This window comes from Cupriavidus sp. CP313 (genome assembly GCF_054072015.1).
In genome coordinates, this window is the sequence record NZ_JBSVZB010000009.1 from 169766 (window position 1) to 221116 (window position 51351).

Genomic DNA, 51351 nt, shown 5'->3' on the forward strand with positions numbered 1-51351 from the left:
CTGGCAAAGAAGATCCGCGAAGGCGGCAAGGGCGCGTGGGGGCGGATTCCGATGCCGCCGCATGGCAGCCTTGGTGAGGACGATGCGAAGAAGCTGGCGGAGTGGGTGTTGAGTGCCAGCTGAGGCCGGCGACTGTCTTGACGATGCCGTCATGCCGGCAAGGAACCCCGGCTGGCGCCTGCCTTGCCGGGGTCTTTCCTTTCTTACCGCTGGCCGCTGCTCAGCCGCAGCGAGTTGCCATCGCTGCGAAATACCATCGCTTGCTCGCGCGCCTGCGCCACGGCCAGCCGGCCCTGCAGCACGATCTCGCTCACCTTGTCGTGCGCGCCGGAGCGCTCGCAAACCGGGTCCGTGGCGGTGGCGTCGCCGGTGACCAGGAACGCCTGGCAGCGGCAGCCGCCGTAGTCCTGCTCGCGCTGGTCGCAGGAACGGCAGGGTTCCTGCATCCACTGCGTGCCGCGGAAACGGCGGAAGGCATCGCTTTCGGTCCAGATCTCACGCAGCCCCTGCGTGGTGACGTTGGGCAGCGCCATGCCGGGCAGCATGCGCGCCGCGTGGCAGGGCAGCGCAGTGCCGTCCGGCGCCACGCCAAGGAAGGTGGTGCCCCAGCCGTTCATGCACTTCTTGGGCTGCGCCTCGAAGTAGTCAGGCACGACGAACAGGATCTGGCATTGCCTGCCGATGCGCGCGCGGTACTGCTGGACCACGGCCTCGGCCTCGCGCAGCTGCTCATGGGTGGGCAGCAACGCCAGCCGGTTCTCCCAGGCCCAGCCGTAGTACTGCGTGTTGGCCAGTTCCAGGTATTCGGCGCCCATCTGCAGGGCCATTTCGATGATGGTGCCGACATGCGGCAGGTTATGCCGGTGCAGCACGCAGTTCATCACCATCGGGTAGCCGTGCGCCTTGATCATGCGCGCCACGCGCTGCTTCAGGTCGAAGGTGCGGGTGCTGGACAGGAAGTCGTTGAGCTCGCGGGTGGAGTCCTGGAACGACAGCTGGATATGGTCCAGCCCGGCGTCGCGCAGGGTGGCAAGGCGGGCGTCGGTCAGGCCCACGCCCGAGGTGATGAGGTTGGTGTAGAAGCCCAGGCCATGCGCATGCCGGACCAGTATCTCCAGGTCCTTGCGCAGCAGCGGCTCGCCGCCGGACAGCCCGAGCTGCACCGCGCCCAGCGCCCGCGCCTGGCTGAACACGTCGCACCATTGCGCGGTGCTCAGCTCGGCCGTATGCCGGGCATAGTCCACCGGGTTGGAGCAGAAGGCGCAATGCAGCGGGCAGCGGTAGGTCAGCTCGGCCAGCAGCCATAGCGGCGGGCCGGGCGGGACCTCAGACCAGCCAACCGCGTTCGATGGCATGTTTGACAAAGGCATGTACCTCCGGGGCGATGCCCTGCACGCCAAATGCGGCCTGCAGGTCGTCGATCAGCATGTCCAGCGTGTGGCTGCCGTCGCAGCGCTGCAGGATCGCGGCGGCGCTGTCGTTGAGGGTGACCAGGCCTTCCGGGTACAGCAGCACCCAGCTTTGCTGGGACGCTTCCCATTGCAGGCGAAAGGTCCGGTGCAGGGTCGGTGTGGCGAGGTCTTGCGTGCTGGCTGTCATGGGTTGGCTTGCTGGATGGCGTCGAGCATCGACCAGAGCACGTCGAGCTTGAACTGCAGGATGTCGAGGGCGCGCTGCTGTTGCGCCGCGGTGCGGAAGTGGCCCAGCGTCACGCGCAGGCCATGGTCCACGTCGCGCTGCGCGAGCGGAATGCGGGAGCGGAAGTAGTCCAGCCCGGCGGCCTCGATCCACGGGTAATGCGTGGGCCAGCCGGCCAGGCGTTCCTTGTGGATTGCGGGCGCGAACATCTCCGTCAGCGACGAGCACACGGCTTCCTGCCACGGCGCGCGGCGCGCAAAGTTGACGTAGGCATCGACGGCAAAGCGCACCCCGGGCAGCACGTGCCAGTGGCTCAGCAGCGCTTCGCGCTCCAGGCCCACCGCCTGGCCCAGGCGCAGCCAGGCCTCGATGCCGCCGGCTTGGGTGTCGGTGCCGTCGTGGTCAAGGATGCGCACCACCCACTCGCGGCGGGTGTCGCGCTCGGGGCAGTTGGACAGGATGGCGGCGTCCTTCAGCGGGATGTTGTCCTGGTAGTAGAAGCGGTTGGCCACCCATGCGCGGATCTGCGCGGGCGAACACTGGCCCGCCGCCATGCGCTGGTTGAAGGGATGGTGGATGTGGTAGCCGCTTTCCCGGGCGCGCAGGCGGGCCTCGAACTCGGCCTCGGTCCAGGGGATTGGGGAGAGGGGGAGGGGGAGGGGGAGGATGGCTGATGTCATAGGGCGATTTCCATGCCGTCGTACGCCACCTCGATGCCGTGCCGCGCCAGCTCGGCGCGCTCTGGCGAGTCTTCCACCAGCACCGGGTTGGTATTGTTGATATGGATAAGGATCTTGCGGCTGGCGGGCAGCCGCTCCAGGACTTCGATCATGCCGCCGGGTCCGGACAGGGCCAGGTGGCCCATGTCGGCGGCGGTCTTGCCGGAGAAGCCCGGCGCCTGCATCTCGTCGTCGCGCCAGAAGGTGCCGTCGACCAGCACGATGTCGGCGCTGTGCAGCTCCGCAAGGACGTGGTCGTCGATGCGGCCCAGGCCGGGCGCGTAGAAGGCGCGGCGGCCGCTGCGGCGGTCTTCGATGCGCAGGCCGATGTTGTCGCCCGCGCGCGGCGCGTGGCGGTTGGGCGAGTAGGGCGGGGCCTTGCTCTCCAGCGGTATCGCCGTCAGTGTCACGCCGTCCAGCGGCGGGACTGAAAACGCGGTGCCGTCGCAGGGCAGGGCGTGCGTCTGCAGTCCGCAGTAGTGCGACAGGATGCGCGTCAGCGGGAAGGCGGCGCCCAGGTCGTCGAGGACGGCGGCGGTGGCATAGACCGGCAGCGCCTGGCGGTGTTCGCGCAGCATCAGCAGGCCGGTGACGTGGTCGATCTGCGCATCCATCAGCACGACCGCGGCGATGGCGGTGTCGCGCGGCGCGCGCGCGGGCTGCAGCGCGGGCGCCTGGCGCAGCTGCTGCAGGATATCGGGCGAGGCATTGACCAGGATGGCATCAGGCCCGTCGCCCGTCAGCGCGATCGAGGATTGCGTGCGTGGCGTGGCGCGCACCGTGCCGCGGCGCACGCCGTCGCAGTTGTGGCAGTTGCAGTTCCACTGCGGAAAGCCGCCGCCGGCGGCCGACCCCAGTACGCGGATGCTTGTCATGGCGCGAGCGCTTGGTGTTGGGTCATGGCTTCACGGAGCAGGCGCCAGCCCTGGCGCCTGCCTGCGTTGGTTGTGCTTGCGGTCCGCGGCTTGCCTGTCGGCGCACCGCCGGTCGCAGGCACCGCGGCACGTTCAGCGGTTGGCGATGTACATCGTGATTTCAAAGCCAAGCCGCAGCTCGGTGTAGGCGGGGGTGGTCCAGCGCATGTCTCTCTCCTTGGGTGGCATGGTTAGTGAATATCGTTTTGCAGCGGCGCCTGGCTGCCGCCCGACTGCCGCATCCCCTCAAGGCAACATCCATGCCCGACGCATCCACGATATCCGCCGGCTTTTCCGGCACGGCCACCACCTTCCACCTGCGTACGCCCGACGCCCAGCGCGTGCATGTGCGGCTGGCCGGCGCCGCGGACGGCGAGCCGTGGCTGGTGCTGCATGGCGGGCCGGGCAGCGGCTGCTCTGCCGCCATGGCGCAATGGTTCGACCCGCGGCGGCACCGCGTGGTGATGCCGGACCAGCGCGGCGCCGGCCGCTCCAGGCCGGCTGGCTGCCTGCGCCGCAATACCGTGGGCGCGCTGCTGGCCGACCTGGAGCAGCTGCGCCGCGCGCTGGGCATCGAGCGCTGGGGCGTGGTGGGCGGATCATGGGGTGCGGCACTTGCCCTGGCGTACGCGGCGCAATGCCCGCACGCCGTGGCGGCGCTGGTCCTGCGCGGCACCTTCCTGACTGGCCGCGACGATGTGCTCGCGCTGTTTTCACCGCGCCATGGGGGCCGCCGCATGCTGCAGTTGCGTCAAGGCATGGGGCGAGCGCTTGCCCGATGCGCGCGCGCGGCTGCTCACTGTGTCACGGCTGTTGCAAAGTGGTACGCCTGTTCAAAAACAGGACACTGCTGCGGCGTGGCAGGCGAGCGAACAGGCGTTGCTGGGTCTTTCCCCTGCGTCGCCTTCGCGCCGGCAGCCGCGGCGTGAGCGCATGGCCGCGGTGAACAAATACCGCATCCAGGCGCACTACCTGCGCAACCGGGCCGGACTGGGCAAGCCGGCCCTGCTCAGGGCGGCGCGGGTCATCGGCGCGCATGGCCTGCCGGTGACGCTGCTGCATGGCCGCGCCGACAAGGTCTGCTGTCCCGCCAACGCGCTGCGCCTGCAGGCCGCCATGCCGGGCGCAAGGCTGGCCTGGGTGGACGGCGGACACCTGGCGGCCGGGGTCATGCGCGACGCGCTGGTGGCCGCGATCCGCGCCGCGGGCTGGCAGCGGTGATGCCCACGACGCGGCGCGGCTTTCTTGGCGCCACGCTTGCGCTGGCCATGAACGGCTGGCACCCGGCGGCCGCTGCCGGCACGCGGGTCACGCTGGAGCGGCTGCAGCCAGGCGTGTACGTGGCCCGCGCCGGCAATGCCGAAGTGGCGCGCGCCAACGCCGCCGAAGTGGTACCGACCCTGGTCCATCTGAGCGGTGCGGGCGTGCTGGTGGTGGACCCCGGGCCGCAGGCGGCGTGGGGCGGTGCGCTGCTCGGCGCCATCCGGGCACTGACGCCGCAGCCCGTGCGTTGGGTGGTCAACACGCACGCCCACCCGGAGAACGTGCTGGCCAATGCCGCGTTCGCACGGCTGCGGCCCCGGCCCGTGTTCCTGGCCTCCGCCGCCACGGCTGCGCTGATGCGGCAACGCTGCGCGGCCTGCCTGGCCCGCATGGCGACGCTGCTCGGCAACGGTGCCATGCGCGGCGCCGCGATCGTGTTGCCGGAGCCCGCGCTACAGCCCGATGGCTGGCTGCACACCGGCGCTACCGCCTGGCAGGTGCAGGTTTACGCGAACGCGCACAGTGCCTCGGATACGGTGCTGTACGCGCCGCAACTGCAACTGCTGTGTGCGGGCGGCCTGGCTTACCGCGAGCGCGTGCCGGAGATGCAGGAGGCCTCCCTGCAGGGGTGGCGCCGTGCGCTGCGGCGGCTGCAGGAGCTGCCGGCGCGCACGGTGGTGGGCACCGCGCCGGGCACGCCGGCCCAGACGCTGGCGCCGACGCTGGCTTACCTGGATGCGCTGGCGGATGGAATCGGCGCCGCGCTGGCCGCGGGCAGCGATGCCTCGCGCGCCAGCGACGCCGTGGCGGCGGCGCCGTTCCGGCATTGGCGCCATTTCCAGTCGCGCCACCCGCTGAACGTGCAGCGCGCCTGGCGCGAGCTGGAAGACCTGTGGATGCAGGGCGAGGCGCTGGCCTGAGCGCGCGGCCGCCCTGGTGCGTGGCCGGGATCAGCCGGCCTGGTTGGGCAGCCCGCGCGCCTCTTCCATTTTCCGGTAGACCGTATTGCGCGAGATCCCCAGCGCCTTGGCCGCCGCAGAGATATTCCCGTTGTGCGCCTTGACCGTGGCGACAATGGCCATGGCCTCGACATCGGCCAGCCGCGTGGGCTGCGCGCCCGGCAGCATATGGCCCGCGGGCACCGCCGCACCCCCCTGGCGCTCGCGCAGGTCATCGAGGAAGTCGTCGGGCAGGTGGTCCTCGGTGATCTCGGCTTCGCCTTCGGCCATCAGCCGCGCGGTGCGCAGCAGGTTGCACAGCTGGCGGATATTGCCCGGCCAGTGGTAGCGGCGGAACATCTCCATCACCGACTCGCGGATGCGGGGCGGCTCGCCGGGTTGCACGCCCGCGTGGTCCTGGCGCAGCAGCCTGGCGGCCACCGCGTCGAGGTCGCCGCGCTCGCGCAGGGCCGGCAGCCGCACCACCAGCCCGTTGAGGCGGTAGTAGAGGTCTTCGCGGAACTGGCCGTTGGCGACCAGATCACGCAGGTTGCGGTTGGTGGCGCACACCACCGAGACGTCGACATGGATGACCTTGCTGCTGCCCAGCGGCGACACCGCGCGTTCCTGCAGCGCGCGCAGCAGCCGCCCTTGCAGATGCAGCGGCATGTCCCCGATCTCGTCCAGGAACAGGGTGCCGCCGTTGGCCAGCAGCATCTTGCCGATGCCGCCCTTCTTGCGGGCGCCGGTGAAGGCGCCTTCTTCATAGCCGAACAGCTCGGACTCGATCAGGTTTTCCGGGATGGAGGCGCAGTTCACGGCAATGAACGGCCCGGCATGGCGCGGGCTGTCGGCGTGGATGGCGCGCGCCATCAGTTCCTTGCCGGTGCCGGTCTCGCCCAGCACCATCACCGGAATATCCTTGCCGATGACCTTGCGCAGCTTGCCGATGACCGCGCGGATCTGCGCGTCGCCCGTGTCCAGGTCGTCCAGCCCGGGCGAGCGGGCCGGGCCTGCGGCCAGGCTGCGCGGTGCGGCGGCGGTGCCGGGCGGGGCTGCGTGGCCGGCATCGGTGTTGCCTGGCAGCGATGCGGCGGGTGGCTTCCATTCGACCCGGGCGCTGACCTTGACGCCGCTGGGCAGCTGCAGCTGGACGATGCCCGCATGGGCCGCGCGCACCGCGTCGAACAGCTGCGACATCGACAGCCCGAACAGCGAGGAAAAGGTGTGCGCATGCAGGGCGCCATTGGACAGGCCAAGCTGGAACTGCCCGCTGCGGTTGGCTGACAGGAAGCGCCCGCCGGGCGTGAAGGAGACGATGCCCTCCACCAGCGTGCCCAGGAACTCCGCGCGCGAATGGAAGCGGATGCACACCATGTCGCGGAAGGCGTTGCCGAACAGCTGGTTCTCGATCATCTGCGCCGACATCCGCACCAGCGCCATGGTGTGCTTGTGGAAACCGCGCTGGTCGCCGGTCACATCCAGCGCGCCCACGGTCTTGCCGTAAGGGTCGAGGATGGTCATGCACGAGCAGGTCAGGAACTGGTTGGCCTCCAGGAAGTGGTCGGCGCCGTGTACCAGCGTGGCCCGGTTCTCGGCCAGGGCCGTGCCGATGGCGTTGGTGCCGCGGCGCGCTTCCGACCACTCCGCGCCCGGGCGCAGCGCGACCTGGTTGGCCCGGGCCAGAAAGTCGTCATCGCCCATCGAGTGCAGGATCAGGCCATCGGCGTCGGTCAGGATGACCATGCTCTGCGTATTCACGATCTGGTCGTAGAGCGTTTCCATCACCGGCAGCGCATAGGCGAACAGCGACTGGCTACGCTCGATCCGCGTTTTCAGCTCGCTCTGCAGCACCGGGCAGAAGTCGGGCGATTCATAGGGACGCAGGCCATAGGACTCGGAACGCTGGTGGGACTGGGCAATCAGTTCGGCCCGCTCGGGCTGCCCCGTGTCACCCGGGGCGCCCGCCGCGGGGCGGGCCGGTTCCGGCTGGAAGGTCATTTCTCTGTCTCCTGTGGAAAGTCCGCCCGCGATCTTGGCGCGGGTCGCTGTCGGCGCCTTCGCCGGGCGCGTGGTCGACAGTGTTGCGTCATGAAGCAAAACACTTGCCAGGGTGTGGCAATCCGGGACACCCGTGCCGCGATGCTGCGTTGCACAGAACGATGGCGGCGCGGCGAAGCCTGCCTTCAGGCGCCTCCAGGCCCGGTCCGGCTGGCTGGTATGGCTCTTGCGGAAATGGGGCAAACCACCAAGACCCATCCACTGTAGGAGACATCCATGAAATCGCAGCGCCGCCTGCTTGCCTTGCTCGCGCTTTGCGCGTCCCTGACCGCCGTCCCGGCCGGCTCTGTGCTGGCCCATGGCGACGTCACGCCCCAAGCCGTCGATACCAAAGCCTTACCACAACTGGGCGACGAATGGCGCCCGGACAATCCCTACCGCAGCGGCGATGCGCACAAGGAGGCGCTGCGAATCGGCACTTCGGCTTACAACCAGAACTGCGCGCGCTGCCATGGCCTGGAAGCGGTGTCAGGGGGCATCGCGCCGGACCTGCGCAAGCTTGACGGCGACTGCGTCTCATTGGCGGATGCAAAGAAGAAGCAGGCGTGCATGAGCGAGATCTCGCAGTTCTACACCACCACCGTGCGCAAGGGCCGCACGCGCGACGGCCGCGTGTACATGCCGCCGTTCGACGGCGTGCTGAGCCAGGAGGCGGTGTGGGCCATCAAGACCTACCTGGAGTCGCGCCGCGAGTGAGGGGCGGCTGCGCCGGCTTTCCGTCCCCGTTGTCCAGCCCCGGCCCGCAGTGCCGGGTCAACGCATCTTCCAGGAGCCAATCCCATGCCTGCCAGCCCTGTTCGTGGCCATAGGCTTTCCGTGTCCCCCATGCCGGCGGCGCCGGCCGGCGCCGTGCGCTGGCTGTGCGGCGCCGTGCTGGCTGCCGCCGCGCTCTTCTGCGCGCAACCGGCCCAGGCCGACCTGGCCAGGATCCGCCAGACCGGCACCCTCAAGGTGGCGGTCTACAAAGGCTTGCCGCCGTTCTCCGCGATCGCGGGCAGCCAGGTTGCGGGCATCGACGTGGCCCTGGCCAGGGCACTGGGCAAGGAGCTGGGCCTGTCGGTGGCACTGATGCCGTTCGATGGCGATGAAAGCATGGCTGACGACTTGCGTGCCATGGTCTGGCGCGGCCATTACCTTGGCTACGGACCAGCCGACGTGATGCTGCACGTGCCGGTCGACCGCGCCTTCATGCGCGAGAACGACAAGGCGCTGATCTTCGCGCCGTATTACCGCGAGACCTTCGTGCTGGTGCAGGACCGCGAGCGCGTGCCGGTGGTGCGCGGACTCGAAGACCTGGCCGGGCAGCCGACCGGCGCCGCAGCCGGGTCGGCCGGGGCCAATGCGCTGCTGTCCGGCGCGGGCGGCGCCTTGCGCGACAAGGTCAGGATCTACCCTGAAGCCGACGCGGCATTGCGCGCGCTGTTTTCCGGCGAGATCGCGGCGGCGATGGTGACGCGCGCGCAATACGAGAGCGCGCTCAAGGCCGCGGGGCAATCCGGGGCGCGCTTTGCCGCGGCGGAACCCAGCGCGCCGCTGCTGCCGCAGCGCGGGTGGGCCGTCGGCATGGCGGTCAAGGCAGACGAGCGGGAACTGGCCGATGCGCTGGAAAAGGCGTTGAGCGCGCTGCGCAGCAATGGCGAGCTGGCGCGCATCTTTGCCGGCTATGGGGTGTCGATGCAGGCGCCGTGAGGGTGGCTGGCGGGCGCCTCACCTGGCCGGCCTGCCGGCCCGTGCAAGCGGCAGCGTCTGCAGGCGCTCGGCAACGACATTGCGGATCGCCTGCGGCGCGTCCAGGTCGTCCAGCATGCGCGGCCAGTTGGCATGCGCCAGCGCGACGGCTTCCCTGACGGCGGCGGTCGCAATGCGCCGCGGGACGCCGGCCTGTTCCGCGATGGTCTCATACGTTGCCAGGGTTTCTTCGCGCTGCCGCTTGTCGATGGCAACGTTCTGGCCATAGGTCGCAAAGCCGGGGAGGGCCGCCACGCAGACGATGTCGTACGCCGGTGACAGTTCTGGCAAGACCCCGTTGTGATAGATCACCGAGAAGTTCTTCAGGTGCGCATCGCTGTTGCCGATCAGCGTGTTGACCGCCTGGCGCAGGAAGAACTGCCGGGCATGCTCGACCCCGCTCGGACTCAGGCGATACAGGGTGGCAACGAGCTGAATGTAGCTCTCGATGCCGGCGTACTTCTTCGCTGGCATCCTGCCCAGCATCTGGCAGCCGTCTTCGGCGTGCACACGCCCGGCCGGGGCGCGGTCAAACCTGTCCACCGCAAGGTAGTGCAGGTTCTCGCCCAACGATTCAACCAGTCCCTCGACCTCGATGGTCGAGACTGGCAGCACTCTCGTCGGCGCAACATGGACGCCGGCGGCGGCCGCGAGCTGCATGGAGATCGATTCGTTGAATACCTGCGAATCATCGTTCCTGGCAGGAAGCTTTGCGATGATGTCGGACAGCCTGCCCTTGGCTGGCAGGGTGTAGCGCTTGTCCTGCAGCACCGTCGACAGGGCCAGCTTGTTCTGCACGCCGGACACCGAGGCCGCGCCCTGCGTGGCGCCCTCCACCACGGCAATTTCCAGGTTGTCCGCGCCGCCGGTCACGCCATACGTCCGCGCATACTCCGGCAAGGCGCCGATGTCCGCCGGCACGATGACGACGGCCCCGGGGAGATCATTGCCGGCCGATGCCAGGATGCCGAAATCGTCCTTGTCATCGGGATTGCTCCGCGTTGCCTCGAGCCGCTTGCGCAGTTCGCCTTCGGGCAGCAGGCCGGCAAAGTAGGGCGGCAGTTCATGGCCCGTGCTGTAGACGGCAGGATGAAAGGGGTTGTCCAGCACCTCGGCGGTGGCCTTGCGGCCGGCCTCCGTCGGGACGCTGATCGACAGGCTGAGTGTGGGGCGGCGCGTGTCGCCCCGGAAGGCTTCGGATGGCACGAACCGGACATTGCCGCTGGCCTCGCACAGGTAGCCGCATAGCTGGTCGTACAGCCGGACCTCAAGAAAGCGCGGATGCAGTTCGTAGCTCATTCCTGGTCCAGGAAGATGTCGACTGCGCTGCGGGCACTGCGGTCGGGCCCGCTGCCTTTGCCTTCCAGGACTTGCCTGACTTCCTGTGCCCGCTCGTTGGGCACCAGGACCCATTCTGCGTCCAGGGCGGCCGCCAGGGCTTCGAGGGTCGACGCGCGGCTGTCCTTCTTCCCCAGCAGGATCGCCGACAGGTTCTGGCTTGCCATGCCCAGCACCCGCCCGATCTCGGTCAGGGTCTTGCCTCTGGCTTCACGCATGTCGCGGCACTGAGAAACTAATGACATAGCATTATTTCACTGATGTATGCATGTCTTAGTATGATACATCGGCGCGCCGATAGCCAGGCACGTATCATTCGATAGTAGCTATGTTGCTAAAAATTAATGCTATCGAATTATTTTCTATGGCGGCCGCCGCCCGCCCGTCTCCCTTCCCCGGTGTCCCCCAGGCCACCCCTCGCCGCTACCCCTTGCGCTGGCACCCGATACTGTATAAATATACAGGTATCGTAAACATATTAGTTTCTCGCCGCCCCCGGCGAGAGACGCCAACTCCACATGACTGCGCAATCGCACGCAGCCCCGCCCATGGCGGCGGAGGGCCTTCTTTTCCCTGCGCCGGCGCCCCCGGAGCCTGCCCTGGCCTCGCGCCAGCAGGCGCTGTCGGAGCTCGAGCAGCGCTATCCCGGGCTGTGGCGGGCCGGCCAGCTGGGCCGTGCCGGCAGTGCGGCGATATGCCCGACCGGGTATGACGCGCTGTCGGCGGAGCTGCCCGGCGGCGGCTGGCCGGCGGGCGGGCTGACGGAGTTGCTGACGGCGCAGGGTGGAGCGGGCGAGCTGCGCCTGCTGCTGCCGGCGCTGCGCGCGCTGGCCGGGGCGGGGCGCCGCATTGCGCTGGTGGCGCCGCCTTACCTGCCCAATGCGATGGGGCTGGCCGCGGCCGGGCTGCCGGCGCGCCAGCTCTACTGGATGCGCCCCCCGGCCGGCGCCGGCAAAGCCGCGCAGCAGGCCGACATGCTGTGGGCGGCCGAGCAGGTGCTGCGCAGCCAGGCCTTTGGCGGCGTGCTGGTCTGGCTGCCCGCGGCCCGCCCCGAGGCGCTGCGCCGCCTGCAGGTGCTGGCGCAGGCCGGCGACGCGGTGGCATGGGCGCTGCGCCCGGCCACGGCGCTGCGCGAGTCGTCGCCGGCGGTGCTGCGGCTGCTGCTGGTGCCGCTGCCCGGCAATGTGCTGTCGATCACCTTCCACAAGCGGCGCGGGCCGGTGCGGGACACGCCGCTGCTGCTGCGCCTGGACGGGATGGCGGCGGCCACGCGCGCGGCCGCCTGGCCTGTCCCGGCAGGAGCACCTGCCTTGTCTGAGTCGTCTTCTCCATCTTCTTCCGATGCCGTACTGGATCGCGGTGCACCTGCCGCGCCTGCCCCTGGACGCCCTGCAGCCCAACTGGCCTGAGCTGGCGCCCGCCGTGAGCCCGCCTGCCGCCACCGCCACGCTGCACCATGCGCTGCCGGTGGCGGTGATGGCGCGCGAGCAGGTGGTGCTGGCCAACGGCCCGGCGATGCAGCTCGGCGTGCGCTACGGCATGCGCCGCGGCGGCGTGCAGGCGCTGTCGGCCGATATCGTGCAGCTGGAGCGCGACCTGGCCGCGGAAGCTTCGTTGATGGAGGCGGTGGCGCTGGCGCTGCTGCATTTCACGCCGGGCGTGACCGTCGACGAGGAACCGGAGTCGGCCACGGTGATGCTGGACGTCACCGCCAGCCTGCGCCTGTTTGGCGGCCACCGCGCGCTGTGCCGCGCGGTGCGCGCCTGCGTGCGCCAGCTTGGCACCTTTGCCCAGGTGGGCTCCGGCCCGACCGCGCACGGCGCCGCGTGGCTGGCGCGCCAGCCGCTGCGGCGCACGCGGCGCGGCGTGGTGCGGCCCGGGCGGCGCGCGGTGGGCATGGCACGCCTGCACCGGCTGCTGGACCGCCTGCCGGTGGAGGCGCTGCACACGCTGGCCGATCCGGCCTGGCTGGACGGCATCGGCTGCCGCACGCTGGGCGAGGTGCGGCGCCTGCCGCGCGCGGGCCTGACGCGCCGGCTGGGCCCGGCGCTGCTGGCGCGGCTGGACCAGGCTTATGGCGACACGCCGGCGCGCTTTGTCTGGTTTGTGGCGCCGCCCGCGTTTGCGCAGCGCATGGACCTGCCGGGCCGCATCGAATCCGCCGAGGGCGTGCTGGCCGGCGCGCAGCGCCTGCTGCTGGCGCTGGCGGGCTGGCTGGCAGTGCAGCAGGCCGGCGTCACGCGCTGCGTGCTGGTGCTGGAGCATGAGCGCTACCGGCGCGGCGTGGACACCGACGGCACCGAGGTGCCGGTGGGCCTGGCCCAGCCCAGCCGCGACCCCGCGCACCTGTCGCGGCTGCTGCGCGAGAAGCTCGACAAGCTCAATTTCCACGCCCCGGTGACCGGCCTGGCGCTGCGCGTGGAGGCGATGGCCGCATGCGTGCCGCAAAGCGATGCGCTGTTCCCTGAGCCCGGCGGCACGCCGGAAGACCTGGGCCGCCTGCTCGATACGCTGATGGCGCGGCTGGGCCGCGACAACGTGCTGCAGCCGCGGCCGCTGGCCGACCACCGGCCCGAGCGCGCCAACCGCTGGTGCCCGGTCGACGAGCCCGGCGGCAACAAGGCCGCCAGCCTGCCGGGCCCGCAGCCGGAGCGCCCGCTGTGGCTGCTGCCGCAACCGGTGCCGCTGCCGGTGCAGCGCCACCGGCCCTGCCACGGCGGCCCGCTGGCGCTGCTGAGCCGGCCCGAGCGCATCGAGGCCGGCTGGTGGGACGGCGCGCTGGCCACGCGCGACTACTTTATCGCCGAGCGCGCCGACGGCCTGCGCTGCTGGATCTTCCGCGAGCGTCCGGGCCATGCGGCGCAGGACGATGGCGGCGAGTACCGCTGGTTCCTGCATGGGTTGTTCGCATGAGCGCGCTGTCCTTGCCTGCCTCGCTGCCGGGTTTGCTGCCGGCGCTGCCGGATTACGTGGAGCTGCACTGCATCTCCAACTTCACCTTCCTGACCGGCGCCTCGCACCCGGGCGAGCTGATCGAGCGCGCCTTCCGGCTGGGCTACAGCGGGCTGGCGCTGACCGATGAATGCTCGGTGGCCGGCACCGCGCGCGCGCACGATGCCATCGAGACCCTGCGCAAGCGCCTGCACGACGCGGTGGCGCGCAGCGCCGCACGCGGGGAGGAGGGCGTGGATGAGCCGCTGCTGGACCATGACGAAGAGTCTGACGCCGGCGATGACGATCCCCATGCCTACGCCAGCCGCCACCAGCGGCTGCAGGCGCTGGCCCGCGCTGCCGATGCCTTCTCGCTGCTGATCGGCAGCCGCTTCAGCCTGACCCCGGCCGATGGTTCGGCGCGCGCGCCGCTGCGGCTGGTGCTGATCGCCCAGCACCGCGAGGGCTTCGGCAACCTGAGCGAGCTGATCACGCTGGGCCGCCGGCGCGCGCAGAAGGGCACCTACCGGCTGCATCCCGACGACCTGGCCGCGCCTGCCGCCGACGAAGCGCACCTGCGCGGCATGCCCGGCTGCGTGGCGCTGCTGCTGCCCGACTATTGCGCCGATCCTGAACTGCTGCGCGAGCAGGCCGAGTGGTGCCGCACGGTCTTCGGCGAACGCGCCTGGATTGCGCTGGAACAGCTGCAGGGCCATGCCGATGCGCTGCACCGCGCGCGCCTGGAAGCGGTATCGGCGCAGACCGGCGTGCCGCTGGCGGCGGCCGGCGCGGTCACCATGCACGTGCGCTCGCGCAAGCCGCTGTCCGATGTGCTGGCCGCGATCCGGCTGGGCCAGCCGCTGGCCGAATGCGGCATGGCGCTGGCGCCCAATGCCGAGCAGCACCTGCGCATGCGCCAGGTGCTGTCGCGCCTGTACCCGCGCGAGGCGCTGGCGCAGACGCTGAAGATCGCAGAGTCGTGCGATTTCTCGCTGGGGATGCTGCGCTATGAATATCCCGAGGAACTGGTGCCGGCCGGCGAGACGCCGATCTCCTACCTGCGCAAGGAGGTCGCGCGCGGCAAGCTGGAGCGCTTTCCCAATGGCCTGAAGCCAGAATGGGAAACCCAGCTGGAAGAAGAGCTGCAGCTGATCGAGGAAAAGCATTACGAACCCTTCTTCCTCACCGTGCACGATATCGTGCGCTTTGCGCGCGGGGAGGGCATCCTGTGCCAGGGGCGCGGTTCGGCCGCCAATTCGCTGGTGTGCTTCTGCCTGTATGTGACCGAGGTCAGCCCCGAGCAGGCCAACCTGCTGTTCGGCCGCTTCCTGTCGCGCGAGCGCGATGAGCCGCCCGATATCGACGTGGACTTCGAGCACCAGCGGCGCGAAGAGGTCATCCAGTACATCTACAAGAAATACGGCCGCCACCGCGCCGCGCTGGCGGCGTCGCTGATCACCTACCGCTCGCGCAGCGCGCTGCGCGACGTGGGCCGCGCGCTGGGCATCGACGCCAGTGTGGTGGAGCAGGTGGTCAAGGGCCAGGCCTGGTGGGACGGCGGCCGCGGCTTTGTCGAGAAGATCGCCCGCTACGGGCTCGATCCCGATTCGCCGGCGGTGCAGCAGTGGGCCAGCCTGACCGCGCAGCTGCGCGGCTTTCCGCGCCACCTGTCGCAGCATGTGGGCGGTTTCGTGATCGCGCGGCACAAGCTGTCGCGGCTGGTGCCGATCGAGAACGCGGCCATGGCCGACCGCAGCGTGATCCAGTGGGACAAGGACGACCTGGAGTCGCTGGGCCTGCTCAAGGTCGATGTGCTGGCGCTGGGCATGCTGTCGGCGATCCGGCGCGCGCTGCAGATGATCCCCAACCCGGACCCGGCGCGCGCGGGGCTGCCGGCGCGCATGGAAGACATCCCCAAGGAAAACCCGGACACCTACGACATGATCTGCAAGGCCGAGACCATCGGCGTGTTCCAGATCGAATCGCGCGCGCAGCAATCGATGCTGCCGCGGCTGCAGCCGCGCAAGTACTACGACCTGGTGGTGGAAGTCGCCATCGTGCGGCCCGGCCCGATCCAGGGCGGCATGGTGCACCCCTACCTGAAGCGGCGCGAGGCCTTCCGCCGCACGCAGAAGCTGCCGGTCTACTTCAACAAGGTGATCGAGAAGGTGTTGGGGCGCACACTGGGCGTGCCCATCTTCCAGGAGCAGGTGATGCAGCTGGCCATCGACGCGGCTGGTTTTTCACCGGGGCAGGCCGACCAGCTGCGCCGATCGATGGCGGCGTGGCGGCGGCGCGGCGACCTGCGCCAGCACCAGGATGCGCTGGTGCGCGCGCTGACCGGCAACGGCTACCCGGAATCCTTCGCGCTGGCGATCTGCAAGCAGATCGAGGGGTTTGGCGAGTATGGCTTCCCTGAGAGCCACGCGGCCAGCTTCGCCAAGCTGGTCTATATCAGCGCCTGGCTCAAGTGCCATCATCCGGCCGCCTTCCTGTGCGCGCTGCTGAACAGCCAGCCGATGGGGTTCTATTCGCCGTCGCAACTGGTGCAGGATGCCCGCCGCAATGATGTGCAGGTGCTGCCGGTGGATGTCACCGTCAGCCGCTGGGACAGCACGCTGGAGCCGGTGGAGGCCGATGTCGCTGATGCTGCGGCCCGCATCCGGCCACGCCGGCCGCAGCATCCGCGCGTGCGCCTGGGCCTGAGCCGCGTCAAGGGCATGCGTGAAGCGGCCGCGCTGCGCATCGAGGCCGCGCGCGCCCAGCGTCCGTTCGACAGCGTCGAAGACCTGGCGCTGCGCGCCGGCCTGGACCGGCACGACATCGACGTGCTGGCCGCCGCCGACGCACTGGCGCCGCTGGCCGGCAACCGCCGCCAGGCCCGCTGGCAGGCGCGCGCCGCCGCCGCGCATGCCGCGCACCGCGACCTGCTGTACGAAGCGCCGCCCGCCGAAGCCGCGCTGGCGCTGCCCGCGCCCCGGCTCGGCGAAGACGTGGCGGCGGACTATGCCAGCCTGGGCCTGTCGCTCAAGTCGCACCCGCTGGCGTTGCTGCGGCACAAGCTGGCGGCCATGCGCTTTGCCACCGCCAGCCAGCTTGCGCGCTGCGCCAACGGCCGCCGCGTGCGCGCCTGCGGCATCGTCACCGTGCGCCAGCGCCCATCCACGGCCAGCGGCACCATCTTCGCCACCATCGAGGACGAGACCGGCTCCGTCAACCTGATCCTGTGGCCCGACCTGGTCGAGCGCCAGCGCAAGGAGGTGCTGGGCGCCACGCTGCTGGGCGTGGTCGGCACCTGGCAGCGCCAGGGCGACGTGCGCCACCTGGTGGCCAAGGAACTGGTGGATTTAAGCCCGATGCTGGGGCGGTTGATGGTGGGGAGCCGGGATTTTCATTGAGACGGACAGCGGACCGTCAAGCGCAAAGCGGTTCCCGTACGCGCCTAGTTCATCGCCAGGCTGCCCGCCAGCAGTTTCTGCTCGGCGGAGAGCTTGCGGATGGCGCCTGCAGGCGGTTGGCGCTCTCGTCCAGCTGTTGCTTGAGCGGCAAGAGCAGGGCGTGGAGGCCGATGCCCTGGGGCATGGCGTCGCTCTGCAGGTCCAGCAAGGTCAGGAAGGACTGAAGGCCGGCGCTGACGCGCAGGATGTCGTCAGTGCTTCGAGGATGTGGTCCTCCAGGGTGACGGCCTTGCTGGGTGGGGGCGGAGCGGCTTTGGCGTGGCGACGGGCCTGGGCGCGGTCCACTTTGGCCAGGTTCTCGGCTAGTTGGGCTTGCTTTTGGGCGAGGGTGGGCTCTTGGGGAGCTGGGGTGTTGCTTTGCATGGTGACCTCCGAACTAAAGGGATGGAGGCCCGTCGTCCGCTGCTAATCGGGTGGGCGGGCACAGGGCAGGGTTAGCAGACCGGCGCCACCAAACCGGCGAGCCCTGAGGCTCCCCCGCCAAGGCCCGCCCGCAGGTGTGGACGTTCGATGGCGCGACGGACAGAGCCGCTCGCGCGGCTCTGTCCGTCGTGTGGTGTACAGGCTGCTAAACCTGATCGCCAATGCATTGGCGACAAACCATTCTCGAACACCCACGCCGGAGGGGCAACGGATCAGACCAATCGGCAACGAATTTTGACATACTGGCCAGGTATGCAGGTCAGAGCGGACCGCAAGTTTGGCCAGAACGTTACCGAACCCGTCCGGCGGGGCGTAGTCATGACGGCCATGAGACGTTTAAGGTCGGGGCGGCACGAGCTGTTCGAGTAAGGACCGGCGGAGGTCGCTTGTCGGCCATGAGCAGTCGTTCACGACGGTCCGCTTTCTGCCGCCCCGCCAGGACATTGCATCAAGTGGGCTACGCACCGCCATGCCACCGAGTTGCAAGACGTGGGTAGGCCAGAAGCACGACCTTGAGCAGCATGCTCGGCGGGTAAGCCGGTGCGCCGGTGTCGTCGTTCGCGAAGCGAGCATCGAAACTCGACAAGTCGATATCGTGATCGAGTAGGTGCTCCAGCGCGTGCTGGTGTCGATCGTCTTGTAACGGGCCACGCGGTGCACCGTCGTTGCGATGCGCATGCCTTGCAACATGTGTGCCGTCCAGACATACTTTGGCGATGGTTTTTCTACAACCTCGTTAGGCGTCGCAGAAAACGCAGTTCCCCTCCCACACAGACGAAGACTTGGCATGAACACAATGACACCAGAAATGCAAACTCTGAAGTCCCGCCTCAAGGCAACCTGGGAAGACGGCGACTACGCTCACTTTGCAAAGGAGATGGAGGCTGGGGCCGCCGAGTTCTTGTCGCGGCTCTCGGTGCCTGCGGGCACTAAGGTGCTCGACATCGGCTGCGGCGCCGGTCAGACAGCCCTTCCAATAGCCAAGCGCGGAGCGCAAGTCACTGGAGTCGATATTGCGAGCAATCTCATCCTCGCCGCGCGATCGCGCGCTGTGGACGCTGGCGTCGACGTCCGGTTCGACGAAGGGGACGCGGAGGAGCTCCCTTACCCGTCCCGGTCCTTCGATCTGGTCTTGTCCCTCATCGGCGCAATGTTCGCTCCACGGCCAGACCTTGTGGCCTCCGAAATGCTGCGCGTTTGTCGCCCGGGCGGCACGCTCGTCATGGCCAACTGGACTCCTGAAGGATTCGTTGGCCAGATCTTCAAGACCATGGCGAAGCATGTCCCACCATCACATCTCATGCCCTCACCGCTACTCTGGGGCAACGAGGCTGTCGTTCGCGAGCGATTCGGCACCGGCGTCGTGTCCCTCACCGCGGTCAAGCACCAGTATCCGTTCCACTACGGGATGCCCCCAGCGGACGTTGTGGAGTTCTTTCGCATGTACTACGGTCCGACGCGCAGGTCCTTCGCAGCGCTTGTTGGCGACGCGCAGGCGCGCCTCCGATCTGACCTGGAAGCGCTCTGGAGTTCGCACAACATGGCCACAGACGGAACGACCAAATACACCGCCGAGTACCTGCATGTCACGGCCGTCCGCGGCGACGCCTAACGTTGGGCGTCATCGAAGCCTACCCATCATCGATGAACCCGGTTCTAGTAGTCGATCACGCTTCTCATGGAGGACTCGAATGCCAATCCTCTGCAAAGGTGAGCTGTCAGTCGATTACCTTGACGACGGCGCCGGCCCTGCTGTCGTGCTGGTTCACAGCTCGGTCGGCGGGAACAAGCAATGGAGGCGGCTTATCGAAGCCCTGCGTCCTTCGTATCGATGCTTCGCCCCGAACCTGCTTGGCTATGGACTCACATCCCCGTGGCAGGCTGGGCGTAAGCAAACGCTTGCGAACGCAGCCGAAGTTACTTTGGCGCTTTGCGAAACGATTCCGGGTTCGATTCGCCTCGTCGGGCACTCTTGGGGCGGCGCCGTTGCACTCGCAACCGCCAACAAGCTGGGCCCTAGAGTGTCCCACTTGGTGCTCTATGAGCCCATGCTATGTGGACTGCTGCACGGCCACCGCAGGGCCAAAGCTTGGTCCGAAGCACTAGATATTTACACTGCCGTGCAAAGGCTGGGCGATGCCAAAGAATGGGAGGCCCTGGCTGAAGTATTCACCGACTACTTCAATGGCGACGGTTCATGGGCTTCTACGCCAATCGAGCGGCAGCGAATCATCGCCAGCCAGCTCCCGCCGAACCGCCACGAGTGGGACGCCGGTTCACAGTCGAGGACAGCGCAAGACTTCCGTGGTGTTACCGCGCGGACATTGATACTCTGTGGTTCCCGGACCCGCCTTGTGCTTGAGGAGACTGCTGACGTGCTCTGCCAGGAGTTTTCTCATTGGCAACTGCGCGAAATTCAGGACGCCGGGCACATGGGACCGCTTACCCACGGCACGATCGTGAACGCCGAAATTCAGTCCTTTCTGGCAGTAGCGCCGTGACGCTAACCCCTCTACAGGGACTTCCCCACAACAGCAAGAAACTGACCGATAGGGTGGCCTGTTGGGAATCGCCTACAGTCGTATATCCGGCATCTTCAGTGGGCTCTGTGGTGGCCCGTGCCGATATGGAATCTGCTTCACCGAAGCGCCAATCGATACAAGCGGCTGCGTGGGAGCCGGAAGAGTTATCGGCGTCAGTCGGTGTCAGGTGGACCCTACTGGCCATGATGGTCGATCTGACCTGCCGGTCGGCCAGAAAACCGCCACAGGCTCCTTTGGGTCGGCAACGGCCTGCCGGAAGAGGACGCGCCGATAGGCATTACCACACGCAGGGACAAGGATTCAGTGTCAGTGGAGGTTCACCGCCAGGGCGACCCGATTCCCCCTGGCTTGCTTGCTCGAGTTTTTGATCCATTCACGCAAGCCTCATCCGCCGAAGCTGACACGACGATCCAAGGGAGCATCGGGGTCAACGGCGCCGTCCCCGGGATCTTTGCCGCAACGGGACAAACCTGCCTTGCCGGCTCGCATCCGCGTCTACTCGGTAGGATCGACGGCGGCAGGACTGGCTCGACTTCGGCTAAGCGCCGTGCCCGGTCCCGCCGGGCGGAGCGTGGTTGCGGCGCAGGCTATGGCATAGCCTGGAAGAACGAAAGCGTCCGGGCATTGGCCCGCTCGGCGGCGTCGGCGACGTAGTGGACGCCCTGGTTTCGCGCGAAAGCGTGCATGCAGCCGGGATACGTGTGTATCTCGACATTGGACTTGTCCGACAGCGCCGCGACGATCCGCGCCCGCGCTTCCGGCGGCACGAATTCATCTTCCTCGGCGATATGCATCAGCAGCGGCGTGGTGAATGTCGCGGCCTCGCCGAGATGCTTGTCGATGCCGACACCGTAGTAGGAGACAGCCGCTTCGGCATTGGTGCGGACTGCGGTCAGGAATGCCAGCAGTCCGCCAAGGCAGTAGCCGACCGTGCCCACGCCGCCGGTAATGCCGTCCAGCCGCCGCGTGAACTGGATGGTCGCATCCAGGTCGCCCACGCCCGCATCGACATCGAAGGCCTGGTAGAGTGCCAGGGCCTTCTGCCATTCCGCATCGCTCTTGTCGGTGAGTTCGACGTTCGGCTCCTGACGCCAGTAGAGATCCGGGCAGATGGCGGTGAAGCCCTGTTGCGCGAAATGATCGCAGGTGGCGCGCATGTCATCGTTGATGCCGAAGATCTCCTGGATCACCACAATGGCCTTGCCGCTTGCCGCTGATGTCGGCCTGGCAAGGTAGGCCCGGAAGTTGCCGTCCGGAACGTCGATCGATGTGTACTCGCCCATGATGCCTCCTGTTATGCGGGGGGGTGCCCATGCGGGCAGCCGTCAATGTAGCGCAATTCCCCGTCAGCGCGCACCCAGCGCGGCGAGCAATTCGGCGGTGGTCAGGATGGCATGCGCGAACGTGGGCCCGTTGATCTCATGCGCGGCATGCAAGGCTTCCGGCGAGAATGCCGCGGTTGCGTCCCGCACCAGGGTCACATGGTAGCCAAGTTCCGCCGCGAACCGCCCCGTGGCTTCGATGCAGGTGTTCGCCAGCAAGCCCACCAGGATGACCTGCCGGATGCCGTGCTGCTTGAGCTGGAAATCCAGGTCCGTGTTAGCGAAGCCGCTGCCGCCCCAGTGCTCATGGACAATCACGTCGCCGCCCATGGGGCGGAAATCAGGATGCCATTCCCCGCCCCAGGTGCCTTCGGCAAAGACCTGCGCGCGGCTGGCACCGACCTGGTAGGGGCTAGCGTGCTGCCAGCCGAGATGCTCGTCCGGGCGGGCGCGATGGTGGGGCACATAGAACACCTGTATGCCGCTTGAACGCGCCGCGCTGGTCACCGCACGCAGATTTGCCAGCGTCCCGAGTTTGTCCGCCACCGGCTTGGCCAGGCCGTTCAGCTTGCCGCCCTCGCTCAGGAAATCGTTGTACGGATCCACCAGCAGAAGCCCGGTGGACTCGCTGGTGTAGGCGGGTCCTGTCATGATCGTCCTCCCTGGCACTGGCAATCGTGCCGTTGCGACACTGGTCAGCGTTGCACGAACGCCAGCAGATCGTTGTTGATGAGATCCGGATGGGTCGTGCACATGCCATGCGCCAGGCCCTTGTAGACCTTCAGGGTGCCGTTGCGCAGCAGCTCCGCGCTCAACAGGGCCGAGGCCCCGATGGGCACGATCTGGTCGTCGTCGCCGTGCATGACCAGCACCGGCACGTCGATCGCCTTCAGGTCTTCGGTGAAGTCAGTTTCCGAGAACGCCTTGATGCAATCGTATTGGGCCTTGACCCCGCCCATCATGCCCTGTCGCCACCAGTTGTCCTTCACGCCTTCCGAGACCTTCGCGCCGTCGCGGTTGTAGCCATAGAAGGGCACCGGCACTTCCTTGTAGAACTGGGCGCGGTCGGTGGCTACCCGCTCGCGGAAGCCGTCAAACACCTCCATCGGCAAGCCCCCCGGATTGGCGTCCGTCTTGACCATGATCGGCGGTACGGCACCGATCAGGACCGCCTTGGCCACGCGCCCGGCGCCATGCTTCGCGACATAGCGCGCCACTTCACCGCCGCCAGTCGAGTGGCCGACATGGACAGCGTCCTTCAGATCCAGGTGCGCAACGAGCGCGGCCACGTCGGCGGCGTAGGTGTCCATCTCATTGCCGGTGGCGGTCTGCGTGGAGCGGCCGTGGCCGCGGCGATCGTGCGCAATGACCCGGAACCCCCTGGCCAGGAAGAAGTGAAGCTGGGCATCCCAGTCGTCGGCGCTCAGCGGCCAGCCATGATGAAAGACGATCGGTTGCCCCGCGCCCCAGTCCTTGAAGTAGATCTCGGTCCCGTCCCTGGTTGTAATCGTTCCCATGGCTTGCTCCGTCTGAAGGGGATTGGAAAGCCCGCGGCGGCTCGAGGACCCGACGTGTGCGATCGTCGCTGGCGGCATGGCAGCCTGCTTCACGGTCGGGAACCATCGCGGTGACGGTCATTATTCTCCTGGACTCTGGCCAGACGCTACGTAAAATCGGCAAATCGGATTGCGCCTTGCCGAGCCTGCGCCAGGTGTCAGCTATCCCGCCGCAGGGGCACTCCAATCCACTTGAGCGCAAGAGGGTGACGATGAGCAAGGCCAGCTATGCGCAGTTCGATGAATTCGAAGCGTCACTGTATGGCGTAAACGGCAGGTACATGCTGCGCTCGGCGCAGCGACGGGACTGGCGCCTGCGTGTGCTCGAACTGAATGGCGTTGCCTTGATGGCCGGACAGGAAGGCGCCGCGACGATCTACAGTGGCGCAGGCATGCCGGGATGCTTCAACCTGTTCCTGCCGCTGAGCGGACATGAATGCACGGTGGTCGACGGGCGCCGGTTCGACCGCCACGCAATCGGCTGGATGGCGCCGGACCGCATGTTCCATATCGACGCCAGCCGCCCGGCAAGCTGGATGACAATCTCCATGTCATGCGAGCTCGTCTGCCGGTGGATGGCGGCACACGCCGACAATGCCGACTTGTCATTTCTCGCCCGCAATCTTGTCTTGACCGGCGGTCCAAGCCTGGGCGCCTTGCTTGCGCTGACCCGGCGCCTGCTCTTCATCGATGATTGCCAGTCTACCCAGCTGCATCACCCGGCTGGCGAGCAGACCGCGCGCAGCGAACTCCTCCGGCTCGCGTTCAACACCCTGCTGCCGCTGGCCGCGCACAGCACCGACACTGCCAGGCACCAGAATCACCGTCGCATCCTGAGCCAGGCCATGGATTTGCTGGCAGCGGCGCGGCACACGCCCATCCTGCTTGAAGACCTTTGCGCAGCCACCGGTGCCTCGGAACGTACCATTCGCAACGTGTTCAACCGGTACGTCGGCATCAGCCCCCACCGGTATCTGGTGCTCCACCGCTTGCACCACGCGCGCCAGGCGCTGTTGCATGCCAAGGCAGGCGAGACGGTCACGAGCATCTGCATGCGCTTCGGGGTCTGGGACATTGGCCGCTTCGCCATGCAGTACCGCCGGCTGTTCGGCGTGCTGCCCAGCCAGACGCTGCGCGCGTCGCATCTCGGCATGCAGGCGCCACGCTAGGCCGATGCCCGGCCTGGGCGCCTACTCGAAGAACAGCTCGAAGACTTGCGTGCGTAACCACTGGATGGCCGGATCGCGGTGGTAGCGCGCACCAGATGGGTCAAGCCCTCGCGTCTGGAGGCTCGGTGGGGACACGAAGCGCCGCCGATCCCATATTTGTTGACCGGATTCGGCCAGTTCCGGCCATCCGGCAGCGAAGTATCGAGCGTCCGAAGTGAGGCTGGCACCGGACATCCAAGTTCCTCTCGGCGAACGATGCCGGACTGGCACGACAAGTTCGGATAGTATACCCCCCTATACTATATTTTGATCTGCGCCATGAGCCACACCATTCACGACAAGCAAAAGCTGCTCAATCGCGTCCGTCGCATACGCGGGCAAATCGATGCCATCGAGCGCGCCTTGGAAGACGAAAAGGGATGTATGGACGTGTTGCAGCAGATCACGAGCTGCCGCGGTGCCATGAACGGCCTTCTGACGGTCGTTCTGGAAGAGCACATTCGCACGCACCTGGCCGATGCCGAGCCAAGCGAGAGCGGCGAGGCCAATGCCCGGGAACAACTCATCGAAGTGGTTCGGAGCTACTTCAAGTAACCGCGAGCGCCGAACTTCCGGCACGAACTTCCGTTTTCATCATGCACACTCAAGATCTCTCTCCCTGGACGCACACTCACGTCTTTGATTCCGGCAATGATGCGGCGGAGCGCGGAACGCGCCTCGTCATGGTGATTACTGCCGTCACGATGTTTGTGGAAATTGCCGCGGGCATGTGGTTCAACTCGATGGCGCTGCTCGCGGACGGATGGCACATGAGTTCACACGCACTCGCGATCGGACTTAGCGCGTTTGCCTATGCCGCAGCCCGCCGATACGCTAATGACACGCGCTTCACCTTCGGCACCTGGAAGATCGAAGTGCTTGCCGGATTTGCAAGTGCAATCTTTCTCCTGGGAATTGCAGCGTTGATGGTGTTCGGCTCCGTTGAGCGCATGATCAGTCCGCAGGCTATCCACTACAAGGAGGCCATGGCCGTTACGGTCATTGGCTTGGTTGTCAATCTCGCCTGCGCTTTGATCCTTGGCGGCGCCCACGACCACGGTCATGACCACGGCAACCATCATGGTCACGACCATGGCACGCATCACAAACCTGAGGCCGGGCACGCGCATCATGATCTGAACCTGCGCTCGGCCTACATCCACGTGCTCGCCGATGCGGCAACCTCCGTGCTCGCCATCCTCGCACTCGCAGGCGGCTGGTTCCTGGGCTGGAGTTGGCTTGACCCGGTCATGGGCATTGTTGGTGCGGTGCTGGTCGGGATCTGGGCATTCGGCTTGCTACGACAGACCGGCGTTGTGCTACTCGACCGTGAAATGGATCACCCTGTCGTGGAGGAAATTCGGGAGGTTCTTGAAGAATTCAATGTGGGGCCAGAAGGAACGCAGGTCGCGGATCTTCACGTTTGGCGAGTCGGCAAAGAGAAATTTTCCTGTGCGATCAGCCTGGTCACGCACGACGCCACATTGTCGGCTGCACAGATCAGGAACGCGTTGCGCATCCATGAAGAGATCGTGCACGTGACTGTCGAAATCCATCGCTGCGCGGACTGACTGAGCTGCGAGCCGCTGTAGAAGCCATCGCACTAGTGCACCCATTGTCCGAGGCAATGCTAGGGCACCTTGCCAAGCTTTGCGGTTGCCAGCGCTGGGTTGAACGACCGCGCCAACGTGGCTAGCGGCCGTTCAATCCAGCATAGCCGATCGTCCGACAAGGGTTGCGGATGCGCTCCGGCAAAGCAAAGGTCGTACCGCAGCAATTCACTCAGTGGTGCTGGGGCTCCAGAACGCCTGACTGACAGCACTGGACTCTGCTAGTAGCGCCACAACGTGATCGAGCTTTTCCCCGTCGACCGAGGTCGCCATCAGCACGGCCTCGATCTCCACGTCGTCGGTACCAAAGGCGTGAACCACCAGGTCGCGGGTGGGATGATGGCTGTCCTCCAGGACCTCATCCAACAAGCGCATTGCCTCCTTCTGGCGCTCCCGGGGTGCGATGACATAGACGGTATTGGTGACCTCCACGGCGGGAGTATCGATGGGCTGACGGTTGATGCGGTCGACCACGGGGCGCAGCAGCGTATTGGCAGCCAGCACGAACAGGCAGCCGACCGTAGCCTCCAGAAGCAGGTCCGCGCCGGCACACGCGCCTATGGCTGCCGAGCCCCACAAGGTGGCAGCGGTGTTGAGGCCGCGCACGTTTCCTTCTTCCCGCATGATCACGCCGGCGCCAAGGAAGCCGATTCCCGAGACCACGTAGGCGACGACGCGCACGGCACCATCGTGCCCTGCCAGCCGGTTGGCCATATCCACGAAAATGGCCGCGCCGACCGCCACCAGCACATTGGTGCGCAGGCCAGCGGTACGTTGGCGGTACTGTCGTTCGTAACCGATTACCGCACCCAGCACGAATGCCGCGGCCACGCTGATGCTGGTATCGACGAGCGAATCCAGATTGATGTTTTGGATAGCTTCAATGGTCATGTCTCACTCGTGGTCAGAGTCGGGTTCAAGGTAAGCAGCGTCAGCTTGAGGGCAGCCAGGTTGCATTAGCTTTCAAGCGAAAACCGCTCCGTATGGTCATCGTACGAGAAGATCTCCGCATAACGCCCCCATTCAATGATCGCCTCCAGCGTCTGCTTAGTCAGCTAGTTGGCAGGCGCAGCGCAGCTACTAGGGTCGTCGTCCATAATGGTCCCTCCTGTTCACCGGGAAGTTACCGCTCTGCGCCTCAGAACTCGGCGTGGAACCGAACGCCATAGAATTTGGCCGGCCCCCGATCCCGGTTGTAGCCGGGGTTGCGGATGTACTGGAAATTCGGGCTGACGCTGAAGTACTTCAGCAACGCCAGGCTGTAATAGACCTCGAGCACTTGTTCCGGCCCATAGCGCAGCGCACCATCGCCGAGGAACGCTCCCAGACCGCCGGCTGCCAGGTAGTCCCGGTGCGGTGATCGCAGCATGTTGACGGCCATCGCCACCCCGAGTTCGTCATTGGGCCGCCCCCAGGACGTGCCTTTCAGCGTGCCGCCGCCGGCGATCTGCTTGCCGATCTCGGTAAAAGCGTAGGTTTCCGTCTTGTCGTCCGACATATTGGCGCGGAAGAACACGCCCAGCGAATCATTGACCTCCTGCAGCAACGTAATGCCCACGCCCACCTTGGCATGTTCTGCGCGCACGTCGGCAACGTCGGGCGTCACGTTGTTGGCCTGCCCGAATGCGATGGCATCGCTGAACTTGCCCATCTTCGCTTTATTGCGCCAGAGCAGCAGGCGCGCCGCACCGGGACGGCCAGCCAGGTTATAGCGCTTTTCCAGCTCGAGGGTGTCGCCGTAGTGCTCAAACATCCGTGTGTCGAGCTTCAGCCCGTTGGATTCCAGCGGTTGCAGGAAATGGCCAAAGCGCGCCGACCAGCCATCTCCAACGTACTCCAGGGACACGCCCCAGTTGTAGCCCCGCGCATCGGCGGGATAGTCGAACGAGCCATGCGTCAGCGATGACCAGTTCAGGAACTGCGTGCGCGGGTCGGAGCCATAGGGGTTCAGGTCGAAGACGTCGAGCACGCCGAAGTTGCCGGCGGTCAGCACGACGCGCTGCTTGTCGACGGTTCGCGCGAACTGGTTGAAGTCGGCATCGAGCTTCTCCTCGCCGCCACCCAGGCCCCACGTCTGGCGGACAAAGGCCCGGGCCCGGTAGAACGTGGGATTGGTGCCCGACGACTTGGCCAGTTCTCCGTTGGTCAGGCCTCCCAGACCGTGCAGGCCGGAGAAGGGCACGCTCTGCGAGACTTCAGGGTTGAAGTGGAACTCCGCCCCTTGCCACAGGCGCAGGCCCAGATCGAGCGTGCTGGTGAACGAATAGCTCTTGGCCCGTTCCGTGCCGAGGCTGTGCTCGCCCGAATAGGCCGCGCCAAACGATGGCTTGCGCTGCCAGATGTAGGTGGCCTGCCCGTGGAAGGCAAAGCGGTCCTCCATCGGATCCGACGCCGCATTGCCGGAGGCAGCGCGGGGAGCCGGCTGGCTTTCACCGGCGTCCTGGGCATGCGCCGGTGCGAGGCCAATGCCAAGCAGCGCCAGGGTCAGCGCCGCGAGCGTTCGGTGCGACCAATGGATGCCCTTCAAAAAGGTGAGGGCGGAGAAGGCAAACTGAAAACAGGTAATGAACGACATGAGACCTCCCTCACGCGCTTCTATGGCGCGTGTAGGCTCGGGGCGACTGCTCGCGAAGGCCAAAGAACGAGAGCGAACGTCGCCCGCGGCTGCCTTCTCAGTACAGGTCGCAAACAAAAAATCGGGAGGTGGTCACGCAGAGAACCTGCATGGTTGCCACTACCCGCCGGTAACGGCTAGGCAGTGGCGAGATGTCGCCTTGACTGACTAGCCGTTCAGAGATCGGCGTATCGCCGACTAGAACAACAGTCCATGGGGAGAACCCTTAGTGATGACCGGGCGCAGCTTACCAAAATGTTTCATGGGGCCGCAATGGATTTTTCGGAGCCCCGCGGAGGCGGCTGCGGTTTTTCTGCGACACGTGGGGTTCGTCGGCTGAACCGTCAAAGGAAAGGGCAACTGGAGGCGGATCAAGTCAGCGGCAGGCGGCCTGACGTCGAAGTTCCCCCAAAACACCGGGACCGCTGATTGGCTGGTTTGCCAATCGCCATGGTTGGCTTTGCGCAGCGCCGGGCCGATAATCACGACAGTGGCCTCGGGAGGATGCATGACGATAAGGGCTGAGGGGGTGGGAATAGCCAAGTCCTGGCTGGATGCGGCGTTTGCTGACGCGCACCAGCGCGCCTGGGCCGTCCCTCAGGATCCGTCGCCGTCGCTACCTGCCGCATCGCAACGACATATTGCCCGGATTCCGCTGCTGCGCCTGACTGGCACCCGCCGGCGGTCTTCCTGTCCCAGTTCTCCAGGAGCTAGCCATGAATGATCCACAAAAATCCCCGTTGACCATTGCCGAGGGTTGGCAGGCGCCGCCGGACCGCACCAGCGTGACTGACGACGCCCGCGTCGAAGACATCATTCCGCTGCCTCCGCCTGAACACCTGATCCGTTTCTTCCCCATCCGGGGCACGCCTGTCGAATCCCTGGTCAACCAGACGCGCCAGCGCATCTCGCGCATTCTGCGCGGCAAGGATGACCGACTGCTTGTGATCATGGGACCTTGCTCGATCCATGACCCGCAGGCGGCACTTGAGTACGCACGGCGGTTGATGGAGCAGCGGCAGCGCTACGCCGGGTCCCTGGAGATCGTGATGCGTGTGTACTTTGAGAAGCCGCGTACCACGGTGGGCTGGAAAGGGCTGATCAACGACCCCTATCTGGACGAGAGCTATCGCATCGACGAGGGCCTGCGCATTGCGCGCAGCCTGCTGGTTGATATCAATCGCCTCGGATTGCCGGCGGCCGGTGAGTTCCTGGACGTGATCTCGCCCCAGTACATTGGCGACCTGATCTGCTGGGGCGCGATTGGTGCCCGCACCACCGAGAGCCAGGTGCACCGCGAGCTGGCTTCGGGCATTTCAGCACCGATTGGCTTCAAGAATGGCACTGACGGCAACATCAAGATTGCCATCGACGCTATCCAGGCCGCATCGCGTCCACATCACTTCCTGGGAGTGCACAAGAACGGGCAGGTGGCGACGGTACATACCAAGGGCAACCCGGACTGCCACGTCATTCTCCGTGGCGGCAAGGCCCCGAACTACGATGCGGATTCCGTGGCGGCCGCCTGCAGGGAACTGGAAGCGGCCGGGCTCGGCAACTCGCTGATGGTGGATTGCAGCCATGCCAACAGCAGCAAGCAACACCAGCGGCAGGTCGATGTTGCGCGGGACGTGGCGCAACAGATCGGCGGCGGCAGTGAATCCATCTTCGGGGTAATGGTCGAGAGCCATCTATTCCCTGGCGCACAGAAGTTCACCCCAGGCGAGCACAGTCCGTCCGCTTTGTCATACGGACAGAGCATCACCGACGCGTGCATCGGGTGGGACGACTCGGTGGCAGTGCTGGATGTGCTTAGTGAGGCGGTCAATCTGCGCCGTGGGCTGGATTCGAAGCCGTAGGAAAGGCGTCAGGACGCTTCATGCCTCCAGTATCCGGGATAGCAGCTGACAGCTCGGTTGGAGGTGTCTGCGGCCCCAATGTCTCAGTGCGCTCTCCGAACCGCCATCGACGTCAGCCTGGCGGCGGCACTTCCGCCGGCGACACGCCGCGTCCACTATAACTAACGGACACAGGCGGGGACGGGCGTGCCCGTCCAACTCGGAATGTCCTGCAGAATGTCTGCCAATCGGCCTGTCTGGCGTGCTGCGTGGGCATGGCTGGATATCACCAGGCTACCGAAGGAGAGCGACATGTCCGAGACAAGCAAGGTAGTCCTGGTGACGGGTGCTACCGGGGGCATCGGGAGCGCCGTCTGCTTACGGCTGGCGAACTCAGGCTATTCGCTGATTCTTGCCGCGCGCGACATTAGCAAGCTGCAAGCCGCCTGCGCGGCGCTGGAGAGGCCGGGCCTCTCTTCATATCGCTGGATCTCCGTCGACATGTCCAGTGATGCCTCTATCGCATCTTTTTCCCATGAGCTTGCGGCGGACGGCACCGTTCTCGACGGTGTCGTATTGATGCCCCCCCAAATGCGGCCCACGGGCGATTGCCAGCCTCCAGCGGACACGTGGCGACAATTGTTCCAGAGCAACTTTATCGGCCCGCTCGAACTTCTCAAGAGCGCGATCTCCACAATGCGGCCGGAGCCCTCCCAAGGACGCCGGGCAAAAATTGTCATCATTTCTGCCATCACCTCAGTGCAAGCCCTTGGAAACTACGCCACCAGCAATGTCCTGCGTTGTGCCTGGCTGGCTCAGGCCAAGACGCTCGCTATCGCGATGGGCGAACGAGGAATTCACGTCAATACCCTCTCCCTCGGGGGCACCCTGACCCCAGACTATGTGGCATCGATTGGCCTGCGCGCCACCAAGGCTGGCGTGACCTTCCCTGAACGGTTAGCCGAGGAAACATTGAACATCCCCTTGCGAAAGTATGGAAGGCCTGAGGAGGTCGCCCTGGCGGTCGAAGTCTTGTTATCCCCCTTCTCCGACCACATGACTGGCGTGAACCTGCTGCACGATGGCGGATTCACGAGAGCCTATTGAGTATTACACCAGCGAAGCAGCGTCCCTTTTCGGCCATGGTGCGTCGTTGGTCCCCGTAAGTTCGAAAATGCCAGCAAAATGCTTACTTGCTCTCTGCTCGCGTTACCTGCCACGCGACAACCTTCCAGTTTCCTTTCTGGTTGACCCAAACCACCGTTCTGCGAAGGTTGATCGGACCGAACGGTTGTCCGCTGAGCGACCCTTTGAAGGTGAGCAGAAGGTGAACGACCGCCGTATCACCGTACACATGTATCGTTTTCTCCCGGACGTCAATTGACTCGTATTTTAGAGAGCCGGACTTGAGATCCGCGATGTCCTGATCCTTTGTGAACAGCTTGCCGTTGCCGTGGACGATTGTGGCGTCGTCGGCGTAATACTTCTGATAGAAGTTAGTGTCGCCTTTCAGGTTTGCTTGGATCATCTCATCTGACAGCGCAGAGATTTGCTGCTCGACATTACCGCCTTGTGCTAACGCGAGCGGTGCCGCCAGCGGCCATACAGAGAACAACGCCGACACGACGAGATTAGCCTTTCTCATGAGAATGCTCCTTTGGAGTGCGTTACGAAGAGGAGGCAGCTATTTCCTGGATTGCTCCGTCAACGGTCACGTAGGCCCCCTCAACGAGCGGCCAGGCCAATCTATGACGGAGCCATGGAGCGGCGTATGTACGCTCTCGCACGTAACAAGGGAATTTCGTTGGACAATGTCAGCTCGCCTTTGCCGCTGTTCAAAAAAAATGCCAGCTCTGCGCGGAACTGGCTTTGCTTGATGCTTTGCGATGCCTCGACTGGTCCAGCCATGAATCCGGCAGGGAGCATCGATGGTGACAAGAAAGCGGAGGAGGTGCTTGCAAAGTCTGTCCGCTATGGCCGACCAACTGCCGGAGCGAATGTGTGCATGGATGACCGTTGGAGCCGCAGTCGACAAGAGACCTTCGTTCACCCCGGAAGTCGCCATCCAAAAAAACGTGGCGAGCCTGGTAGCTCGCCACGTTTATACCCGGGCTTGTATCGCGGTCTGCAACCTCAATCCAGCGTAATTTTCCCCGCCTTAACAATCTCCGCGTAGCGCGTAGTATCGCGCTCGATCAGCTTGCGGAACTCTTCAGATGTACCGCCCACCGGCACAAATCCCAGGTCCGTCAGCTTCTTCGTGACCTCCGGGCTGCGCGTGGCCGCGGCGATTTCCTTGGCCATGCGTGCGACGATCGGTTGCGGCGTGCCGGCAGGCGCCATCAGCCCGGTCCAGGAACTCATCACGAAGCCGGGGAAACCTGCTTCTTCCATGGTCGGGATGTTGGGCTCGCCGGGCCAGCGCTTGGCGGAGGCCACGGCCAGCACATTGATCTTGCCCGACTTCACATGCGGCATCGGCACCAGCAGCGGATCGAAGGCGACCGAGACTTCGCCGGACACCAGCGCGGGCAGGATCGGCGCGCTGCCGTTGTACGGCACGTGGGTCAGCTTGAGCCTGGATTCCATCGCCAGGCGCTCGCCCGTCAGGTGCGCGGAGCTGCCGACGCCGCTGGAACCAAAGGTCAGCGTGTCGGGGTGCTTCTTGCCGTAGTCGACCAGTTCGGCGACGGTCTTGACCGGCAGCTTCTTGCTGGAGAACAGGAACAGCGGCAGCTCGGCCATTTCCGCCACCGGCACCAGGTCCGTGGGCTTGTAGCTGAGCTTCGAATACAGCGACATGTTCGCGCTGTAGGCGGCCAGCACCGAGACGAAGGTGTAGCCATCCGGCGCCGAGCGTGCGGCCACGCCGACGCCCAGCGTGCTGTTGGCGCCGGGCTTGTTCTCGATGATGATCGGCTGGCCCAGCCGTTGCGAGACTCTTTCGAACACGACGCGCGAGACGGTGTCGGTGGAGCCGCCCGGTGTGTAAGGCACGATCACCTTGATCGGCTTGGCCGGCCATGCTTCGGCGGCGAGGGCTGTGGGGGCGGTGTGAGCGGCGGCCAGGCCGGCAATGGCCATGGCGGCGAAACGCGCGCTGCGCGATACGCGATGCTTGATGCTGGACTTCAACTACATCTCCTTCCTTGGCTTCTTCGACTATCCCCTTGGTGGGGACTCTGCGGCCGGATATTCCGGCCGGCCAATTATGCGGGACGCAGTTTCGAAGAACCGTGGCGGTACCGCCCAAATCGCGGGCGCGGGCCATCCACTGTGCGATAGCCGCACTGGGCGGACGGCAATCGGCGTCAGAATTCGTAGTTGATCGACAGGTCGAAGACCCCGTTGGTCGACTTGCGCGTGATCGGGCTGTCCGCCGCATCGCCGGCCAGCTGCGAGATCGCGATGTCGCTGGTGGCGAACCAGTGCTTGTTGAAATACCACACCGCGCTGACGCCGAAGCCGTAGGACTTGATGCCGCCGCGCGCATGGTAGGCGGGCCGTCCGGCGCGGGCCTGCGAGTCGCTGACGCCGTACCAGGCGTTCATGTAGCGCGAGTCCGCCAGCGTGACGGTGGGGCCGGCAAACCAGAAGAACTTTTCGGAGCTGCCCGGCAGCGGCATATAGGCGCCGATATCGCCGACCCAGCCGTCGCTGCCGCCCAGGCTGCGGCGCGCGTCGATGCGCAGCACCAGCGGGAATTCCTTCGAGACCGCGTATTCCGCGAACAGCTTGCCTTCCGGCGCCGGGTTGATATTGCCCATGCCGTCCAGGTGCGGCGAATCTTCCTTTGCGCGCCGCCCAAGGTTGTAGGACAGCGCGATCCCCGCGCGCCAGTTCTTGCCCCGCAGCAGGTTCACGCCCAGCCCTTCGCCGATCGAGGCAAAGGCCAGGTCGCGGTAGCGGATATCGATGCTGGGCCCGCCGATGAGGATGTATTCCGACGAGCCGTCGTAGCGCGGCCGCACCATGGCCGCGGCGCCGAGTCGGACTTGCCAGTCGGGGATGGTGTCTTCAAACAGCTTCTGTAGCGGGATGCCGGCGGAGAACTGCCATTCCGCCAGCGGTGCCGGGGTCTGGGCGCTGGCCAGGCCCGGGGCCAGGACGGCGCCGGCGGCCAGCAGCAGGGCAATGCACGACGACGGACGCTTGGGGTAGAGCTCGGTCACGGCAGCCTCCACGCCCGCCAGGCGGGCAGTCGGGTTGCGGGCACGAGGCCCGTGGGCGACATCTTTTCATTGGATGGCGGCGCGCGCAACCCGTGCGGGCAAAAGAAAAGCGGCGCCAGATGGCGCCGCTTTGCCGCGAACTGCCCGCAACGGCGGGCAGATGCATCAACGACTGGCTCAGCCCTTCAGCACATTCCCGATGGCCTTCGCCACGATTTCCACATTGCGCTCGTTCAACCCGGCCACGCACATGCGGCCCGAGCGCAGCAGGTACACGCCGTGCTGCTCGCGCAGGCGCTCGGCCTGGTCGGCGGTCAGGCCGGTGTAGGTGAACATGCCGCGCTGGGTCAGGTAGCGCGACAGGGCCTCGCCGCTGACATGGTCGCGCAGGTTGTGGTGGATCGCCTCGCGCATGCGCGCGATGCGGTTGCACATCTGGGCCAGTTCTTCTTCCCACAGCTGGCGCAGCTCGGGCGTGGTCAGCACCTTGGCCACCACGCGCGCGCCGTGCGTGGGCGGGTTACTGTAGTTGGCGCGCACCGCGCCGGTCAGCTGGCCCAGCACGTTGGTGGCTTCGCCCGCGGTGTTGCAGAACACGCTCAGGCCGCCGCAGCGCTCGCCGTACAGCGAGAAGTTCTTCGAGAACGAGTTGGCCACCAGGCAGGGCACGTCCTGCGCCACCAGCTCGCGGATGGCGAAGGCGTCGTCTTCCAGGCCGGCGCCGAAGCCCTGGTAGGCCATGTCGACAAACGGCAGCAGCTGGTTGGCCTTGAGCAGCGCGATCAGCTGGCGCCACTGGTCCTGGTTCAGGTCCACGCCGGTCGGGTTGTGGCAGCAGGCGTGCAGCAGCACGATGCTGCCCGCGGGGATGGCGCGCAGCGCGTCCATCATCGCGTCGAACTTCAGGCCGCCGGTGGTGTCGTCATAGTACGGGTAGGTATTGACGGTGAAGCCGGCGCGCTCGAACACCACGCGGTGGTTTTCCCAGCTGGGATCGCTGATCCACACCTGCGCCTGCGGGAAGTAGCGCTTGAGGAAGTCGGCACCCACGCGCAGCGCGCCCGAGCCGCCCAGCGTCTGCAGCGTGGCGATGCGGCCGGCGGCGCGCGCCGGCGAGTCTTCGCCGAACACCAGCGCCTGCACCGCGTTGCGGTAGGCCACCAGGCCCGACATCGGCAGGTAGGGGCGCGGACCCATGTCGGCCAGCAGCGCGGCTTCGGCCTTGGCCACGGCCTGCATCACCGGCAGGCGGCCCTCGTCGTCAAAGTAGATGCCGATGCTCAGGTTGACCTTTTCGGTACGCGGGTCGCGCTGGAAGTCCTCGTTGAGCGAGAGGATCGGATCGCCGGGAAATGCCTCGATGTGTGCAAACATGGGATGCGATGGAATTGGGTCGGGGGGCAGCTGCCGCGGCGCAGGGGGCGTCGCGCAACCTGGATTCTAACCGGCGGCGCCCGCAGCCTGCAGGCGCCGCCTTGCCGCTTCAGCGCAGTTGCTGGGCGGCCACGCCGCTTTGCAGTGCGGCGGCCGCGTTCTTCTGGCGCACCAGGTAGCTCAGGCCGAGCACCACCAGCCACACCGGGATCAGGTAGACCGAGAGGCGCAGGCCAGGCGTCAGGTACATCACCACCAGGATGCCGGCCAGGAACACCAGGCACAGGTAGTTGGTGAGCGGATAGCCCCAGCTCTGGAACTTCGTGGCCTGGCCGGCGCGGCGCTTGTCGGCGCGGAACTTCAGGTGGATCAGGCTGATCATCGCCCAGTTGATGATAAGCGCCGACACCACCAGGCCCATCAGCATCTCAAAGGCCTTGCCGGGCATGAAGTAGTTGATCACCACGCAGGCCGCGGTGGCCACGGCCGAGAACGCCAGTGCCGTCAGCGGAATGCCGCGCTGGTTGACCTTGAGCAGCGCCTTGGGGGCGTTGCCTTGCTGCGCCAGGCCGTACAGCATGCGGCTGTTGCAGTACACGCCGCTGTTGTAGACCGACAGCGCCGCGGTCAACACCACCACGTTCAGCACGTTGGCCACCCAGTTGCTGTTCAGCGCGTGGAAGATCAGCACGAACGGGCTGCCGCCGGTGACCACGTTCTCCCACGGGTACAGCGACAGCAGCACTGCCAGCGCGCCCACATAGAAGATCAGGATGCGGTAGATCACCTGGTTGGTGGCCTTGGGGATGGTCTTCTCGGGAGAATCCGCCTCGGCCGCGGTGATGCCCACCAGCTCCAGCCCGCCGAACGAGAACATGATCACCGCCATGGCCATCACCAGGCCGCCCATGCCGTTGGGGAAGAAGCCGCCGTGCTGCCACAGGTTGGCCACGCTCGCTTGCGGGCCGGCATTGCCGGACATCAGCAGGTAGCCGCCGAAGCCGATCATGCCGATGATGGCCACGACCTTGATGATCGAGAACCAGAACTCCATCTCGCCGAAGGACTTCACGCTCGACAGGTTGATCACGTTGATGATCACGAAGAAGGCCAGCGCCGAGACCCAGGTCGGGATCTCAGGCCACCAGTACTGCACGTAGATGCCAACGGCCGATAGCTCGGCCATGCTCACCAGGATGTACAGCACCCAGTAGTTCCAGCCCGACAGGAAGCCCGCGAAGTGGCCGCAGTACTTGTCGGCGAAGTAGCTGAACGAGCCGGCGACAGGCTCGTCCACCACCATCTCGCCCAGTTGGCGCATGATGAAGAACGCCACGATGCCGGCGATCGCATAGCCCAGCAGGACCGAGGGGCCCGCCATCTTGATGGTCTGGGCGATGCCCAGGAAAAGGCCGGTGCCGATGGCGCCACCCAGCGCGATCAGCTGGATATGCCGGTTCTTCAGGCCGCGCTTGAGCGTGCCGTCATTGCTGCTTGAATGCATTCAGTTGTTTCCTCTACCCATTCTCATGGAATGCGGGCCCGCGCCTCTGGCTGTTTGGAGTCGGACGCTTGGGCCGGGGGACGTCACCACCCGCGCGGCAGGGTCACTGCCGCGAAGGAGGTGTGCGCGTTTCCGGAACCGGCTGTGCCCGTCAAGGGCTGCCGGTCAGGGAAGGCCGATGCCGGTCAGGCCTCGACCTTAAGCGTGCCGCGTGCGATCTGGTCGCGTTCCAGCGACTCGAACAGGGCCTTGAAGTTGCCTTCGCCGAAGCCGTCATCGCCCTTGCGCTGGATAAACTCGAAGAACACAGGGCCGAGCGCGGTCTTGGAGAAGATCTGCAGCAGCAGGCGGGGCTTGCCGCCTTCCGTGGTGCCGTCCAGCAGGATGCCGCGCGACTTCAGTTGCTCCACGGGCTGGCCGTGGCCGGGCAGGCGCGTGTCCAGTGCGTCGTAGTAGTAGTCGTTCGGCGCGGTCATCAGCGGCACGCCTGCCAGTTGCAGGCGGTCGATGACCTCGATCAGGTTGTCGGTCAGGAAGGCGATGTGCTGGATGCCCTCGCCGTTGAAGGCCATCAGGAACTCTTCAATCTGGCCGGCGCCCTTGGACGATTCCTCGTTCAGCGGAATGCGGATTTTACCATCCGGCGCGGTCATGGCCTTGGAGGTCAGGCCGGTGTATTCGCCCTGGATGTCGAAGTAGCGGATTTCGCGGAAGTTGAACAGCTTTTCGTAAAAGTTAGCCCAGTAAGCCATGCGGCCACGGTAGACGTTGTGGGTCAGGTGGTCGACCAGCTTGAGGCCGTGGCCGACCGGGTGGCGGTCGACACCTTCGATGAACTCGAAGTCGATGTCATAGATCGACTTGCCTTCCTCGAAGCGGTCGATCAGGTACAGCGGCGCGCCGCCGATGCCCTTGATTGCAGGCAGGCGCAGCTCCATCGGGCCGGTCGGGATCTCGACCGGCTGGGCGCCCAGTTCCAGCGCGCGGGCGTAGGCCTTGTGCGAATCCTTGACGCGGAAAGCCATGCCGCAGGCGCTCGGGCCGTGCTCGGCGGCAAAGTAGGCGGCGTAGCTGTGCGGCTCGCGGTTGACGATGAAGTTCACTTCGCCCTGGCGGTACAGCACCACGTCCTTGGAGCGGTGCTTTGCCACCAGCGTGAAGCCCATCTGCTCGAACAGCGGCTCAAGCACGTTGGGGGTGGGCGAGGCGAATTCCACGAATTCGAAGCCCATCAGCTGCATCGGGTTGTCAAACAGGTCGGCCATGGCTTTCTCACTAAAGGGGCGGGAAATAATATTGTGGCGGCGGCACTTGGTAACGAGGTCGCGCCGGTGTCAGTCGGCTCGGCGGAAACCTGTTGCAGGACAGGCCTGTAGTGCGCTTGCTTGAGATGCAGTGTATATTCCGGACGGCAAAATTGGATTTCGTAAAACAGGCAGGGAAACCCTAGATTATGAAATCTGATTGCGTGAATCGCTGATATGAGGAAATCAAAGTGCAATCGATCGAACTGGACCGTACCGATCGCCGCTTGCTGGGGGTGTTGCAGGAGCAGGGGCGGGCATCCAACCTGGAACTGGCAGAGGCCATCGCGCTGTCGCCGGCGCAGACTTTGCGGCGCCACCGCCGCCTGGAAGAGGCCGGGCTGGTCAAGCGCTATGAGGCGCGGCTGGACGCGGCGGCGCTGGGCTTTGGCGTGGTGGCCTTTATCCATGTGACGATGGAGCGCGGGCATATCCGCGACCTGTCCAACTTCAAGCGCCTGGTGGCGGAGCTGGCACAGATCCAGGAATGCTTCTCGGTGACAGGGGATATCGACTACGTGCTCAAGGTGGTCGCCAAGGACCTGAAGTCGCTGTCTGACTTCCTGCTCGATACGCTGATGCGTATCCCCGGTGTCAGCGGCGTGAAGTCCAGCGTATGCCTGGACGAGATCAAGTGCACCAGCGCGGTGCCGCTGGAGGCCTGAGCTGGCTTGAACGCGTCCCCTTTTTCATTCAGAAACGGGTTCTTAGTCTTCCGGCTGGTCGAGGCGGTCGCACTGCACGTTCATCGCCCGGCACACCGCGCACCATGACGGCCGCGAGCCGGGCATGACGCCGCAGTGGGCGGTCTCGTCACGCGTGCCGGCCTGGCTGCCGGGCGTGCTGGCCTGCACTGGCACGGCCACCTTGCGCGCCCGGTAGTCACTGGCGCTGGCTTGTGCCACCGCCGCATCCAGCGCCTGCAAGCCAACCGGCTTGACGATCACGGCATTCATGCCCGCGGCCAGCGCCGCGGCGTGGTCCCCCGCGAGGGCGCTCGCCGTGCAGCCGATCACCGGCACGCCGCTGTGCGCATCCTTGCGCGCGCGCACCGCCCGTGCGAATGCCAGGCCATCCATGACCGGCATGGCGCAGTCACACACGATCACGTCGAAGCGTGATCCATCCAGCTTGGCCAGCGCTTCGCGGCCATCACAGGCCGTGCTCACGCGGTGGCCCAGGTGTTCCAGCTGGCGCTGCAGCAGCAGCCGGTTGGGCGCATGGTCGTCGATCACCAGGATGCTGGCCCGGCGCCGTGCGCAGCCCGCCATGGGCGGCGGCACCGGCTCGGGCAGTTCCCTGGCGACGGCAAGCGTCAGCGGCAGCGTCACCATGACGCGCGTGCCCTGGCCCGGCTGGCTGGACAGCGAGATCTGGCCGCCCATCGCGCTGGCCAGGCGCTGGCAGATTGCCAGCCCCAGCCCGGTGCCGCCGGCCTGGGGGCGTGTGCGGCCATGCACCTGTTCGAAGGGTTCAAACAGCCGCGCCTGCGCCCCGGCGGGAATCCCGATGCCGGTGTCGGAGACCGTCAGCATGACCTGCTGCACCCCGTCGCGAGGCGCTAGCGCGTCAAGCCTGACGTGGATCGTGCCGCTGTCGGTGAAGCGCACCGCGTTGGACACCAGGTTGGCCAGGATCTGACGGAAACGCAGCGCATCGACCTGGTGCAGCGGCGCGACGGCGGCGCCGATGCCGCTGGTCAGCGGCAGGCCCCTCTGCGCCGCCACCGGTCCGAAGATCAGCAGCGTGTCCTTGACCAGCCCGGGCAGCGAAGCGGGTGCCGGGTGGATGCTGAACTTGCCGGCCTCCATCTTGGACAGGTCCAGGATGTCGTCGATCAGCGCCAGCAGGCCCAGCGCCGACTTGTGCGCCGTGACCAGCTGCAGGCGTTCCTGCTCGGCCAGCTGGCAGCGCGCCAGGGTCAGCTCCAGCATGCCGGTGATGGCGTTCATCGGGGTGCGGATCTCATGGCTGACCGAGGCCAGGAAGGTGGACTTGGCGCGGTTGGCGGCTTCGGCTTCTGTCTTGGCGTGCGCCAGCTCGGCCAGCATGTCGTGGCGTTCGGTCAGGTCGACGCAGCCCCCGGCCAGGCCCTTGACGGTGCCATCGGCGCCGCGCAGCGGTGTCAGCCAGTTCAGCACGTGGTGGGTGCGTCCGCCCAGGCGCAGGCATCGGTCCTTGTGCAGTGGGGTGCCGTCTTCGATCACCTTGCGGTAGTCGCGAGCCACCTCGGCCATGTCGATGGCGATGGGATGCACCTGGACCGACGCGTCCAGCGGCTGCCCGCGCAACGTGTCGCGCGTGGCGCCGACCAGTTCTTCATAGCTGCGGTTGCAGGTGATGAGCCGCAGCGAGGCATCGCGCAGGTAGACAGGCTGGGGAATGCCGTCGAGCAGCGCCGACTGGATCGCGATGTTGTCCTTCAGCGCAATCTCCGCGGCCCGGCGCCGGCGCACCTCGCGATACAGCACGAAGATCCATGTCAGCAGGCATGGCGTCAGCAGGCAGAGCAGTCCGGCCGTCCACCCCAGCACCCGCCAGTGCGCCTGTGGCTTTGCGTGCGGGGGTGGGGCGATGCGGAGTGCCGGCGTGCGGATCCCCGGTGGCGGGGCTGGCTGCAGGGCAGGTGCCTCGGGCGAGGCGACAGGCATGCCAGCCAGGGATGGCACCGTGGCGGGCGCTGGCGCGGGCTCTGCCCTCGGTTGGGTACCGGCGCAGACCGATACGCCGACGAGCAGCAGGGCGGCACATGCCAGCCGCCAGGCGCGCGTGAAGCGGTGCGCGCAAGCGGTGGCCGAGGGCGATTCGATAGGGATGGGCGGACGAATAGACAAGCGGGGCGCCAAAATACAGTGAAAACGTGGCAGCCACCGCTGCGCGGTTGGCGTAGCGGTGACTGGCTTGTTTTCACTCTATGGGCTAAGCCTCGTTATCTCATTAAGACGAATCTGAGATTGAGGGTGAAATTTCCGGATCACGCGCTATTGACGCCTGTCACGTCACATATCGAAGACAATCCCGGTCAGCATCTCACGGGCCGGCACGCCGGCATCAACCAGACACGCACGCGGCAGCATCGGGAAACCCGATGGCTGCTGGCAGGTCGAAAGCCTTTGGAACCCCCCCGGCCGGTGTCCGGCGACGTGGTTTTTCATGCCGTGGCGGCAGCGTTATGATTGGCGTTGCGCAACTGCCATGGTCCGCATTGCGCCAGGCTTGCAAAGCCCCGGTCGGGTTTTCGGAAGAAGCAAGCCCCCCGCTCGGAAATTTCCGGTGCCCTCCGGCACAAATGCTGAGCAAAATGTTGTGCCCGGGCGCCCGGACATCGAGGCGCCTGCTATGGAGTTCAAGTTGTGGCCACAATCCTGATCGTCGACGACCACCCGCCCGTGCGGGTGGTGCTAAAGACGCACTTTTCCCAGGTGCTGGGCATCACCCATGTCCTTGAGGCCGACAACGGCCAGGCCGCCATCGAGCTCGTGCGGCAGTACACCCCCGACGTGGTGATCCTGGACCTGGACATCCCGAAGATCAACGGGCTGGACGTGATCCCCCGCCTCAAGGCCAGCCACCCCGCCGTGCGCATCCTGGTCATTTCCGGCCAGGACCAGAACACGTTTGCCCCACGCGCGCGCCAGGCCGGTGCGCATGGTTTTGTCAGCAAGACGCAGGATCTGGCCGAGATCGTGCGCTGCACCGAGTCCGTGCTGGCCGGCTATACGGTGATGCCGGAAATCGACCACGGCAACAACGCCGGCCACGCCGACGAAGCCGCGCGCCTGGCCAGCCTTTCCGACAAGGAGCTGGTGGTCATGCAGATGCTTGCCAAGGGCATGTCGAACAAGGAAATCGGCGAAACCCTGTTTATCTCCAACAAGACGGTCAGCACGCACAAGACCCGGGCCATGGAGAAACTCGGGGCAAGATCGATTGTCGATGTCATCGACTTTGCGCGGCGCCACCATATCGCGATTGGCTAGCATGGTGCCCGTCATTCGTCTCGCGTTGAGAAGCTGCGCATGACCGGCGCGTTGCTGCTTGCCACGCCCGGTGACACGCGCTGGGTCGCCGGCGTTGCCCCGATCCTGCGCGATCTCGGCTTTGATGTGCATACCGACACGCCCGCGCCGAACGCCGCCGCCGACATCGGCCTGGTGATTGCCGGCGCCGCCACCGAGATCCCCGACACCCTGTTGCGTGCCTGGCGTGCCACCGGCCCGGTCTGCGCCGTGGTGCTGCCGGCCGCTGCGGTGCCGGTGCCCGGCGCTGACGAGGCGGTGATCGCCTGCCTGCGCGAACCGGTGACCGAAGCGGCCATCGTCGCCATGCTGGCCCAGCAGCGCTACCTGGCGCTGTCCCCCCGCGAGGCCGCGGGCATCGCGTCAGCCATCGCGGCGCAGACCTTCGGCAACCGCGCCTTTGCCGCTGAACTGGTGCACGCCCTGGTCACCTCGACGCAGGCCGACCTGGCGCAGTTGCGCACCGCGGACGGTGCGCTGGACACGGTGCGCAGCGTCGCCCACCGGCTCAAGTCATCTGCCCACTACGTCGGCTGCCATGCCTTGCGTGCTTTTGCCCAGCGCCTGGAGCATGCCGCCAGCGACGGCGATGCCGCCAACGCCGCTGCGCTGGCCGCGATCGTGGCGCCGACGGTAGCGCGGCTGCTCAGCCTGCTCGTGGCGCTGCCATCGGAAAAATAAGACCGCGGCGGTCGCCGGCAGATCCGGTGCGGGAATACACCGGATTGGCCCGGTGCGGTCGGTTGATTATGCTCGGATATATCAGGGCGCCGATTTTCAATATCCTGGAATAAATGGCGCCGATTAATGCGGTGCGGATTTATATGACGGCGCGGGCGCCGGATTCTGATTTCGGCGGGACGGTAGTTTGACGATATTTTCCGGGAGCGGGCATGGGTCAGATCATGGCGTCAATGCCGGAGTCGGCGTTTTATTTCCACCTGGCGGCGGTGACGATGCTGCTGCTGGGGCTGGCGTTGTACCGCGCGGTGTCACACGTGATGGCCACCCCGGACGGGCGCAAGGCCCGCGCGCAGCGCCTGGCACTGGTCACCGCGGGGCGGCTGCTGGCGCTCGGTGGTATCTGGACCGCCATCGCCTATGGCCACGGCGCCTGGGAGCGCGCTGGCGCGCATAACTGCCGGCACCTGCCGTCGTTGGATGCCGCTGCGCGGTACGCAGCGGAATACTGCTATCTGGGCCGGGAGCGGGTGTTGCTGCGCATCTACGGCGTGGAGCGCAACCGCGTGCTGGCCCAGCGCACTTTCAACAGCAGCGGGCCGGTGCGGCTCAGCTGGGACGGCCAGGCCGTGGTCTTCGATGCCGCGGCGCCTGGCAAGGCAGGGCGCCTGGCGCTGCCGCCCACGCTGGGCGACCGGTTGCTGGCGCGGCTGCCCTGATCCGGCGGACTAGTTGTGAAGCTTCACAACTAGTCCGCGTGCATGCGCGCCAGCAAGGCGTCCAGCCCCGCCGGGGCCGGCAGGCGCGCCATCAGCCAGCGCACCGCTTCGGACAAGCCCTGGCCGTCGTAGTCCGGCGCAAAGCTGTGCAGCGTGGCGCCGTGCAGGAAACAGCGCAGCGCCAGCCATTCCGGCTCTGGCGGCGCGTCCGGCGGCTGGCCGAACAGCATCTGCGGCACGGCGTCCAGTGGTGCGCGCACGGCCGTGGCCAGGCGCGCGTCGCCACGCGTTGCCATCCACACCTCCAGTATGGCGAGCGAGGTATGCCGCTGTGGGCGGGTCGCCAGGATATGCAGCATCAGGTGCACGCGCAGCGAAGGGCTGAGCGGGCCCAGCGCGGCCAGGCGCGCCGCCTCGCGCTCCAGCAGCCAGGTCAGCATGGCTGGCAGCAGGTCATAGCGGCCTTCGGGGAAATGGTGCCGCAGCGAGCCGCGGCTGCTGCCGGCCAGCTCGCACACGCGCGCTTCTGAAAAGGCTGCATAGCCTTGCTCGACGAGCAAGGCCACGGCGGCGTCGATCAGGGACTGGCGGGTGCTGGCGCTGCGTTCGGCTTGGGTGGGCATGTGACGGATTGTAGCAATGGCCAGAGCGCAGCCTGGCGCGCAGGCAGCGTGGGCATGCCTGGATCCGCGTGCGCCGGTACCAGGGCGACCAGTATGCGGCGCGGCACAATCCGTTCGTGTACTTCCACTCGATCATCGACTCGCCGGACTGCAATGCCAACGTGGTCAACCTCGACAAGCTCGAAGCCGACCTGAAGTCGATCGCGCGGCAACGTGGATGACTTCGATGCGCCGATGGACCGCAAGCCCGGCGCACGAGCCGCGCTGAACGGCTTCAGTGGGGCGTCGCCGCCGGGATATCGGCGCTGCAGTTGGGCGCCGCTTCGTCGTGCGAATGCGGCGCCAGCGCGCCCGGTATGCGCTGGCTGTCCAGCCCCTTGCCTTGCAGCCACTGCGTGGTGGTGGCCGCGGCGCGGTCGATCAGCTCGCCGCATTTGGAGTAGTCGTAGGGCGAGATGTCGAGCGGGCACAGCGGCGGCACCACGCTGATCTGCGCGCGGTCGGCGAAGTGCTGCAGGTCGTTCACGAGCTGGCGCGCCACCAGCAGCGAGAGCGCGTTGAACGCATGCTCCAGCGCGCCGCGCGGCGGGCGGCGCTCAGCACAGGTGAAGCCCGCGGGCAGCACGATCACGCGCGTGGCACCCAGTGCGATCGCGGTGGATACCGGGGTGTTGTTGGCCACGCCGCCGTCGATCAGCGTGCGGCCCTCGAACTGCACCGGCGGGAACACGCCGGGGATGGCCGCGCTGGCCAGCACCGCGTCGACAATGCTGCCGCTGGACAGCAAGACCTCGTCGCCGCTGTGCATGTCGGTGGCCACCACATGCAGCTGCAGTTCCGACGCTTCCAGCCGCCGCGGCCCGAAGTGCTGCGCCAGCAGCCCGCGCAGCCCGGCCGCCTCCACCAGGTGGCCGCGGTTGCCGCCGACCATGCTCCAGACGCTGCGCCAGCTCCACGGCAGGATGTCCGAGCGCCGGATGCCGCGCCACAGCGCGTCAAGCCGGCCGGCGCCGGCCACGCCCGGGTTGCAGGCAAAGTAGGCGCCGTTGATGGCGCCGGCCGAGGCGCCGATCACGATATCGGGCATCACGCCCCAGGCCACCAGTTCGCGCAGCATGCCGACCTGGATCGCACCCAGGCTGCCGCCGCCGGCAAATACGAAGGCTGTCTTGTCCATGGCTGCGCCGGTCTCCCTTTCCAGTCTGCTGTCCTGAGCAAAGCATAGGCGACATCCGGGTCAGCGGGCAGGTCGGCGGCAAGTTGTCTGCCGCGCTGCGTGCATGTATGCCATCTATCACACGGGCGTGATAAGCCCGGCCAGCCCACATACCTGGCGATCTAGCTCCAGACACGCTTTTTCCGTCGCTAATAACGCAATTAACCGCCAGGAATTTGCGCCAACCACCGATCTTGGCCAGCAGCGGCGTGGTTGGGATGGGTGCGGGTTGCTGTTTACTCGAGAAACTCGTCTGCTGGGATGCCGAGTTGCCCGGCCATGTGTTCGACCAGGCTTTGCAGCTTCGCCACCTTCTCGGTCAGGGCCTGCTGCTCGGCGCGCAGCTGTTCGAGCTCGCCCGGCGAGGCGGTGGCGCCGCCCGTGGTGCGTTCGACATCATAGGCGTCCGCTGCGGCGCTCACTTCGCCGCTCAGCAGGTGCATCCAGCGATTTTCGCGTGCACCCGGCGCGCGGGGCAGCCGGACGACAAAAGGCGGTGCGTGGCTGGACAGTTCGTCAAGGAAGGCCTCGACCGACGAGATATCGGCAAAGCCGTGCAGGCGCGCGGTGTTCAGGCGCAACTCCGCTGCGGTCTGCGGGCCGCGCAGCAGCAGCAGCGCCAGCAGCGCGACCGACTGCTTGGGCACGGCCAGCACGCGCTGCATATTGTGCTCGAAGCGCGGCACGCGGCTGCTGCTGCCTTCAAAGACTAGGCTCAGGCCCTTGAGGCCATCGATGGCCTCAAGGATCTCGGCCTCGCTGACGTTCATCACGGGGGCGCGGGCGGTTTTCTGGTTGCAGCCCGAGGCCAGCGCATTGAGCGACAGCGGGTAGGTGTCGGGCACGGTGTGCTGTTTTTCGACCAGCACGCCGAGCACGCGGCCTTCGACGGGCGTCAGGGGGCGCAATGCCGGACGGGCGGGACGGTCGCCAGTCTGGCTGGCGTCGGAATCATGGTTGGAATGCATCAAGACTGGTTTTTTGCTGAAGGTGACGGCGAATGCCGACACGCCGAGGCGCTCATTCAATCCCAAGCCAGCGCAATCCGCAACTGCGCCGTGCGATCTTCGCATTCTGCGCGCCGCCGTCTACTATCGATAGGCCGCGCGGCGGCAACCGGGAAAATGCGCCAGGGCAGGCGCGGGTCCAGACGGGGAGGGAGCATGGCGATTTCGCAGTCGGAGGCAACGGCACCGGATGAGGACACCGGCCCGGAGGCTGGAGGCGGCCTGGAGGCGCCGTATTCCACGCTGGAGTCACGCTCGCACCAGATGTTCCCGCAACTCAGCGCGGACGACATGGAGCGCGTGCGGCGCTTCGGCACGCCGCAGAACTGGCGCGCGGGCGAGAAGCTCTTTTCCATCGGCGATACGGGCCGGGGCATGTACCTGATTATCAGCGGCCGCGTGCGGCTGATGCGGCGCGACGGCCTGGGGCGCGAGCACCAGATCACTGAGCAAGGGCCGGGGCACTTCCTGGCCGAAGTCGGCACGCTCAGCGGCCGCCCGGCGCTGGTCGACGGCGTGGCCGTGACCGATACCCAGGGCTATTCAATCACACCAGAGCGGCTGCGCGCCCTGCTGGTGGCCGAGGCCGAACTGGGCGAGCGCATCATGCGCGCGCTGATCCTGCGCCGCGTGGGGCTGATCGAATTCGGCAGCGGGCCGGTGCTGGTCGGCCACGGCACCGAGCCGCAGCTGGTGGCACTGCAGGCGTTCCTGCGGCGCAACGGCTACCCGCATACGGTCATCGATATCGACGCGGAACGCGACTGCTCATTGCTGCTCGACTACGCCAACGCGCCCGCCAGCGACTTCCCGCTGGTGATCTGCGCCGACGGCCGCGTGCTGCGCGCGCCGGACGAAGGGCAGCTGGCTTCGTGCCTGGGGCTGTTGCCGGAGTTCGATCCGGCCCATGTCTATGACGTGGTGGTGGTCGGCGCCGGGCCGGCAGGGCTGGCCACGGCCGTGTATGCCGCGTCCGAAGGCTTGTCGGTGGCGGTGATCGACTGCCGTTCGCCGGGCGGACAGGCGGGCGCGAGTGCGCGGATCGAGAACTACCTTGGCTTCCCGACCGGCATTTCGGGGCAGGCGCTGGCCGGGCGCGCGTTCGTGCAGGCGCTGAAGTTCGGCGCGCATATCGCCATCCCGCTTGAGGTCAAGGCATTGCATTGCGGCGCGGACCCGATCCGGCTGGAGCTGGCCGATGGCCGCATGATCCCGACCCACACCGTGGTGATTGCCACCGGCGCGCAGTACCGGCGCCCCGACATCCCCGCGCTGGAGCACTTTGAAGGGCGCGGGGTCTACTACTGGGCCTCGCCGGTGGAGGCCAAGCTGTGCAAGAACGAGCCGGCGATGCTGGTGGGCGGCGGCAATTCGGCCGGGCAGGCAGCGGTCTACCTGGCCTCGCACGCGGCACACGTGCATATGCTGGTGCGCGGGCCGGGGTTGGCCGCCACCATGTCGCGCTACCTGATCGACCGCATCGGTTCGTTGCCCAATATCACGCTGCACACGCACGCGCAGATCAGCGCGCTGGCGGGGGAAGGGTGGCTCAGTTCGGTGCGCTACGAATGCCGGGCGGAAAGCCCGGCCCCGGTCACGATGGACGTGCGGCACCTGTTCCTGTTTATCGGCGCCGATCCCAATGCGTCGTGGCTGCGCACCTGCAACGTCGAGGTCGATGACAAGGGCTTCGTGCGCACCGGCGGCGGCGAGCTGGGCTGCGCGTCGGCGGTGCCGTATCCGCTGCAGACCAGCGTGCCGGGCGTGTTTGCCATCGGCGACGTGCGGGCGGGGTCGACCAAGCGGGTTGCCGCGGCGGTAGGTGAGGGCGCGGCGGTGGTGGCGCAGATCCACGACTACCTGGCTCGGGTGCAGGCAGCCGTGGCGCGCTGAGCGCGGACCACTCAGGCTTGCGCCTCGCGCTCCAGCAGTTCGCGCTTGCGCGCCACGCCCCAGCGGTAGCCCGACAGGTTGCCGTCGCTGCGCACCACGCGATGGCAGGGAATGGCCACTGCCAGGTGGTTGGCGGCGCATGCCTGCGCCACCGCGCGCACCGCACGCGGCGCGCCGATGCGCGCGGCAATCTCGGCATAGCTGGCGGTGCTGCCCGCAGGGATCTCCTGCAGGGCCTGCCATACACGCTGCTGGAACGCGGTGCCGCGCACATCCAGCGGCAGCGCCAGGCCGATCGAAGGTGCCTCGATAAAGCCCACCACTTGCGCCACCAGTTGCTCGAACTGCGCATCGCAGCCGATCAGGTTGGCGCGCGGGAACTGGTCCTGCAGGTCCTGCAGCAGCGTTTGCGGATCGTCGCCCAGCAGGATCGCGCAGACACCGCGCTCGCTCTGGGCCACCAGGATCGCGCCCAGCGAGCACTGGCCGATGGCAAAGCGGATATCGGTGTCGGCCCCGCCCGCGCGGTAGCGTGACGGGGTCATGCCCAGCACCGCGTCCGAGGTCTCGTAGAAGCGGCTGTTGGAGCCGAAGCCGGCGTCGTAGATCGCCTCGGTCACGGAGTGGCTGGTGCCCAGTTGCTCGCGGAGTTTCTTGGCGCGATGCGCGGCGGCGTAGGCGCGCGGCGTCAGGCCGGTGACGGCCTTGAAGAGGCGGTGGAAGTGATAAGGGCTGACGCCCGCCGCGTTGGCCAGTTCGGGCAGCGTGGGCAGGGTGTCGGCGGCCTCGATGCGGCGGCAGGCGTCGGCCACGATGGCTGAGTGCTGGGCCGCCAGCGCAGGCGCGGCGGCCCGGAGGCTGGGCCGGTAGCCGGCGGCTTCGGCCGCGGCGGCGTTATCGAAGAACTCGACATTGGCCGGATGTGGCAGGCGCGACGGGCTGCTCGGCAGGCAGTACACGCCGGTGGTCTTGACCGCATAGACAAAGGCACCGTCGGCGCCCGGATCGCGCGCCAGGACGCGGGCCCAGCGCGGGTCGCGTTCGATGGTGCTGACTTCCGGTTGCTGTGTGGAACGGGTCATGGGATACCTCACGTGGCGTCGTGGAAGATGATGCCCAGCGTGTAGCGCTGGCCCGCGTGCAGCCGGCTGACGCCATGCCGCAGGTTCACGCGGTAGCTGCCGCGGCTGCCTTGCACCGGGCGCTGGCTGACGGCGAATACCACCGCATCGCCCTGGTGCAGCGTCACAACCTCGGCCCGCGACTGCATGCGCGGCCGCTGCTCGGTCATCACAAATTCTCCGCCGGTAAAGTCGCGGCCCGGCTCGGACAGCAGGATGGCGACCTGCAGCGGGAATACGTGCTCGCCGTACAGGTCCTGGTGCAGGCAGTTGTAGTCGCCCGGCCCGTAGCGCAGCAGCAATGGCGTCGGGCGCAACTGGCCGGCGTCGTGGCAGCGGGCAAGATAGTCGGCGTGCGCGGCGGGATAACGCACATCGATGCCCATGGCGGCGTTCCAGCGGTTGGCCACCGGCACCAGGTGCAGATACAGCACCGTGCGCAATGCGGCCACGGTGTCGGGCAGGGGGTAGCGGAAGTACTTGTACTCGCCCTGGCCAAAGCCGTGCCGGCGCATCTCGATGCGCGAGCGGTACAGCGCGTCCTGCGCATAGCCGGCGGCAAGCGCCTCGCATTCGGCTGCCGACAGCAGGCCGCGGATCGCGGCACAGCCGTAGTCGTCGAGCTCGCGTGCAACGGCGGCCCAGTCGGTGCCATCGACGCGGGTGGCGATATCGGCTCCGTGCCCATGCCCCCGCGCCGTGCCGCGCGCCGGCGGTATTGGCCTGCGCGGCCCTGCCACGGCCATTTCGGGGCGTTGTATCTGGCTGATGCTCACCGCGGGTCTCCTGTATCTCGCTTGCATGGTGCCAACTTTAGGCCGCCCGCGTGCGCCTCGCACTCCGGGTCTTGCTTTTGAATTCTGCCCGGCATCCGCCTTGACAAGACAGATCTGTCTATCAATAATGAGACAGGTCTGTATCATCTTGAGCAGGCTGTCCTTCCCACCTGATTCATCCTGTCTTCAGCAAAGGAGCCTCCGCATGTCCGCACAAGCCGAAATCCGTCCGCCGTTGCCCCCATTCACCCGCGAATCCGCCATCGCCAAGGTCCGTGCCGCCGAGGACGGCTGGAACAGCCGCAACCCCGAGCGCGTGGCGCTGGCCTATACCGTCGACAGCGCCTGGCGCAACCGTGCGGAATTCGTCAACGGCCGCGCCGACATCGTCGCCTTCCTGCAGCGCAAGTGGCAGAAGGAGCTGGATTACCGGCTGATCAAGGAGCTATGGGCGCACGATGGCAACCGCATCGCAGTGCGCTTTGCCTACGAATGGCACGACGATTCCGGCAACTGGTACCGGTCATACGGCAATGAGAACTGGGAGTTCGATGAGGCGGGGCTGATGCGCAGGCGCTATGCATGCATCAACGATGCGCCGATCAAGGCAGCGGACCGCAAGTTCCACTGGCCACTGGGCAGGCGGCCGGATGAACATGCGGGGTTGAGTGAGCTGGGGTTGTGAAGCTGTTGGGCTTCAGTACGGCGATATTCGCTGAACACCGCAAGCCAGCTCCCTCTCCCGCTTGTGAACTGACCCCCAGAAGTTGGAGACAACTTTTGGGGGTTTTTACATGGCAAAGTACACCGAGCAGTTCAAGCTGCAGGTCGTTCAGGAGT

At 66.5% G+C, this 51351-nt stretch carries 46 protein-coding genes and 3 pseudogenes (1 of these 49 running past the window's edge); 22 read left to right on the plus strand and 27 right to left on the minus strand.

What is annotated here, in order from left to right; translation table 11 throughout:
- On the plus strand, positions 1 to 123 hold the 3' end of the coding sequence (locus ACW4E8_RS15240; RefSeq protein ID WP_456805250.1) for a c-type cytochrome. Its footprint begins 201 nt before the window's first position; the window shows 123 of its 324 coding nt (coding positions 202-324); the start codon falls outside the window, past its left edge; it ends in the stop codon at positions 121 to 123.
- An 80-nt stretch (positions 124 to 203) separates the two neighbouring features.
- On the opposite strand, the gene pqqE is transcribed toward ACW4E8_RS15240, so the two are convergent.
- The 5 genes from pqqE to pqqA form a co-directional block, all read right to left on the minus strand.
- Complete coding sequence (gene pqqE, locus ACW4E8_RS15245; protein ID WP_456805298.1) at positions 204 to 1355, minus strand: pyrroloquinoline quinone biosynthesis protein PqqE; 1152 nt, start codon at positions 1353 to 1355, stop codon at positions 204 to 206.
- Positions 1327 to 1599, minus strand: a complete 273-nt coding sequence (pqqD, locus tag ACW4E8_RS15250) for a pyrroloquinoline quinone biosynthesis peptide chaperone PqqD (RefSeq protein WP_456805251.1) — start codon at positions 1597 to 1599, stop codon at positions 1327 to 1329. The genes pqqE and pqqD overlap by 29 nt, the downstream gene beginning before the upstream one ends.
- Positions 1596 to 2318: a pyrroloquinoline-quinone synthase PqqC gene (gene pqqC / locus ACW4E8_RS15255; RefSeq protein ID WP_456805252.1), complete on the minus strand. Its 723-nt coding sequence runs from the start codon at positions 2316 to 2318 to the stop codon at positions 1596 to 1598. Before pqqC ends, pqqD begins: the two co-directional genes overlap by 4 nt.
- The gene (gene pqqB, locus ACW4E8_RS15260) at positions 2315 to 3232 is read right to left on the minus strand and encodes a pyrroloquinoline quinone biosynthesis protein PqqB (RefSeq protein ID WP_456805253.1); all 918 of its coding nucleotides are present in this window, start codon (positions 3230 to 3232) and stop codon (positions 2315 to 2317) included. The genes pqqC and pqqB overlap by 4 nt, the downstream gene beginning before the upstream one ends.
- 132 nt (positions 3233 to 3364) lie before the next feature.
- Entirely contained in the window at positions 3365 to 3439 is a 75-nt protein-coding gene (gene pqqA / locus ACW4E8_RS15265; RefSeq protein WP_010809778.1) for a pyrroloquinoline quinone precursor peptide PqqA, read from the minus strand.
- 26 nt (positions 3440 to 3465) lie between these two features.
- Here pqqA and ACW4E8_RS15270 point away from each other — a divergent pair.
- Positions 3466 to 4492: pseudogene (locus ACW4E8_RS15270) on the plus strand (alpha/beta fold hydrolase).
- Positions 4492 to 5454: an MBL fold metallo-hydrolase gene (locus tag ACW4E8_RS15275; RefSeq protein WP_456805254.1), complete on the plus strand. Its 963-nt coding sequence runs from the start codon at positions 4492 to 4494 to the stop codon at positions 5452 to 5454. Before ACW4E8_RS15270 ends, ACW4E8_RS15275 begins: the two are co-directional and overlap by 1 nt.
- A 30-nt stretch (positions 5455 to 5484) precedes the next feature.
- On the opposite strand, the gene ACW4E8_RS15280 is transcribed toward ACW4E8_RS15275, so the two are convergent.
- Positions 5485 to 7473: a sigma-54-dependent Fis family transcriptional regulator gene (locus ACW4E8_RS15280; protein ID WP_456805255.1), complete on the minus strand. Its 1989-nt coding sequence runs from the start codon at positions 7471 to 7473 to the stop codon at positions 5485 to 5487.
- Between the two features lie 276 nt (positions 7474 to 7749).
- Between ACW4E8_RS15280 and pedF the strand changes: the two genes are divergently transcribed.
- Together pedF and ACW4E8_RS15290 are read left to right on the plus strand one after the other, a co-directional pair.
- Complete coding sequence (pedF, locus tag ACW4E8_RS15285) at positions 7750 to 8229, plus strand: cytochrome c-550 PedF (RefSeq protein ID WP_456805256.1); 480 nt, start codon at positions 7750 to 7752, stop codon at positions 8227 to 8229.
- Between the two features lie 84 nt (positions 8230 to 8313).
- Positions 8314 to 9222 carry a substrate-binding periplasmic protein gene (locus tag ACW4E8_RS15290; protein ID WP_456805257.1) on the plus strand — a complete coding sequence of 303 codons (909 nt, stop codon included), beginning with the start codon at positions 8314 to 8316 and terminating at the stop codon, positions 9220 to 9222.
- Between the two features lie 18 nt (positions 9223 to 9240).
- Here ACW4E8_RS15290 and ACW4E8_RS15295 read toward each other — a convergent pair whose 3' ends face one another.
- Positions 9241 to 10560, minus strand: coding sequence for a type II toxin-antitoxin system HipA family toxin (locus ACW4E8_RS15295; RefSeq protein ID WP_456805258.1), 1320 nt, complete (start codon positions 10558 to 10560; stop codon positions 9241 to 9243).
- Positions 10557 to 10817 (minus strand): helix-turn-helix domain-containing protein, encoded by a 261-nt coding sequence (locus ACW4E8_RS15300; RefSeq protein WP_010809785.1) that lies wholly within the window; start codon positions 10815 to 10817, stop codon positions 10557 to 10559. Before ACW4E8_RS15300 ends, ACW4E8_RS15295 begins: the two co-directional genes overlap by 4 nt.
- Before the next feature lie 300 nt (positions 10818 to 11117).
- Between ACW4E8_RS15300 and imuA the strand changes: the two genes are divergently transcribed.
- From imuA to ACW4E8_RS15315, 3 genes are read left to right on the plus strand one after another with little or no spacing between them, the layout of a single operon-like run.
- Positions 11118 to 12008 (plus strand): translesion DNA synthesis-associated protein ImuA, encoded by an 891-nt coding sequence (gene imuA, locus ACW4E8_RS15305; protein ID WP_456805259.1) that lies wholly within the window; start codon positions 11118 to 11120, stop codon positions 12006 to 12008.
- Positions 11941 to 13512: a Y-family DNA polymerase gene (locus ACW4E8_RS15310; RefSeq protein WP_456805260.1), complete on the plus strand. Its 1572-nt coding sequence runs from the start codon at positions 11941 to 11943 to the stop codon at positions 13510 to 13512. Before imuA ends, ACW4E8_RS15310 begins: the two co-directional genes overlap by 68 nt.
- Entirely contained in the window at positions 13509 to 16928 is a 3420-nt protein-coding gene (locus tag ACW4E8_RS15315) for an error-prone DNA polymerase (RefSeq protein ID WP_456805261.1), read from the plus strand. Before ACW4E8_RS15310 ends, ACW4E8_RS15315 begins: the two co-directional genes overlap by 4 nt.
- 49 nt (positions 16929 to 16977) lie before the next feature.
- On the opposite strand, the pseudogene ACW4E8_RS15320 reads toward ACW4E8_RS15315, so the two are convergent.
- Positions 16978 to 17351, minus strand: a pseudogene (locus ACW4E8_RS15320) (DUF1484 domain-containing protein).
- A gap of 847 nt (positions 17352 to 18198) precedes the next feature.
- Between ACW4E8_RS15320 and ACW4E8_RS15325 the strand changes: the two are divergent.
- Together ACW4E8_RS15325 and ACW4E8_RS15330 are read left to right on the plus strand one after the other, a co-directional pair.
- A complete protein-coding gene (locus tag ACW4E8_RS15325) occupies positions 18199 to 19023 on the plus strand; it encodes a class I SAM-dependent methyltransferase (protein ID WP_456805262.1) in 825 nt (274 codons plus the stop codon).
- A 79-nt stretch (positions 19024 to 19102) separates the two neighbouring features.
- Positions 19103 to 19912, plus strand: coding sequence for an alpha/beta fold hydrolase (locus tag ACW4E8_RS15330; protein WP_456805263.1), 810 nt, complete (start codon positions 19103 to 19105; stop codon positions 19910 to 19912).
- A gap of 629 nt (positions 19913 to 20541) precedes the next feature.
- Here ACW4E8_RS15330 and ACW4E8_RS15335 read toward each other — a convergent pair.
- The 3 genes from ACW4E8_RS15335 to ACW4E8_RS15345 form a co-directional block, all read right to left on the minus strand.
- The gene (locus ACW4E8_RS15335) at positions 20542 to 21237 is read right to left on the minus strand and encodes a dienelactone hydrolase family protein (protein ID WP_456805264.1); all 696 of its coding nucleotides are present in this window, start codon (positions 21235 to 21237) and stop codon (positions 20542 to 20544) included.
- A gap of 63 nt (positions 21238 to 21300) precedes the next feature.
- Positions 21301 to 21927, minus strand: coding sequence for a cysteine hydrolase family protein (locus ACW4E8_RS15340; RefSeq protein ID WP_456805265.1), 627 nt, complete (start codon positions 21925 to 21927; stop codon positions 21301 to 21303).
- 44 nt (positions 21928 to 21971) lie between these two features.
- The gene (locus ACW4E8_RS15345; RefSeq protein WP_456805266.1) at positions 21972 to 22793 is read right to left on the minus strand and encodes an alpha/beta fold hydrolase; all 822 of its coding nucleotides are present in this window, start codon (positions 22791 to 22793) and stop codon (positions 21972 to 21974) included.
- Between the two features lie 56 nt (positions 22794 to 22849).
- Here ACW4E8_RS15345 and ACW4E8_RS15350 point away from each other — a divergent pair, with 56 nt between their 5' ends.
- The 3 genes from ACW4E8_RS15350 to dmeF all read left to right on the plus strand — a co-directional run bounded on the left by ACW4E8_RS15350 (position 22850) and on the right by dmeF (position 25611).
- Positions 22850 to 24001 carry a helix-turn-helix domain-containing protein gene (locus ACW4E8_RS15350; protein WP_456805267.1) on the plus strand — a complete coding sequence of 384 codons (1152 nt, stop codon included), beginning with the start codon at positions 22850 to 22852 and terminating at the stop codon, positions 23999 to 24001.
- Positions 24002 to 24319: 318 nt separating this feature from the next.
- Positions 24320 to 24595: a metal/formaldehyde-sensitive transcriptional repressor gene (locus ACW4E8_RS15355; protein WP_456805268.1), complete on the plus strand. Its 276-nt coding sequence runs from the start codon at positions 24320 to 24322 to the stop codon at positions 24593 to 24595.
- 41 nt (positions 24596 to 24636) lie between these two features.
- Positions 24637 to 25611 (plus strand): CDF family Co(II)/Ni(II) efflux transporter DmeF, encoded by a 975-nt coding sequence (dmeF, locus tag ACW4E8_RS15360; RefSeq protein WP_456805269.1) that lies wholly within the window; start codon positions 24637 to 24639, stop codon positions 25609 to 25611.
- A gap of 207 nt (positions 25612 to 25818) precedes the next feature.
- Here dmeF and ACW4E8_RS15365 read toward each other — a convergent pair whose 3' ends face one another.
- Both ACW4E8_RS15365 and ACW4E8_RS15370 read right to left on the minus strand, forming a co-directional pair.
- Positions 25819 to 26541: an MgtC/SapB family protein gene (locus ACW4E8_RS15365; protein WP_456805270.1), complete on the minus strand. Its 723-nt coding sequence runs from the start codon at positions 26539 to 26541 to the stop codon at positions 25819 to 25821.
- A 247-nt stretch (positions 26542 to 26788) separates the two neighbouring features.
- Positions 26789 to 28225: a carbohydrate porin gene (locus ACW4E8_RS15370; protein WP_456805271.1), complete on the minus strand. Its 1437-nt coding sequence runs from the start codon at positions 28223 to 28225 to the stop codon at positions 26789 to 26791.
- Positions 28226 to 28980: 755 nt separating this feature from the next.
- On the opposite strand from ACW4E8_RS15370, the gene ACW4E8_RS15375 reads away from it, so the two are divergent.
- Positions 28981 to 30123, plus strand: coding sequence for a 3-deoxy-7-phosphoheptulonate synthase (locus tag ACW4E8_RS15375; protein WP_456805272.1), 1143 nt, complete (start codon positions 28981 to 28983; stop codon positions 30121 to 30123).
- Between the two features lie 291 nt (positions 30124 to 30414).
- A complete protein-coding gene (locus ACW4E8_RS15380) occupies positions 30415 to 31209 on the plus strand; it encodes an SDR family NAD(P)-dependent oxidoreductase (RefSeq protein ID WP_456805273.1) in 795 nt (264 codons plus the stop codon).
- An 82-nt stretch (positions 31210 to 31291) separates the two neighbouring features.
- Here ACW4E8_RS15380 and ACW4E8_RS15385 read toward each other — a convergent pair whose 3' ends face one another.
- From ACW4E8_RS15385 to hppD, 6 genes are all read right to left on the minus strand, one after another.
- The gene (locus tag ACW4E8_RS15385) at positions 31292 to 31747 is read right to left on the minus strand and encodes a nuclear transport factor 2 family protein (protein ID WP_454744105.1); all 456 of its coding nucleotides are present in this window, start codon (positions 31745 to 31747) and stop codon (positions 31292 to 31294) included.
- Between the two features lie 488 nt (positions 31748 to 32235).
- Complete coding sequence (locus ACW4E8_RS15390; RefSeq protein WP_456805274.1) at positions 32236 to 33237, minus strand: Bug family tripartite tricarboxylate transporter substrate binding protein; 1002 nt, start codon at positions 33235 to 33237, stop codon at positions 32236 to 32238.
- Between the two features lie 176 nt (positions 33238 to 33413).
- Entirely contained in the window at positions 33414 to 34274 is an 861-nt protein-coding gene (locus ACW4E8_RS15395; RefSeq protein ID WP_456805275.1) for a MipA/OmpV family protein, read from the minus strand.
- Positions 34275 to 34451: 177 nt separating this feature from the next.
- On the minus strand, positions 34452 to 35648 hold the full coding sequence (locus ACW4E8_RS15400) for an amino acid aminotransferase (protein ID WP_456805276.1): 1197 nt from the start codon (positions 35646 to 35648) through the stop codon (positions 34452 to 34454).
- Positions 35649 to 35757: 109 nt separating this feature from the next.
- Positions 35758 to 37152, minus strand: coding sequence for an amino acid permease (locus ACW4E8_RS15405; protein ID WP_456805277.1), 1395 nt, complete (start codon positions 37150 to 37152; stop codon positions 35758 to 35760).
- 185 nt (positions 37153 to 37337) lie between these two features.
- The gene (hppD, locus tag ACW4E8_RS15410) at positions 37338 to 38417 is read right to left on the minus strand and encodes a 4-hydroxyphenylpyruvate dioxygenase (RefSeq protein ID WP_456805278.1); all 1080 of its coding nucleotides are present in this window, start codon (positions 38415 to 38417) and stop codon (positions 37338 to 37340) included.
- A gap of 230 nt (positions 38418 to 38647) precedes the next feature.
- Here hppD and ACW4E8_RS15415 point away from each other — a divergent pair, with 230 nt between their 5' ends.
- On the plus strand, positions 38648 to 39121 hold the full coding sequence (locus ACW4E8_RS15415) for an Lrp/AsnC family transcriptional regulator (RefSeq protein WP_010812428.1): 474 nt from the start codon (positions 38648 to 38650) through the stop codon (positions 39119 to 39121).
- Between the two features lie 42 nt (positions 39122 to 39163).
- Here ACW4E8_RS15415 and ACW4E8_RS15420 read toward each other — a convergent pair whose 3' ends face one another.
- Together ACW4E8_RS15420 and ACW4E8_RS15425 are read right to left on the minus strand one after the other, a co-directional pair.
- Complete coding sequence (locus ACW4E8_RS15420) at positions 39164 to 41290, minus strand: ATP-binding protein (RefSeq protein ID WP_456805279.1); 2127 nt, start codon at positions 41288 to 41290, stop codon at positions 39164 to 39166.
- A gap of 165 nt (positions 41291 to 41455) precedes the next feature.
- The gene (locus tag ACW4E8_RS15425; protein ID WP_456805280.1) at positions 41456 to 41611 is read right to left on the minus strand and encodes a hypothetical protein; all 156 of its coding nucleotides are present in this window, start codon (positions 41609 to 41611) and stop codon (positions 41456 to 41458) included.
- A 198-nt stretch (positions 41612 to 41809) separates the two neighbouring features.
- Here ACW4E8_RS15425 and ACW4E8_RS15430 point away from each other — a divergent pair, with 198 nt between their 5' ends.
- The 3 genes from ACW4E8_RS15430 to ACW4E8_RS15440 all read left to right on the plus strand — a co-directional run bounded on the left by ACW4E8_RS15430 (position 41810) and on the right by ACW4E8_RS15440 (position 43875).
- The gene (locus ACW4E8_RS15430; protein WP_456805281.1) at positions 41810 to 42436 is read left to right on the plus strand and encodes a response regulator; all 627 of its coding nucleotides are present in this window, start codon (positions 41810 to 41812) and stop codon (positions 42434 to 42436) included.
- 39 nt (positions 42437 to 42475) lie between these two features.
- Entirely contained in the window at positions 42476 to 43156 is a 681-nt protein-coding gene (locus ACW4E8_RS15435) for an Hpt domain-containing protein (RefSeq protein ID WP_456805282.1), read from the plus strand.
- A 212-nt stretch (positions 43157 to 43368) separates the two neighbouring features.
- Positions 43369 to 43875: a hypothetical protein gene (locus tag ACW4E8_RS15440; RefSeq protein WP_456805283.1), complete on the plus strand. Its 507-nt coding sequence runs from the start codon at positions 43369 to 43371 to the stop codon at positions 43873 to 43875.
- A 29-nt stretch (positions 43876 to 43904) separates the two neighbouring features.
- Here ACW4E8_RS15440 and ACW4E8_RS15445 read toward each other — a convergent pair whose 3' ends face one another.
- Positions 43905 to 44498 (minus strand): TetR/AcrR family transcriptional regulator, encoded by a 594-nt coding sequence (locus ACW4E8_RS15445; protein WP_456805284.1) that lies wholly within the window; start codon positions 44496 to 44498, stop codon positions 43905 to 43907.
- An 83-nt stretch (positions 44499 to 44581) separates the two neighbouring features.
- Between ACW4E8_RS15445 and ACW4E8_RS15450 the strand changes: the two are divergent.
- A pseudogene (locus ACW4E8_RS15450) lies at positions 44582 to 44704 on the plus strand (alkaline phosphatase family protein); the annotation flags it as partial.
- A 68-nt stretch (positions 44705 to 44772) separates the two neighbouring features.
- On the opposite strand, the gene ACW4E8_RS15455 reads toward ACW4E8_RS15450, so the two are convergent.
- The gene (locus ACW4E8_RS15455) at positions 44773 to 45675 is read right to left on the minus strand and encodes a patatin-like phospholipase family protein (RefSeq protein WP_456805285.1); all 903 of its coding nucleotides are present in this window, start codon (positions 45673 to 45675) and stop codon (positions 44773 to 44775) included.
- Positions 45676 to 45950: 275 nt separating this feature from the next.
- Positions 45951 to 46682: a YceH family protein gene (locus ACW4E8_RS15460; RefSeq protein WP_456805286.1), complete on the minus strand. Its 732-nt coding sequence runs from the start codon at positions 46680 to 46682 to the stop codon at positions 45951 to 45953.
- A 195-nt stretch (positions 46683 to 46877) separates the two neighbouring features.
- Here ACW4E8_RS15460 and ACW4E8_RS15465 point away from each other — a divergent pair, with 195 nt between their 5' ends.
- Complete coding sequence (locus tag ACW4E8_RS15465) at positions 46878 to 48614, plus strand: FAD-dependent oxidoreductase (protein WP_456805287.1); 1737 nt, start codon at positions 46878 to 46880, stop codon at positions 48612 to 48614.
- 11 nt (positions 48615 to 48625) lie between these two features.
- Here the strand turns inward: ACW4E8_RS15465 and ada are convergent, their stop codons facing one another.
- Positions 48626 to 49696: a bifunctional DNA-binding transcriptional regulator/O6-methylguanine-DNA methyltransferase Ada gene (gene ada, locus ACW4E8_RS15470; protein ID WP_456805288.1), complete on the minus strand. Its 1071-nt coding sequence runs from the start codon at positions 49694 to 49696 to the stop codon at positions 48626 to 48628.
- Between the two features lie 8 nt (positions 49697 to 49704).
- Complete coding sequence (locus tag ACW4E8_RS15475; protein ID WP_456805299.1) at positions 49705 to 50481, minus strand: 2OG-Fe(II) oxygenase; 777 nt, start codon at positions 50479 to 50481, stop codon at positions 49705 to 49707.
- A 235-nt stretch (positions 50482 to 50716) separates the two neighbouring features.
- On the opposite strand from ACW4E8_RS15475, the gene ACW4E8_RS15480 reads away from it, so the two are divergent.
- Complete coding sequence (locus ACW4E8_RS15480) at positions 50717 to 51196, plus strand: nuclear transport factor 2 family protein (protein ID WP_456805289.1); 480 nt, start codon at positions 50717 to 50719, stop codon at positions 51194 to 51196.
- The last annotated feature ends 155 nt before the right edge of the window (positions 51197 to 51351 follow it).

Bases quoted from the DNA above. Each gene is read 5' to 3' on its own strand.
- imuA (WP_456805259.1), top strand. From the start codon at position 11,118: ATGACTGCGCAATCGCACGCAGCCCCGCCCATGGCGGCGGAGGGCCTT.
- ACW4E8_RS15340 (WP_456805265.1), bottom strand. From the start codon at position 21,927: ATGACAGGACCCGCCTACACCAGCGAGTCCACCGGGCTTCTGCTGGTG.
- ACW4E8_RS15275 (WP_456805254.1), top strand. From the start codon at position 4,492: ATGCCCACGACGCGGCGCGGCTTTCTTGGCGCCACGCTTGCGCTGGCC.
- ACW4E8_RS15445 (WP_456805284.1), bottom strand. From the start codon at position 44,498: ATGCCCACCCAAGCCGAACGCAGCGCCAGCACCCGCCAGTCCCTGATC.
- ACW4E8_RS15330 (WP_456805263.1), top strand. From the start codon at position 19,103: ATGCCAATCCTCTGCAAAGGTGAGCTGTCAGTCGATTACCTTGACGAC.
- ACW4E8_RS15465 (WP_456805287.1), top strand. From the start codon at position 46,878: ATGGCGATTTCGCAGTCGGAGGCAACGGCACCGGATGAGGACACCGGC.
- ACW4E8_RS15370 (WP_456805271.1), bottom strand. From the start codon at position 28,225: ATGTCGTTCATTACCTGTTTTCAGTTTGCCTTCTCCGCCCTCACCTTT.
- pedF (WP_456805256.1), top strand. From the start codon at position 7,750: ATGAAATCGCAGCGCCGCCTGCTTGCCTTGCTCGCGCTTTGCGCGTCC.
- ACW4E8_RS15440 (WP_456805283.1), top strand. From the start codon at position 43,369: ATGGGTCAGATCATGGCGTCAATGCCGGAGTCGGCGTTTTATTTCCAC.
- ACW4E8_RS15355 (WP_456805268.1), top strand. From the start codon at position 24,320: ATGAGCCACACCATTCACGACAAGCAAAAGCTGCTCAATCGCGTCCGT.
- ACW4E8_RS15435 (WP_456805282.1), top strand. From the start codon at position 42,476: ATGACCGGCGCGTTGCTGCTTGCCACGCCCGGTGACACGCGCTGGGTC.
- ACW4E8_RS15345 (WP_456805266.1), bottom strand. From the start codon at position 22,793: ATGGGAACGATTACAACCAGGGACGGGACCGAGATCTACTTCAAGGAC.
- ACW4E8_RS15280 (WP_456805255.1), bottom strand. From the start codon at position 7,473: ATGACCTTCCAGCCGGAACCGGCCCGCCCCGCGGCGGGCGCCCCGGGT.
- ACW4E8_RS15385 (WP_454744105.1), bottom strand. From the start codon at position 31,747: ATGAGAAAGGCTAATCTCGTCGTGTCGGCGTTGTTCTCTGTATGGCCG.
- ACW4E8_RS15295 (WP_456805258.1), bottom strand. From the start codon at position 10,560: ATGAGCTACGAACTGCATCCGCGCTTTCTTGAGGTCCGGCTGTACGAC.
- ACW4E8_RS15335 (WP_456805264.1), bottom strand. From the start codon at position 21,237: ATGGGCGAGTACACATCGATCGACGTTCCGGACGGCAACTTCCGGGCC.
- ACW4E8_RS15380 (WP_456805273.1), top strand. From the start codon at position 30,415: ATGTCCGAGACAAGCAAGGTAGTCCTGGTGACGGGTGCTACCGGGGGC.
- ACW4E8_RS15400 (WP_456805276.1), bottom strand. From the start codon at position 35,648: ATGTTTGCACACATCGAGGCATTTCCCGGCGATCCGATCCTCTCGCTC.
- ACW4E8_RS15460 (WP_456805286.1), bottom strand. From the start codon at position 46,682: ATGCATTCCAACCATGATTCCGACGCCAGCCAGACTGGCGACCGTCCC.
- pqqE (WP_456805298.1), bottom strand. From the start codon at position 1,355: ATGCCATCGAACGCGGTTGGCTGGTCTGAGGTCCCGCCCGGCCCGCCG.
- ACW4E8_RS15310 (WP_456805260.1), top strand. From the start codon at position 11,941: ATGCCGTACTGGATCGCGGTGCACCTGCCGCGCCTGCCCCTGGACGCC.
- ACW4E8_RS15405 (WP_456805277.1), bottom strand. From the start codon at position 37,152: ATGCATTCAAGCAGCAATGACGGCACGCTCAAGCGCGGCCTGAAGAAC.
- ada (WP_456805288.1), bottom strand. From the start codon at position 49,696: ATGACCCGTTCCACACAGCAACCGGAAGTCAGCACCATCGAACGCGAC.
- ACW4E8_RS15300 (WP_010809785.1), bottom strand. From the start codon at position 10,817: ATGCGTGAAGCCAGAGGCAAGACCCTGACCGAGATCGGGCGGGTGCTG.
- ACW4E8_RS15290 (WP_456805257.1), top strand. From the start codon at position 8,314: ATGCCTGCCAGCCCTGTTCGTGGCCATAGGCTTTCCGTGTCCCCCATG.
- pqqB (WP_456805253.1), bottom strand. From the start codon at position 3,232: ATGACAAGCATCCGCGTACTGGGGTCGGCCGCCGGCGGCGGCTTTCCG.
- ACW4E8_RS15480 (WP_456805289.1), top strand. From the start codon at position 50,717: ATGTCCGCACAAGCCGAAATCCGTCCGCCGTTGCCCCCATTCACCCGC.
- ACW4E8_RS15315 (WP_456805261.1), top strand. From the start codon at position 13,509: ATGAGCGCGCTGTCCTTGCCTGCCTCGCTGCCGGGTTTGCTGCCGGCG.
- ACW4E8_RS15475 (WP_456805299.1), bottom strand. From the start codon at position 50,481: ATGGCCGTGGCAGGGCCGCGCAGGCCAATACCGCCGGCGCGCGGCACG.
- pqqD (WP_456805251.1), bottom strand. From the start codon at position 1,599: ATGACAGCCAGCACGCAAGACCTCGCCACACCGACCCTGCACCGGACC.
- ACW4E8_RS15455 (WP_456805285.1), bottom strand. From the start codon at position 45,675: ATGGACAAGACAGCCTTCGTATTTGCCGGCGGCGGCAGCCTGGGTGCG.
- hppD (WP_456805278.1), bottom strand. From the start codon at position 38,417: ATGGCCGACCTGTTTGACAACCCGATGCAGCTGATGGGCTTCGAATTC.
- pqqC (WP_456805252.1), bottom strand. From the start codon at position 2,318: ATGACATCAGCCATCCTCCCCCTCCCCCTCCCCCTCTCCCCAATCCCC.
- ACW4E8_RS15425 (WP_456805280.1), bottom strand. From the start codon at position 41,611: ATGAAAAACCACGTCGCCGGACACCGGCCGGGGGGGTTCCAAAGGCTT.
- ACW4E8_RS15325 (WP_456805262.1), top strand. From the start codon at position 18,199: ATGAACACAATGACACCAGAAATGCAAACTCTGAAGTCCCGCCTCAAG.
- ACW4E8_RS15375 (WP_456805272.1), top strand. From the start codon at position 28,981: ATGAATGATCCACAAAAATCCCCGTTGACCATTGCCGAGGGTTGGCAG.
- ACW4E8_RS15365 (WP_456805270.1), bottom strand. From the start codon at position 26,541: ATGACCATTGAAGCTATCCAAAACATCAATCTGGATTCGCTCGTCGAT.
- dmeF (WP_456805269.1), top strand. From the start codon at position 24,637: ATGCACACTCAAGATCTCTCTCCCTGGACGCACACTCACGTCTTTGAT.